Annotated in this window: 50 protein-coding genes and 3 pseudogenes (1 of these 53 running past the window's edge); 31 read left to right on the top strand and 22 right to left on the bottom strand. The window is 63.7% G+C overall.

Features of this window, described 5'->3' with window-relative positions:
• The 4 genes from A3AC_RS0124625 to A3AC_RS0124610 form a co-directional block, all read right to left on the bottom strand.
• Positions 1-90, bottom strand: the 5' portion of a protein-coding gene (locus A3AC_RS0124625; RefSeq protein WP_025602123.1) for a hypothetical protein. The gene continues 630 nt to the left of window position 1, outside the view; only the first 90 of its 720 coding nucleotides appear in the window; it begins with the start codon at positions 88-90; its stop codon lies off the left edge, out of view.
• Between the two features lie 305 nt (positions 91-395).
• Positions 396-1,259 carry a S66 peptidase family protein gene (locus tag A3AC_RS0124620; RefSeq protein ID WP_025602122.1) on the bottom strand — a complete coding sequence of 288 codons (864 nt, stop codon included), beginning with the start codon at positions 1,257-1,259 and terminating at the stop codon, positions 396-398.
• A 206-nt stretch (positions 1,260-1,465) separates the two neighbouring features.
• The gene (locus A3AC_RS0124615) at positions 1,466-2,203 is read right to left on the bottom strand and encodes a transporter substrate-binding domain-containing protein (RefSeq protein ID WP_025602121.1); all 738 of its coding nucleotides are present in this window, start codon (positions 2,201-2,203) and stop codon (positions 1,466-1,468) included.
• Positions 2,204-2,521: 318 nt separating this feature from the next.
• Positions 2,522-3,136 carry an O-methyltransferase gene (locus A3AC_RS0124610; RefSeq protein WP_025602120.1) on the bottom strand — a complete coding sequence of 205 codons (615 nt, stop codon included), beginning with the start codon at positions 3,134-3,136 and terminating at the stop codon, positions 2,522-2,524.
• A 541-nt stretch (positions 3,137-3,677) separates the two neighbouring features.
• Here A3AC_RS0124610 and A3AC_RS31335 point away from each other — a divergent pair.
• Positions 3,678-3,848, top strand: a pseudogene (locus tag A3AC_RS31335) (IclR family transcriptional regulator); the annotation flags it as partial.
• Positions 3,849-3,933: 85 nt separating this feature from the next.
• On the opposite strand, the pseudogene A3AC_RS0124600 reads toward A3AC_RS31335, so the two are convergent.
• A pseudogene (locus tag A3AC_RS0124600) lies at positions 3,934-4,269 on the bottom strand (error-prone DNA polymerase); the annotation flags it as partial.
• Between the two features lie 80 nt (positions 4,270-4,349).
• On the opposite strand from A3AC_RS0124600, the gene A3AC_RS0124595 reads away from it, so the two are divergent.
• The 3 genes from A3AC_RS0124595 to A3AC_RS0124585 are packed head-to-tail and all read left to right on the top strand — an operon-like array spanning position 4,350 to position 5,151.
• Positions 4,350-4,586 carry a type II toxin-antitoxin system Phd/YefM family antitoxin gene (locus A3AC_RS0124595; RefSeq protein WP_025602117.1) on the top strand — a complete coding sequence of 79 codons (237 nt, stop codon included), beginning with the start codon at positions 4,350-4,352 and terminating at the stop codon, positions 4,584-4,586.
• Positions 4,586-4,963, top strand: a complete 378-nt coding sequence (locus tag A3AC_RS0124590) for a type II toxin-antitoxin system VapC family toxin (RefSeq protein ID WP_025602116.1) — start codon at positions 4,586-4,588, stop codon at positions 4,961-4,963. The genes A3AC_RS0124595 and A3AC_RS0124590 overlap by 1 nt, the downstream gene beginning before the upstream one ends.
• Positions 4,964-4,971: 8 nt before the next feature.
• A complete protein-coding gene (locus tag A3AC_RS0124585; protein ID WP_025602115.1) occupies positions 4,972-5,151 on the top strand; it encodes a hypothetical protein in 180 nt (59 codons plus the stop codon).
• 241 nt (positions 5,152-5,392) lie between these two features.
• Here the strand turns inward: A3AC_RS0124585 and A3AC_RS0124575 are convergent, their stop codons facing one another.
• Positions 5,393-6,118, bottom strand: coding sequence for a GntR family transcriptional regulator (locus A3AC_RS0124575; protein ID WP_025602114.1), 726 nt, complete (start codon positions 6,116-6,118; stop codon positions 5,393-5,395).
• A 157-nt stretch (positions 6,119-6,275) separates the two neighbouring features.
• Here A3AC_RS0124575 and A3AC_RS0124570 point away from each other — a divergent pair, with 157 nt between their 5' ends.
• Positions 6,276-7,769, top strand: a complete 1,494-nt coding sequence (locus tag A3AC_RS0124570) for an MmgE/PrpD family protein (RefSeq protein WP_025602113.1) — start codon at positions 6,276-6,278, stop codon at positions 7,767-7,769.
• 124 nt (positions 7,770-7,893) lie between these two features.
• The gene (locus tag A3AC_RS0124565) at positions 7,894-9,384 is read left to right on the top strand and encodes an MmgE/PrpD family protein (protein WP_025602112.1); all 1,491 of its coding nucleotides are present in this window, start codon (positions 7,894-7,896) and stop codon (positions 9,382-9,384) included.
• Between the two features lie 690 nt (positions 9,385-10,074).
• Here the strand turns inward: A3AC_RS0124565 and A3AC_RS0124560 are convergent.
• Positions 10,075-12,327, bottom strand: a complete 2,253-nt coding sequence (locus tag A3AC_RS0124560) for a TonB-dependent siderophore receptor (RefSeq protein ID WP_025602111.1) — start codon at positions 12,325-12,327, stop codon at positions 10,075-10,077.
• Positions 12,328-12,985: 658 nt separating this feature from the next.
• Here A3AC_RS0124560 and A3AC_RS29510 point away from each other — a divergent pair.
• Positions 12,986-14,314, top strand: a pseudogene (locus tag A3AC_RS29510) (aldehyde dehydrogenase); the annotation flags it as partial.
• Positions 14,315-14,319: 5 nt separating this feature from the next.
• Here A3AC_RS29510 and A3AC_RS30555 read toward each other — a convergent pair.
• Complete coding sequence (locus A3AC_RS30555) at positions 14,320-14,460, bottom strand: hypothetical protein (RefSeq protein WP_156924662.1); 141 nt, start codon at positions 14,458-14,460, stop codon at positions 14,320-14,322.
• A gap of 225 nt (positions 14,461-14,685) precedes the next feature.
• On the opposite strand from A3AC_RS30555, the gene A3AC_RS0124545 reads away from it, so the two are divergent.
• From A3AC_RS0124545 to A3AC_RS0124495, 10 genes are all read left to right on the top strand, one after another.
• On the top strand, positions 14,686-15,603 hold the full coding sequence (locus A3AC_RS0124545; RefSeq protein WP_025602110.1) for an alpha/beta hydrolase: 918 nt from the start codon (positions 14,686-14,688) through the stop codon (positions 15,601-15,603).
• Between the two features lie 46 nt (positions 15,604-15,649).
• Positions 15,650-16,585, top strand: a complete 936-nt coding sequence (locus A3AC_RS0124540; protein WP_025602109.1) for an alpha/beta hydrolase — start codon at positions 15,650-15,652, stop codon at positions 16,583-16,585.
• Positions 16,586-16,666: 81 nt separating this feature from the next.
• Positions 16,667-16,876, top strand: coding sequence for an SDR family NAD(P)-dependent oxidoreductase (locus tag A3AC_RS31330; protein ID WP_025602108.1), 210 nt, complete (start codon positions 16,667-16,669; stop codon positions 16,874-16,876).
• 110 nt (positions 16,877-16,986) lie between these two features.
• Positions 16,987-17,622, top strand: a complete 636-nt coding sequence (locus A3AC_RS0124530) for an SDR family oxidoreductase (protein ID WP_025602107.1) — start codon at positions 16,987-16,989, stop codon at positions 17,620-17,622.
• 420 nt (positions 17,623-18,042) lie between these two features.
• Positions 18,043-18,930 (top strand): HpcH/HpaI aldolase/citrate lyase family protein, encoded by an 888-nt coding sequence (locus A3AC_RS0124520; protein ID WP_025602106.1) that lies wholly within the window; start codon positions 18,043-18,045, stop codon positions 18,928-18,930.
• Between the two features lie 30 nt (positions 18,931-18,960).
• Positions 18,961-19,422 (top strand): MaoC family dehydratase, encoded by a 462-nt coding sequence (locus tag A3AC_RS0124515; protein WP_025602105.1) that lies wholly within the window; start codon positions 18,961-18,963, stop codon positions 19,420-19,422.
• 25 nt (positions 19,423-19,447) lie between these two features.
• Positions 19,448-20,614 (top strand): acyl-CoA dehydrogenase family protein, encoded by a 1,167-nt coding sequence (locus tag A3AC_RS0124510; protein WP_025602104.1) that lies wholly within the window; start codon positions 19,448-19,450, stop codon positions 20,612-20,614.
• A gap of 131 nt (positions 20,615-20,745) precedes the next feature.
• Positions 20,746-21,984, top strand: a complete 1,239-nt coding sequence (locus A3AC_RS0124505) for a CaiB/BaiF CoA transferase family protein (protein ID WP_025602103.1) — start codon at positions 20,746-20,748, stop codon at positions 21,982-21,984.
• A 2-nt stretch (positions 21,985-21,986) separates the two neighbouring features.
• Entirely contained in the window at positions 21,987-23,153 is a 1,167-nt protein-coding gene (locus A3AC_RS0124500; RefSeq protein WP_025602102.1) for a CaiB/BaiF CoA transferase family protein, read from the top strand.
• Positions 23,154-23,300: 147 nt separating this feature from the next.
• Positions 23,301-23,987, top strand: coding sequence for a nitroreductase family protein (locus tag A3AC_RS0124495; protein ID WP_025602101.1), 687 nt, complete (start codon positions 23,301-23,303; stop codon positions 23,985-23,987).
• 120 nt (positions 23,988-24,107) lie between these two features.
• Here the strand turns inward: A3AC_RS0124495 and A3AC_RS0124490 are convergent, their stop codons facing one another.
• A complete protein-coding gene (locus A3AC_RS0124490) occupies positions 24,108-25,037 on the bottom strand; it encodes a LysR family transcriptional regulator (protein ID WP_025602100.1) in 930 nt (309 codons plus the stop codon).
• A 112-nt stretch (positions 25,038-25,149) separates the two neighbouring features.
• Between A3AC_RS0124490 and A3AC_RS0124485 the strand changes: the two genes are divergently transcribed.
• The 6 genes from A3AC_RS0124485 (at position 25,150) to A3AC_RS0124460 (ending at position 31,041) form a co-directional block, all read left to right on the top strand.
• The gene (locus A3AC_RS0124485; RefSeq protein ID WP_035475815.1) at positions 25,150-26,322 is read left to right on the top strand and encodes an acyl-CoA dehydrogenase family protein; all 1,173 of its coding nucleotides are present in this window, start codon (positions 25,150-25,152) and stop codon (positions 26,320-26,322) included.
• An 18-nt stretch (positions 26,323-26,340) separates the two neighbouring features.
• The gene (locus A3AC_RS0124480; RefSeq protein WP_025602098.1) at positions 26,341-27,090 is read left to right on the top strand and encodes an electron transfer flavoprotein subunit beta/FixA family protein; all 750 of its coding nucleotides are present in this window, start codon (positions 26,341-26,343) and stop codon (positions 27,088-27,090) included.
• A 16-nt stretch (positions 27,091-27,106) separates the two neighbouring features.
• Complete coding sequence (locus tag A3AC_RS0124475; protein WP_025602097.1) at positions 27,107-28,051, top strand: electron transfer flavoprotein subunit alpha/FixB family protein; 945 nt, start codon at positions 27,107-27,109, stop codon at positions 28,049-28,051.
• A 77-nt stretch (positions 28,052-28,128) separates the two neighbouring features.
• Positions 28,129-28,986, top strand: a complete 858-nt coding sequence (locus A3AC_RS0124470) for an FAS1-like dehydratase domain-containing protein (protein ID WP_025602096.1) — start codon at positions 28,129-28,131, stop codon at positions 28,984-28,986.
• 9 nt (positions 28,987-28,995) lie between these two features.
• A complete protein-coding gene (locus A3AC_RS0124465) occupies positions 28,996-30,186 on the top strand; it encodes a CaiB/BaiF CoA transferase family protein (protein ID WP_025602095.1) in 1,191 nt (396 codons plus the stop codon).
• Positions 30,187-30,189: 3 nt separating this feature from the next.
• On the top strand, positions 30,190-31,041 hold the full coding sequence (locus tag A3AC_RS0124460) for an HpcH/HpaI aldolase/citrate lyase family protein (RefSeq protein ID WP_025602094.1): 852 nt from the start codon (positions 30,190-30,192) through the stop codon (positions 31,039-31,041).
• A 188-nt stretch (positions 31,042-31,229) separates the two neighbouring features.
• Here A3AC_RS0124460 and A3AC_RS0124455 read toward each other — a convergent pair whose 3' ends face one another.
• The 10 genes from A3AC_RS0124455 to A3AC_RS0124405 form a co-directional block, all read right to left on the bottom strand.
• The gene (locus A3AC_RS0124455; protein WP_025602093.1) at positions 31,230-32,654 is read right to left on the bottom strand and encodes an MmgE/PrpD family protein; all 1,425 of its coding nucleotides are present in this window, start codon (positions 32,652-32,654) and stop codon (positions 31,230-31,232) included.
• A 60-nt stretch (positions 32,655-32,714) separates the two neighbouring features.
• Positions 32,715-34,004, bottom strand: a complete 1,290-nt coding sequence (locus A3AC_RS0124450; RefSeq protein WP_025602092.1) for an MFS transporter — start codon at positions 34,002-34,004, stop codon at positions 32,715-32,717.
• Between the two features lie 79 nt (positions 34,005-34,083).
• Positions 34,084-35,493 carry an MmgE/PrpD family protein gene (locus A3AC_RS0124445; RefSeq protein WP_025602091.1) on the bottom strand — a complete coding sequence of 470 codons (1,410 nt, stop codon included), beginning with the start codon at positions 35,491-35,493 and terminating at the stop codon, positions 34,084-34,086.
• A 32-nt stretch (positions 35,494-35,525) separates the two neighbouring features.
• On the bottom strand, positions 35,526-36,596 hold the full coding sequence (locus A3AC_RS0124440; RefSeq protein WP_025602090.1) for a zinc-dependent alcohol dehydrogenase family protein: 1,071 nt from the start codon (positions 36,594-36,596) through the stop codon (positions 35,526-35,528).
• Between the two features lie 46 nt (positions 36,597-36,642).
• A complete protein-coding gene (locus A3AC_RS0124435; RefSeq protein ID WP_232231981.1) occupies positions 36,643-38,148 on the bottom strand; it encodes an aldehyde dehydrogenase family protein in 1,506 nt (501 codons plus the stop codon).
• Positions 38,149-38,154: 6 nt separating this feature from the next.
• The gene (locus tag A3AC_RS0124430) at positions 38,155-39,645 is read right to left on the bottom strand and encodes an aldehyde dehydrogenase family protein (RefSeq protein ID WP_025602088.1); all 1,491 of its coding nucleotides are present in this window, start codon (positions 39,643-39,645) and stop codon (positions 38,155-38,157) included.
• Between the two features lie 221 nt (positions 39,646-39,866).
• Positions 39,867-40,091 (bottom strand): hypothetical protein, encoded by a 225-nt coding sequence (locus A3AC_RS0124420; protein WP_025602087.1) that lies wholly within the window; start codon positions 40,089-40,091, stop codon positions 39,867-39,869.
• Between the two features lie 691 nt (positions 40,092-40,782).
• A complete protein-coding gene (locus A3AC_RS0124415; protein ID WP_025602086.1) occupies positions 40,783-41,196 on the bottom strand; it encodes a YybH family protein in 414 nt (137 codons plus the stop codon).
• A 253-nt stretch (positions 41,197-41,449) separates the two neighbouring features.
• Complete coding sequence (locus tag A3AC_RS0124410) at positions 41,450-42,238, bottom strand: IclR family transcriptional regulator (RefSeq protein ID WP_025602085.1); 789 nt, start codon at positions 42,236-42,238, stop codon at positions 41,450-41,452.
• 394 nt (positions 42,239-42,632) lie between these two features.
• Positions 42,633-43,784, bottom strand: a complete 1,152-nt coding sequence (locus A3AC_RS0124405) for an acyl-CoA dehydrogenase family protein (protein WP_025602084.1) — start codon at positions 43,782-43,784, stop codon at positions 42,633-42,635.
• Between the two features lie 242 nt (positions 43,785-44,026).
• Here A3AC_RS0124405 and A3AC_RS0124395 point away from each other — a divergent pair, with 242 nt between their 5' ends.
• The 6 genes from A3AC_RS0124395 to A3AC_RS0124370 all read left to right on the top strand — a co-directional run bounded on the left by A3AC_RS0124395 (position 44,027) and on the right by A3AC_RS0124370 (position 51,426).
• Entirely contained in the window at positions 44,027-44,902 is an 876-nt protein-coding gene (locus tag A3AC_RS0124395; RefSeq protein WP_025602083.1) for a MaoC/PaaZ C-terminal domain-containing protein, read from the top strand.
• A gap of 24 nt (positions 44,903-44,926) precedes the next feature.
• Positions 44,927-45,676 (top strand): SDR family NAD(P)-dependent oxidoreductase, encoded by a 750-nt coding sequence (locus tag A3AC_RS0124390; RefSeq protein WP_025602082.1) that lies wholly within the window; start codon positions 44,927-44,929, stop codon positions 45,674-45,676.
• A 91-nt stretch (positions 45,677-45,767) separates the two neighbouring features.
• Complete coding sequence (locus A3AC_RS0124385) at positions 45,768-46,973, top strand: acetyl-CoA C-acetyltransferase (protein ID WP_025602081.1); 1,206 nt, start codon at positions 45,768-45,770, stop codon at positions 46,971-46,973.
• A gap of 15 nt (positions 46,974-46,988) precedes the next feature.
• Positions 46,989-48,950: an AMP-binding protein gene (locus tag A3AC_RS0124380; protein WP_035475784.1), complete on the top strand. Its 1,962-nt coding sequence runs from the start codon at positions 46,989-46,991 to the stop codon at positions 48,948-48,950.
• A gap of 18 nt (positions 48,951-48,968) precedes the next feature.
• Positions 48,969-50,150 carry a CaiB/BaiF CoA transferase family protein gene (locus A3AC_RS0124375; RefSeq protein WP_025602079.1) on the top strand — a complete coding sequence of 394 codons (1,182 nt, stop codon included), beginning with the start codon at positions 48,969-48,971 and terminating at the stop codon, positions 50,148-50,150.
• Positions 50,151-50,430: 280 nt separating this feature from the next.
• Positions 50,431-51,426 carry a LysR family transcriptional regulator gene (locus A3AC_RS0124370; RefSeq protein ID WP_025602078.1) on the top strand — a complete coding sequence of 332 codons (996 nt, stop codon included), beginning with the start codon at positions 50,431-50,433 and terminating at the stop codon, positions 51,424-51,426.
• A gap of 32 nt (positions 51,427-51,458) precedes the next feature.
• Here A3AC_RS0124370 and A3AC_RS0124365 read toward each other — a convergent pair whose 3' ends face one another.
• Both A3AC_RS0124365 and A3AC_RS0124360 read right to left on the bottom strand, forming a co-directional pair.
• Positions 51,459-52,238: an enoyl-CoA hydratase/isomerase family protein gene (locus tag A3AC_RS0124365; protein ID WP_025602077.1), complete on the bottom strand. Its 780-nt coding sequence runs from the start codon at positions 52,236-52,238 to the stop codon at positions 51,459-51,461.
• Positions 52,239-52,474: 236 nt separating this feature from the next.
• Positions 52,475-53,647 carry a porin gene (locus A3AC_RS0124360; protein WP_025602076.1) on the bottom strand — a complete coding sequence of 391 codons (1,173 nt, stop codon included), beginning with the start codon at positions 53,645-53,647 and terminating at the stop codon, positions 52,475-52,477.
• A 673-nt stretch (positions 53,648-54,320) separates the two neighbouring features.
• Between A3AC_RS0124360 and A3AC_RS0124355 the strand changes: the two genes are divergently transcribed.
• Together A3AC_RS0124355 and A3AC_RS0124350 are read left to right on the top strand one after the other, a co-directional pair.
• Positions 54,321-55,775 (top strand): MmgE/PrpD family protein, encoded by a 1,455-nt coding sequence (locus A3AC_RS0124355; RefSeq protein ID WP_025602075.1) that lies wholly within the window; start codon positions 54,321-54,323, stop codon positions 55,773-55,775.
• 211 nt (positions 55,776-55,986) lie between these two features.
• Positions 55,987-56,943, top strand: coding sequence for an alpha/beta fold hydrolase (locus A3AC_RS0124350; protein ID WP_332261493.1), 957 nt, complete (start codon positions 55,987-55,989; stop codon positions 56,941-56,943).
• A gap of 100 nt (positions 56,944-57,043) precedes the next feature.
• Here A3AC_RS0124350 and A3AC_RS0124345 read toward each other — a convergent pair.
• On the bottom strand, positions 57,044-57,671 hold a 628-nt coding region (locus A3AC_RS0124345), incomplete at its 5' end, for a 4Fe-4S dicluster domain-containing protein (protein ID WP_025602073.1).

Below are 57,671 nucleotides of genomic sequence, written 5' to 3'. Positions count from 1 at the left end.
CAGCGCCTTCTCGATTGGAATATCAAGCAGAGCGACAACGGTCTGTGCAAATCGGATCTGCAGGTCGAAGAACTCCTTGCTGTATCGCATCTATGCGGCCTCCCGAGGGAAGGATTGGCATTGCCCAGAAGCGACATCGTCGCGGGGCGTTCGTACAGAGCGTTGTGCGGCTTTGTAGTAACGGCCGCTGCATAGCATTCTGCGAACTCGGAATACGCTACACGCCCGATAGGCTGCTTCGATTCAGTCATCTCTGTCGCGCGCAAACTCTGCGTCAAAGGGAAGTTGTGGCGATTGTGAACGATCTGAGCATCGGTGTCGAACGGCCGGTTATGGCCGAACCACGTCCGCTGCCCCAACGACCGCTGATCGTAAGCAATATGCGAAAGCCAAAGCTATCGCAGCAACACGCCTTCGCGGATCTCGACGGGCCGCCCAACTACCCACGACAGATTACGCTCACCATGTCCTATGGGTAAGCCCCCGTAGATTGGGACGCCGACCGGCGCCAGCACGTCGAGCAGCACGTCCTCGAGCGAGTAGTCGGCCCCGGCTGGTAACGGACAGCGGACGAATTCTCCGAGCACAATCGCACGCGCGCCATCGAGGATGCCGGCGTGACGTAGCGTCATGATGCTGCGGTCAAGGCGGTATGCAAGTTCCGTAACGTCCTCCAGCACGACAATCGAGTCGCGAAAGCTAGGCTGCCAACGGCTGCCGGCCGTGCTGGCAAGTACCGTGAGGTTGCCGCCGACAAGAGGCCCTTTGATCGAATCAGCTGGCCCATGCAGACGTTCGAGCGGCAGCGGCGCCGGCGTGACCCCTGTGAGCGCATCGAGAACACTGCGGCGCGACATGTCGTCAACTTTCGTCGCCAGGCCGTTGAGCGTCGGGCCGTGAATCACAGCGATGCCGGGAATTTGCCGCAGCGCGTGAAAAAGCGCGGTCACATCCGAAAAGCCGATCACGGTTTTCTCGCATGGCACGGTAGCGGGAAGCGCTGGCAGCACATGCGCACAGCCATAGCCGGCGCGTGCCGTCCAGACGATATCCACCGCCGGGTCCGACAACGCCGCAAGCAGATCGCCAGTGCGATGCTGATGGAATCCCGCGAGATACCGGAACCTGTCAGCCACGTGCGCGCCCACGGAGACAGAAAATCCCCAGTTCTCGAGCAGCGACACCGCCTGCGCGAGGTTATCCATGTCAGGAATGCCCGCCGGCGCGACGACCGCCACCCGTTTGCCTTTCACTGTCACGTCGATTCCTCCATTGTGTTGACGGTCGACGGATGCCAAGGTCTTTGTGGGGAACGCTGAGCCATGCTCCAAGCAAGAACCCGCTTTCGTCCTGGAAGACAGACATCGCTGCGTCTAGTCGACTCCTTGGTTTGTGCAGTGCGCCTATTTTGCTATTTTCCTGTTTGAAGCATAAGTTGACCGGCCACAACTGGCCGCCCGCCGGCTTATCCTGCTTTCAACACAGCGGGCCCGATTTCCCTATCCGTAAGCCCAAATCGCGCCATGCTCGTGCGATGATCCGGTGATCCGAGATACGAACGAAGTCGCCGATTCACCGCCTTTACGAGATCGACGTTCTGTCGGTTGAATGAAAACGCTCCCAGCGGAGGCGTCCGCCGCCCGCCGTTCGTTTGCCGCTCGTGCGAGACGGCCTCGATCACCGAGTTGCCCATCCGGCTTGCAACAATCCGATTTCCTAAGGCCGTACTCGCATAAGCGTCGATCGCACCGGATAGAACGGCCGCGACTGCGTCGGCTTGCTGCTCGAAAATGACGATTTGCTCCTTCCTCACGCCTGACGCTACCGCCGAATCATACTGAACCTGTCCGGCAACGATGCCGAGGCGCACATCACGACATTCGGCTATTGAGGAGTAGCTGTTGAGCGCTCTGGGGTTTCCAGGTCGAACCAGAAAGCCGTCCTCGATTCCCCACACCGGCAGGCTGAACGCGACTGTATTGGCACGCTGCGGTGTCACAAAGAGAGGAACGTTCATGTCCCAGCGACCTGCTTCAACGCCGGGTAGCAGTTCGCTGAACGTGGTCAGACAATGCTCGATCCTGGTGACGCCGATCTCTCGCAGGATCGTGCGCGCGAGCTCGATGTCAGCGCCGGTAGCGGTGCCGTCCGCTTCGGTCCAGCCAAACGGAGGCTCTTCGATGTACGCAATCGTTACCTTCATCGCTTCATCTCGCAGACCGAAAACGGCCGTCAGGTCCACGGCCGATTGTTAAGAATCTTACTCACTTGTATAAATGGGCGGTTCTTGCACGAACGCGGCGATCCGTGTCGTCATCAACCTGGAACCAAACCGACCGTCATTCAACGAAGCAAATGGAAGCGACACAACGTTATGCAAGGACACTTGTGATCTCCATCCGGACCAAGACCCGACAATGCGCCGAGTGACGTTCACACGCCAACTTGTCGATTCTCCCACCGCTTGTCGGGATTGTCGGCAATCCCGACTCACATGCCGAGCGTCCCCTCACAAGCAACGTCAAAAGGCCTTGTACCGGCTCAACTCCAAACCTTGGCCTACCGGCACCGAAAAACTGGACATTCCCGGGACTGAGCGAACGGCTTGACAGTACTCAGCGGCATGTTCGCGGTTGGGGGAGATATTGTCGGCCACGATGATTGCTCCCGCATTAAGCTTCGGAGCAAAAGCGGACAGGCACGGGACGTAAAGATTTTTCCACAGGTCAAGAAGAACAAAATCGACACGCTCGTCCAGGTCGGCAATCATCGCTACGGCGTCGCCAACGCGATAGTCGACGTAGCGAGCCAGTCCGGCTTTATCAGCCATGCCCTGTGCAAACGTGGATTTGTAGTCGGCGAGTTCCATGGTGATGACCTTACCGCCGCTAGCTCGCGCCGCATCCGCGAGCCATACGCTTGAATAGCCATAAGATGTCCCGATCTCGAGAATCGTTGGCTTATCGAGGCTACGAGCCAGCAGATTGATGAACTGCCCCGTTTGCGGCCCGACCGCGAGGATGCGTTCGTCTCGCTGGCCTTCTTTGGGCATTAAGGTGCCGCTCTCCCGCTTTTTCTGCTCTTCTGCAAGCAATTGATCGTATTCGTAGAGAACGTTTGAAAGTGCGTGGTCCATTCTATCCTCGATGTGAAGTGGATGAGCAAGCATGAGCAGCGAGCGAGCCTGAACTCAACTTGAAGGACCATATACGGTATTCGGTGTTCCCGGTCACCACGACTTCATCTGTTACGTTGGCTTACTTGCGCTGGCGTACTCCCTGAAAAGGCGGGACACAGTCCGCCACTTACGATAGCGCGTACGGACCGCTTACTGCGCACTCCGTGCCGGGCGAGCGCGCAACACTGAGTGAGCATGATTCGCCTTCCGGATCTCACGCAGTGACGAGGGATGTCCCGGGCTACGATCGTCGCTACGGTCCGCGCGTCGCCTGTTCTTTGTTCGAAGGTCAGTAGCCACTTTTCTCAGCGGCGTCGGCGCTCGCTTCTTTTGCGTCTTTGTAGGTAGCAAGAAGTTTGTTCGCTGCTCCTGTCAGCAGACTCACGTCAGTTCCGATAGCCACAAAAGTTGCTCCAGCCGCCAGATAATCGCGTGCGTACGCTTCGTCCGGAGCCAGCACGCCTGCTGTTTTCCGACCTGCCGGACCAGTTCGATTCCGTTGCGAATCGCCTCCCCGTATCTCGCGGCACTTCCGAACGAGATTGGAGACACCACTTTCCTGACCATTCGCGCCGGATGGGACTCTGTGGCGATCGAGCGAAAGACCGGCTCTTATCCGATCAAGGTGCTCGCCATCGATGTCGGTACGCGCCGCCCATTGGGCGTGAGCATCGCGGGCGTCATGCTGCTCGCTTCGATGCCGCGCGAGGAAGCGGATCACATCTGTGACATGAACGCCGCGCGTCTGCCGCCCGACGGGCCGTCGATGGACGCGCGATCACGAAGCCGCCCGTGTGCTGCGACAGGTGACGAGGAAAGCCGAGCCGCTGCGCGGCAAGCGTCGCCCACTGCTGGATCATCGGCGTCTCGGGATGGAGGCCGCTATCCACGAATCGCCGGATCAGGTCCGCGCTTGAATCGAACCGGTGATGTTCCTTTGCAACGCGGTCAACGATGACGGGATCGATGCCGAGCGCCTTGCCCGAATCGCGGATCGCCGAGCGCGGGCGGTAGGTCGTCACCGCCGCCGCGAGTGCGGCGCGCGTGCGCGAGTACTTCCGGTAGATGTACTGGATCACCTCTTCCTGCTGTTAATTGATGTGTCAGACGCGTACCGCTTGACCGGTTATGCGCAGTGGACTAATATGGACTAAGTCCACTAGGAGCAGTTATGCAGACAGTCAACATTCATGAGGCGAAGACTCAATTTTCGCGGCTGGTCGATGCCGCGGCCAGCGGCGAGGAAATCGTCATCGCCAAGGCCGGCAAGCCGGCCGCCCGGCTCGTGCCGATGGAGCGGGCGAAGGTCACGCGGCGGTTCGGTGGCCTCAAGGGCAAGGTCCGCATTGCGGATGACTTCGATGCCCCGCTTCCCGATGATGTGATTGCTGCATTCGAGGGTCGTTGATGCGCCTGCTTCTTGATACACACGTCTACCTTTGGTCGGTCATGGACGACCGCAACCTGACCAAAGCGGCGCGCAAGCTGATTCTGGAAGCTGACGAAGTCTATGTAAGCAGCGCGAGCATCTGGGAGGCTTCGATCAAGGTCGGTCTTGGCAAACTTGAGGCCGACGTCGATATGCTTGTTTCGGAAATCGAAGCCAGCGGATACCTGGAACTGCCGGTACGCGCCGTTCATGCGGCATTGGTTCGTAATCTGCCTGGCATTCACCGCGACCCGTTTGACCGGCTTCTGGTTGCGCAGGCAATGTCCGAGCCGTTGCGGTTAGTCACTTCGGACGGCCATCTCTCGAAGTACACCGATCTGGTTATTGGTGTGTAAGAAAAAGCATGCGATTCATCCCAACGGTCTACTCGAAAAGTGGCGGCACACTGCCGCGCACCGATGCGCGCGCCAAAGCTGACTTCATCAGGCAGCATATGCGGCACGGCTGGACCGAAAGCGATGCGACGGCACGCTACGAATTGTGGGCTGAGCAGGCCATCGACACCAGCCCGGACATGGAATGAACAATACCTTATGCGTCGTCAGTTGCGGAAACACCGTTTCCACGAACTTGTGCCGATCACCAGCAGCAGTTCCGCGCCGATATACCGCATAGGACGCAGCAGGCTGAGGCGATTGGCCTTCACCGAGAAAACTGCAATCAGGCGTGCGTCATCCCCAACAACACCGGCTGTTCGGGGCTTGCGGTCGGGGAGGGCGCAGCCGCAGAGCAAAGCGCGAGCGCGGCTCATTCCACTGATACCCCTAGCGGCTGCGCTTGCGGTTCCTGGCCGGCACGTCCACGTCCGTCGGCACGCGATCCCAGGCGAGTTCGATCGCCTGAAGCGCGCTCAGGACGATCGATCGGTTCAGCGCCGCAGCCAGCACACCATCGCGTTCAGCGTAAGCCTCGCATAGGCGCTGATGATCCGTGCACGAGCGGTGCAAACGCCCGGGCAATGACGTACTCAAGCGACGCAGCCGGTTAATCCGCATCCGCATGGAATCCAGCACCTCCTTGAAGATACCGTTGCCGCACACCCGCAACTCTTCATCGCGAAAGGCCACATTGGCCCAGAAGTATCCGTCCACGTCCCCCTTCGCCGCAACGTCGGCGAGACGCCGATGGGCGGCCCATAGCGATTCAATGTCGGCGTCGCTCGCGCGAGCGGCGATCCCAGCCGACACTTCCGCGTAGAGAATCGCACGCAGATGATAGATCTCGCGCACTTCCTTCAACTGGACCGCCGAGACTCGCGGTCGCCGGCGTGGCGACCAGTCCACCAGCCCTTCGCGGCTCAGCACGAAGAGCGCTTCGCGCACGGGCGTGCGGCTCACATCGAACCGCTTGGCCAGATCGACGGAGTTCAGATCGTCGCCCGGCAACAGGCGACCTTCGATGATGCCGCGCGACACCCAGTCGACGATCTCTTTCACCGACGACGATTCGCCATCATCCTCGAGTACGCTTCTGTCGACATTTTGACTCATCCAAACTCCTTCCGACCCGTAAGCCTGTCACAGGTATCGATATTCTTGCACTCGTTTTGCTTGCCATCGTAACGCCGACTTGTTTAGACTGCGTAAAGTGTCGACACTATGACGGACGCGACACTATCTTACAAGAAGCTATGGAGACGCCACGCATATGGCTCCAGGTCTCAAGCCGGCATACCGCCGGTTCCCACGGCGTCGTCTGCTAGGAGCGGCGGGCGCGCTTGCAGCGCTGTCGTTTGGACCGCTGCGCGCCGCGATCGGCGCGAACGAGGAAGCGTCCGGCAGCCCGAGCGGCGCCGACTTGACGGGCCAGCTTGCGAGCTACATGGTAGCGGCGCGCGACGCGCCCTTGCCTGACACGGCAATGCTCGCGTGCAAGCACCGCATTCTCGACACCTTCGGCGCGATGGTGTCCGGTTCGCGGATGCGCCCGGGCATGATGGCGTCGAAATACGTGCGCGGTCTAGGCGGCGAGCCGCAGGCGTCGGTGATCGGTTCCAGCTTCCGCACGACGACAGTCAACGCCGCGTTTGCCAACGCAATGTGTGCGCACTCGGACGAAACCGACGATTTCGAGCCCGTCACCAAAGCGCATCCCGGCAGTTCGGTCGTGCCGTCCGCGCTGGCCGTCGGCGAGTATGCAGGCCAAAGCGGCGAGGCGATGCTGCGTGCGGTCGCGCTTGGCTATGACCTCGCGTGCCGTCTGTTGATGGCACTCGGTCCCGACCTCGTGCGCGGTTCGCATCGCAGCGCGGAGGGAACGTCGTCGACGTTCGGCGCCCTCGGCGCCGCGGCATCGCTTGCGAGGCTCGACGAAACGCAGATGCGCTACGCGCTCTCGTACTCCGCGCAACAGGTGTCGGGACTGTGGAGCTGGGTCAAAGACAAGGATCACATCGAGAAGGCTTTCGACTTCGCCGGCATGGGCGCACGCAACGGCGTCGAAGCAGTGGAGATGGTGCGTTCCGGCATGACGGGCGTGTTCGACGTGCTCGACGGCAAGCACAACCTTTTCATCGCGCTGTCGATGAAGCCGCAACCGCAGGCGATGCTCGACGGTCTTGGCAGCCGCTTTTACGTGACCGAGACGGCCATCAAGACATTTTCGGTCGGCTATCCGATCCAGTCCCCGCTCGACGCGCTGCTCAGCCTGCGCAAGCAGTACGGGCTGACGCCGGAGAACGTGCGCGCGATTGCCGTGAGGATTCCGCCTGACGCCGAGGGGATCGTCGGCGAAAGCGCGATGCCCGATGTGAATTGTCCGCATCTGGTGGCGCTCGCACTTGTGAAAGGCGCTGTGTCGTTTCGCGACAGTCATGACGTCGCATTGATGCACGATCCGGTGATCGTCGCGCAACGCGCCAAGGTCACTGTACAAGCCGACGAATCGTTGCGAGATCCGGCAGCGCCGCGCGGCGCGAGAGTGCAAGTCACGTTGACGGACGGCCGCACCGTGGAGCACTACACGCGCTTTCCCCCGGGCACGAAAGAAAACCCGCTGTCCACCGATGCCGTCAACGCAAAAGCCCGCGATCTGATGTCGCCGATTCTCGGGACGGCGAGAACATCAAGGCTCATCGAGGCGATCAACCGCCTGGAAACGCTCAAGGACGTTCGCGAACTCAGGACGCTAATTACGGCGTGACGAGCGCGCTCGTGCCACGCTGCTTGCGGCTGCTACTTCGGCTCATGCGCGCGGCTTCGTTGCGACGAGCCACACCGCCGAGCTTCCGACGAATCAAAGACCCAAAACCGAAGGAATCAAAACCATGTCGTTTCTAGACCGGCGTAACTTTCTGAAGACCGGCGCCATGGGCGCTTTGGCCTCCGCTACGGCTTCTACCGCTGCATTCGCGCAATCGTCGGGGACGTCTACGGCGACCTCGGCTTCTGAAACCACGGGCGCCACCCCCGTGCGTCCGCCGAAAGTGACGCGCATTCTCGCGGAGTTCATCGTCAAGACTGGCTACGAAGACTTGCCCGCACCGGCGCGCAAGGAAGGCGTGCGCACGCTGATGAACTGGGTCGGCGTGGCGGTCGGCGGCTCCCACGACGAGACCGTGAACCGCGCCGTTGCCGCGCTCATGCCGTTCTCGGGGCCGCCGCAGGCGAACGTGCTGGGCCGCTCCGAGCGCTTCGACATCATGAACGCGGCCTTCATCAACGGTGTCAGCAGTCATATCTTTGACTACGACGATACGCACCTGAAGACGATCATTCATCCCGCCGGGCCTGTCGTCTCCGCAATTCTCGCGTATGCGCAGTACCGCTCCGTATCAGGCAAAGACTTCCTCAACGCGCTCGTGCTGGGCGTCGAAACCGAATTGCGGATCGGCAACGCGGTATATCCGAATCATTACGATGTGGGTTGGCACATCACGGGCACTTGCGGCGTCTTCGGCTCGGCGGCAGCCACCGGCAAGCTGATGGGCTTGAGCACGCAGCAGATGGTGTGGGCGTTGGGACTCGCCGCGTCGCAGCCGGTCGGCTTGCGGGAATCGTTCGGCTCGATGAACAAGAGTTTCAATCCCGGACGCGCAGCCGCGAATGGTATTTTCGCGGCGCTTCTGGCGGGTCGTGACTATACAAGTTCGGATGGCATGATCGAAGCGAAGCGCGGCTGGGCGAACACCATCAGCACCAAGCAGGACTATCGGGAGATTACCCAAGGCCTCGGCTCGCATTACGAGTCGACGCTCAACACCTACAAGCCGTTCGCTTGCGGCATCGTGATTCATCCTTCGATCGATGCGGCAATCCAGCTCCGCAACCAGTACAACCTGAAGCCCGATCAGATCGACCGCGTCGATCTGCGCGTGCATCCGCTCGTCATCGAACTGACCGGCAAGAAGACGCCGCAGATCGGTCTTGAGGGAAAGTTCAGCATTTATCACGCTGTGGCAATCGCGGTGATCGACGGGGCGGCTGGAGAAAAGCAGTTCAGCGATGCCAAGGTGCGCGATCCGGCCACCGTGGCGTTGCGTGAGAAGGTGAATGCGATGATCGACCCGGCGATCAAGCCGGAGCAGGTCGACATGACGATCACGTTGAAGGACGGGCGCAAGCTGCACAAGTTCATTGAACACGCGATAGGCAGCACGCAGGTGCCGATGACCGATCAGCAACTCGAGAAGAAATTCGCCGATCTCGCGGAGGGAATCCTTTCCCCGCAGCGAACCCGCGCATTGATGGACAAGTGCTGGCAGGTCGAACAACTGGCAAGCGCGGGCGATATCGCCCTGGCCGCGTCGCCGCAGTGAGCGGCAAAGGCGGGCGCGGGCGCCCCTTCCAGAAGAGACCGTAGCCGGGGGCGGCCCGCATCGCGAATTGGTCAGTGGGACCGGCTGTCGGTCGGCTCGTGCGCCCGCTTCGACGTCGGCGCGCGCTACAGGACCCAGGTGTTCTGTCATGACGCGGCGATTTGCTGCACGGTGCAGAGCGTTCTTTGGACAGCGCTTATTTGGCTTGTACCTACGGCGGATCTGACGGGTGGCGAGCGGCGCACGTTCTCGCTGTAGGCGACGGCCGACCTCCGGCTCAGGGCTTGCGCGATACCGCGCGGGAGTGCGGCGGCTTCCACTACTGATTACAATCGAAGGCCGTCAGCCGCGCGCTCATCCGCATCAGCACGCCGTTCGTCCGTGACGAGCTGTAACTCGCACGAAGGCTTCGATGGCGATCGCGCTTTTGCGAGATCGGATTGAAAAAATCTCCGCCGGTAATTTGGGTATGCGTCCTCGCCAGCCGAGGCGATCAACGGGACGTTCGGGCCTCGAGGGTTCTGGTTTCGCTGAGCCGAGCCGATTCTTGCCGCGAATTCAACGCCGCGCTCCAGCACCCCCGAAGTAGCGAAGAAACGTTCTTCACTCGGTGTGTTGGCGGCCCGTTCAATGTCACCATTCGCGCGCGGCGACGGACGTTCGCACGCCGCGTCGCACACGGGTTGTCGATCAGAAGTCCGTCGTCACCGAGAACCACGCCGTACGAGGCTGCGCTTGCGTCAGATAGCCGCCGAGCGCCGACGACCAGTACGAGCGGTTCGCGAGGTTCGTCACCATCACCTTGAAAGTCGTGTCGTGCTTGTAGAGCTGCGTCTTGTAGCGCGCGCCCACGTCGAAGCGCGTCCACGACGGAATTTCCTGCGTGTTCGCCGTGTTCAGGAACTGCGGACTGGTCCAGACCGCGCGGCCCATCAGCGTGAGGCCGTTCAGTTGCGGCACATCGTACTCGATGTTCGCGTTGACGGTCCACGCCGGCACGCCAATCGGACGATTGCCTTCGGTGCTGTCGGACGTGTCGAGCAACTTCGCATTGATGTACGACACGCCGCCGATCAGACGCACGCCCTTCAACGGCTCGCCGTACATCGAGAACTCGATACCGCGGTGTTGCTGGAAGCCCGCCGCCGCGTAGATGTTCGTCGCGGCGTTGGTGTAGGCGACCTGGTTCTTGATCTGATAAGCCGCCAATGCGGCGCCGTAGTGGTTCGCGTCGTATTTGACGCCCACTTCGTACTGCTTCGCGCGGAACGGCGAGGTCGCCTCGCCGACGTTGGCCGTGCCGGCCGGCGCCGTGCTGCCTGCGATCAAACTTTCAGCGCGGTTCGCGTAGATCGACAGATTCGGCTGCAGCTTGTAGACGACGCCGAAGATCGGCGTGGTCGCCGATTCGTTGTAGGCCGAGTTCTGTACTTCCGTGCCGTACCCGTAGCCGTTTTGCAGGATGTCCTGATGACGCGCGCCAACCGTGAACAGCAGGCGGTTCTGGAAGAAACCGAGGGTGTCCGACACGACGAAGCTGCGCAGCAGGATCGAGGTTGTCAGGCCCGGATCGGAGAAGTCGCCAGCGGCATATGTCGTGCCGGGGATCGCAACCGTCGCCGTGTTGTACAGGCTCGTCGACCACGGCAGGCCGTAGCTCCAGTTATAAGCACCATACTCCGCAATGCGTTCGAGCTGCCAGCCCGCATTGACCTGGTTCGAAACCGGGCCGAGATCGAACTTCCCGCGCACGCCCACTTGCGCCGAAATCGCGTTTTCCTTGAACAGGGTGTTCATCCGGTATGCGGTCGTCGCGCCCGCATCGTAGGTGGGCGTCTCGTACTGGCCGAGTTCGGTCGTATGCCGGGAACCGACGCCCGCGTAGGCGGTCCAGTTCGGCGTGATGTCGTATTCGCCGCGCAGCATGCCAACCGTGTCTTCGGTCTTCGAATAGGTCCACGGCTGCCCGTAGTTGTAGCTTGCCGACGGCGTAGAAGGCATGTCGTCGCCCACCACGAACACGCCCGGACGACCGCCCGTGACGTTGTTCTTCTGATAGAGGAAGTCGCCGTACAGACGGAACTTGCTGCCGCGATAGTCGAGTGAGATCGCGGTCTGCTGCGAGTGGTTGTCCTCGTTCTGGATCGCCGTGCTACCGCCCACCACGGTCTGGTTCACGCGAATGCCGAACTGGTCGTTGTCGCCGAAGCGGCGGCCCACGTCCACGTGCGTGCCGAGTTCCCCGGACGCGCTGCCTTCGACGGTCACCTGCGTGAGCGGTCTGTCGTCGGCAACCTTGGTCTGCACGTTGATCGTGCCGCCCACGCCCGACGCGCCGGGCGCCGCGCCGTTCACGAACGCGCTGGCGCCCTTGAAGATGTCGACGCGCTCGATTGCGCCGGTATCGACCATCTGGCGCGGCGTGAGGCCGAAGAAGCCGTTCAAGCCCACGTCATCCGAATACACCTGGAAGCCGCGGATAATGTAGGTCTCGGAGAAGTTGCCGTAGCCGAACGCGGTGCGCACGGCCGGGTCGTTGGCGACCACGTCGGCGAGCGTTTGCGCCTGCTGGTCCTGAATCAGTTTCGCCGTGTAGCTCGTCACCGAGAACGGCACGTCGAGCATCTTCTGCTTGCCGAGCACGCCTATCGACGCGCCCTTCGCCACCTGTCCCCCGGAGTAGGTCGGCGCCAGATCGCCGGGCAGCGCCGCGGGCGCCCCCTGAATCCTGATCGCCGGCAGCGTGCTGTCCGGCTTCGCGGTAGTGCTTGTGCTGGTTCCGAGGTCCGTGCTGTCCGTCGATTGCGCGAACGCCGGCGCCGCCGCGAGGAACAGCGCCGTCACCGCCGAAGCGATAGTCAGCGCGCGAAAGCTTTTGGACGAAAGCACCAAAGTATGTGCCGAAGAGGCTGCAGTGACGCGTGTGTTTTTCTGATGATTCATAGCCGTGGTCTTCGGCCAGCTTCTGGAAGAAGCTGGCCTTTATAGAGCGGCCGCCGGCGTACATGTATGCAAAACGTCGGGCCGCAGGTGTAGGTCGCGGCGGATTATAGCTTAATGCGAACGATTCGCATTAAATATTTAGCGGGTTTCCGGGACTTATTACAGAGAGGTTTCGGTGTCTCGTCGGTTCGCTTACGGGCCGGATGTAGGGCGCGGCGAAGCTCGACCGGTGCAGTCATCAGCGGTAGTCCGGCGCAGTACACCTTTCGCGACCGAGCCTCCTGGTTCGCGGCCCGCATCAAATTGACAGGGTAGGCACGCAGGCAATCTTCGCGTCCGACCTTTCGTAGTATTTACAAAACTTCCAGTCGCGCACTTGAGGCAACGACTTGACCGCAAAATGGTGCCTCGAGGCCGAGCACACTGATGGGTGTCACGCCGTCTGGTTCAGGCTGGAGACCTGCAAAATTCTGCAGAATACGGGAACAATTTTCTGCAAACCGAGGGAACGCAAGAATCGGTGGAGTCTACGCATTTGACTTTACATAATATAGATTATCACCCGAATACCTTGTAGCGGCTAAGTTGTAATGTCCGATTTGAGCCAGTTAGAAATGTCCGGTTCAGGGCTTCCCGAGGCGCATGCTATCGACGGGCGAAAGCCACGTCCGCCGACATGCAGAGCGCCATCACGGCAGCGCGCGACGCATTCGACAACGGCCCCTGGCCCCGAATGACGCCGCAGGAACGCGCGGTCTATCTCGAGAAATTCGCACAACGCCTGGAAGCGCTGAACGATGACTTTGCTCGCATGTGGTCGATCGAGACCGGGATCGCATACAAGGTTGCCCAGCCGCGTATCGGACTGTTCATCAGCGGCGCATTTCGCCAGTACGCGGAAATGGCATCGACCTTCCCGTTCGTCGAGGAACATCGATAGGTTACCGGGAATCTGGGCTATCGCGTCTACGAGCCGGTCGGCGTCGTGGGCGAAATCATTCCCTGGAACGGTCCCGCCGGCCTAATGGCATACAAGACCGCGCCGGCGCTGCTCGCAGGCTGCACGCTCGTGATCAAGTCGTCTCCCGAAGCGCCCTGCTCGGCCTACCTGTTCGCCGAGATTTCCGAAGAGATCGGATTGCCGCCCGGTGTGGTCAATGTCGTGACGGCCGATCGCGACGTACCCGAGGAACTGGTCCGCCATCCCGGCGTCGACAAGATCACATTCACGGGATCGACGGGTGCCGGGCGCCGGATCGCTTCGATCGCCGGTGATCGCGTTGCACGTGTCACGCTCGAACTGGGCGGCAAATCGCCCGCGGTCATTCTCGACGACTACGATATTGAAACCGCAGCGAACCTGCTCGGGTCGTCCTATTTCGGCTACAACAGCGGGCAAATCTGCCACAGCCTGACGCGGATCATCGTTCCCCGTGCGAAGCACGATGCGATGATCGAAGCGTTGTCGAACATCGCGAAAAAAATCGTGGTGGGCGATCCGTTCGCGCCGGAGACGACCTCGGGCCCGCTCGCGAGCGCACGGCAACGGGAGACGGTCGAGCGATTCGTCGCTAAAGGCATCGCAGAGGGTGCAACCTTGGCAGCCGGTGGCGAGCGGCCGACCGAGCTGACACGCGGGTTCTTCTTCGAGCCGACCGTATTCGGCAACGTAGACAATCGTTCGACGATCGCGCAGGAAGAGATATTCGGGCCGGTGTTGAGCGTCATTCCTGCCGACGACGAAGCCAGCGCGATACAAATGGCAAACGATACCCCGTTCGGTCTGAACGCGGCGGTCTTCACGAACGATAGCGCCCGAGCACTGCATGTGGCGCGGCAGATCCGCTCGGGTACGGTCGGCCACAACGGCCCGCGCACCGATTTCTCGATCGGTTTTGGCGGATTCAAGCAATCGGGTATCGGACGTGAAGGTGGTGTCGAAGGCCTGATCGCGTTTATGGAATCGAAAACCATTGTCATGGCTTGACAGGCCTACTCGTTCAGATAGGCCCTTGCGAAGCTGCGACGCCAGCGCGGACCGAGGATGGCCGATGCGGGACGCCACAGGCGCCGCATGTCGAGAATGTCGCGACGGCCTTCGGTGGTCAGGAATCCGATCTTCGGCAGCGGCACATCATCTTCCAGGGGACAAGCCGGCCCTCGCATTGTCAAGCTCAACTTACATGTGTAGTTGTGGCGCGGCGCTTGTCGATGGCCCACGCGGTTCCTACCATTTGAACCTGACAGCACGCGTCGCGAATGCCATTTCGCGAGTCGTCCAACGCCCCGCTTGACGCCGACGAAACAGCTCCGGCAGTCGATGGCGGTCCACTTTCCCTCTCATCAAGGATGGCTCTCATGGAAAAAGTCAGCTTCAAGAACCTGAACGGCCAAGGAATCACGACGGCAGCCGTGATCAACTTCCCCGCCGGCTTCGACGCGAGCAGGAAATACGCGGCGATCGTTGTGTCCCACCCGGGCGGCGGCGTGAAGGAACAGGCGGCCGGCCTGTACGCCCGAAAGCTCGCAGAACACGGCTTTGTGACGCTTGCGTTCGATCGCTCCTATCAGGGCGAGAGCACAGGTGAGCCGCGCCAGCTAGAGAATCCGTACGTCAGCACCGAGGACGTCAGCGGCGTCATTGACTACCTGACTACGCTGCCTTACATCGATCAGGAAAACATCGGCGCGATGGGAATATGCGCGGGCGCGGGCTACAGCGCCAACGCCGCCATCAACGACCGCCGTATCAAGGCACTGGGCACCGTGAGCGCCGTGAACATCGGCCAGATGTTCCGCAACGGCTGGCAAAACACCGTCAAGGACGCCGATGCCGTCGGCTTGCTGCAAGCGGGCTCGCAGGCGCGGACGCATGACGCCGGGCAGGCGGGCTACGCCACGATTCCGCTCGCTCCGCTGAAGAAGGAAGACGCGCCCAACGCCGAGCTGGCAGAAGCGTGGGAGTACTATCACACGCCGCGTTGCGAGCACCCGAACGCGCCGGGCTTTGCGCTGGCTCGCAACCTGACGCAGATCATCACGTACGACGCCTACAACAAGGCCGAATCATTCCTGACCCAGCCGCTCCTGATCGTGGCGGGCAGCGTGGCCGGCAGCAAGTGGATGAGCGACGACCTGCTGGCGCGGGCGGCCAGCCAGGACAAGCAGATGCACGTCGTCGAAGGCGCCAATCACATGTCGCTGTACGACGTGCCGAAATACGTGGACGAAGCCGTATCCGTGCTCGCCGCGTTTTTCCGGCGCACGTTGAAGTAAACCTTACGCGGGCTGCGCCCGCTTTCCGATTTGACTGGAGTCATTCATGAGCACGAACTCGATCAAGAGCGTGACCTACCCGAACCTCGGCTGGGACACGGCCGCCGACCTCTATTTCCCGCCGGGTTTCGACGAGAGCAAGAAGTACGCGGCCATCGTCAGTACGCACCCCATCGGCAGCTGCAAGGAACAGACCGCCGGCAATGTCTACGCCAAGGGCCTGGCCGAGGCAGGTTTCGTCGTGCTCGTGCATGACGCGAGCTTCCAGGGCGCGAGCGGCGGCATGCCGCGCTTCGTCGAAGATCCGTCGATCCGCGTGTCGGACATCCGCTTCGCGGTCGACTACCTGCAGTCGCTGTCCTATGTCGATGCCGGACGCATCGGCGCGCTCGGCGTGTGCGGCGGCGGCGCGTATACCGTTCATGCCGGCATTACCGATCACCGCATCAAAGCGCTGGTGTCGATCACCGGCGTGAACTACGGCCGCCTGATCCGGGAAGGCTTTGCGAACTTCAAGCCGCTCGAATTCGCAGAGAACATGGCCGCGATGCGTACCGCGGAGGCCCAGGGTGGCGAACGCCACGTGGCCAACCTGCTGCCGGATTCCGTGGCAGCCGGCAAGCAGGCCGGCATCACCGACATCGACGTGCTGGAAGCCACGGAGTACTACAAGACCGCACGCGGTCAGCAGCCCAACGGCGCCACCAGCCAGTTGATGTCGTTCAGCAGCGCGGCGATGGGCTGGGACGCGTTCCTGAACGCCGAAGTGCTGTTGACCCAGCCGCTGCTGGTCGTGATCGGCGACAAGCCGGGTGGCTTCGGCGCCTACCGCGACGGCTGGGAGATCTACAGCCGCGCCGCCTCGAAGAACAAGCAGATCGTCGTGGCCGAAGGTTGGTCGCACTATGACTTGTATGACAAACCCGAACCCGTGGGCATCGCGATGAAGAAGGTCGTTCCGTTCTTCAAGGAAACGCTCTAGGCACTACGGCCAGCCGCGCCGCGACTCGCCGGCCGGGCGTGGCACACGCCCGTTTTCTTTTGCCACACGAACGAACATGCCATGAAATCACTGCTTTCCGGAAAGACCGCGGTCGTCACCGGCGCAAGCAAAGGCATGGGCCCTGCGACCGCGGAGCTTTTCGCGCAAGAAGGCGCCAGTGTGATGCTGACCGACCAGGCCAACGCCATCCTCTACTTCGCCAGCGGCCTGAGCCGGGCCGTCACCGGCCGCGTGCTGGTAGTGGACAACGGCGCGTATATCGGCGCCTGACGGGCGCGGCAGACGCGTCGGGAAGGATCGGGCGCGGCCGCCGGCAACATCGTCGACCCGCGCCGCGCGCGGGCCGGCGCATCGCACTCATCGTAAAAGGAGTCGTTATCGTGAAGCATGTCCTCATTCTGGGTGCGAACGGCCAGATTGCCCGATGGGTGATCGACGCACTCGCGGCCGACCGGAACGTCAGTCAGACCCTCCTCTTGCGCAACCCCAAGAAACTCGGCGATACGCCGTCGAACGCCAAGGTCGTCATCGGCAACGTGCTCGACAAGACGCTGCTTCTGAACACCGTGCAAGGGCAGGACATCGTCTATGCGAACCTCACCGGCGAAGACCTGGACGCGCAGGCGAAGAGCGTGATTGACGCGATGCAGGCTGCGGGCGTCAAGCGCCTCGTCTTCATGCTGTCGCTCGGCATCTACGACGAAGTGCCCGGCAAGTTCGGCGACTGGAACAACGCGATCATCGGCGAAGACCTCAAGCCGTTCCGCCGTGCAGCCGATGCCATCGAAGCCTCGGACCTTCAATACACCATCCTGCGTCCAGCGTGGTTGACGGACGACGACGAGATCGACTACGAACTGACGTCGCGGGACGAACCCTTCAAGGGCACCGTGGTGTCGCGCAAAAGCGTAGGCGACCTGATCCTCAGGATTATCGCTACGCCGGAACTGCACGCGGGAGAGAGCCTGGGCGTCAGCAAGCCCAACAGCGACGGCGACAAACCGTACTTCATGTAAGGCGCTCCGCAGATAACATTGCAGCGCCTGAACGGCAAGATTGCCGTCGTCACCGGCGGTTCGAGCCGCACCGGCGAGGCGACCGCACGTCTGCTCGTAGCCGGGGCGTGACGGGTCGTGCTGTCCGCGCTCCGGCATGCGAGCATCGCGCAACTCGCAGCCGAACCCGGCGACGGCAACTGACGCCGGACGAGATGCTTCGCACCATCGACACCCAATGGTTCGCTTCCGGCAGGCCCCGCCGCCGTCATCCCCTGCCCCCTCCCCTTCGTCCACCTACAACGACGATGCGCCGCATCAGCCTTGTCTCGGTATAAACCCCAATGACGGTCTCGCGATTTGAGCATCAAACTAACTACCAGTTGTTAGGTTAAAGCCTAACGATAAAACAGCTGACCCTATCAACTGGCCAAGACAGTCATGACGACGCAGATGAAACCGATCCGTTCCTTCCTTTTCGTTCCGGGCAACAAGCCGACCTGGATCGAGAAATCCATCCAATCGAAGGCCGATGCACTGATCCTCGATCTCGAGGACAGCGTGCCGCCGGCCCAGAAAGCCGAGGCGCGCGAGGTCGTCAAGTCCAAGCTCGCGTGGCTTGCCGAGCAGAAGCAGCGAATCTGGGTGCGCATTAACCGCAGCGCGCACCTGTATGACTTCGACGACATCCTGGCCATCGTGAACCCGGTGGTCGAGGGCATCGTGATCTCCAAGCCTTGCGGCCCAGAAGACATCCACACCGTATCGTCGATGCTGGCCGAAGCCGAGTACCGCGCTGGCGTCGAGGTCGGTCACACGAAAGTGATCCCGCTGCTGGAGACCGCCCGCTCGTTGCAACTCGCATATGAAATCGCACAGCATGAACGCGTGCCGGCGATCGTCGGCGCCACCGCGAAGAACGCGGACGTGGCGCGCGCGCTCAAGACGGTGTGGTCGCTCGAAGGCCGCGAAACCCAATTCCTGAAGTCGCGCATCGTGATGGCCGCGCGCGCCGCCGGCAAGCTGCCGATAGGCGGCGTCTGGCAGCAGGTGCACGACCTCGACGGGCTCAGGGTCTCGTCCGCGAACGACCGTCAGCTCGGCATGAGCGGCGAACTGGTGCTGCACCCGTCGAACGTCGAGATCGTCAACCGGACCTACAGCCCCACCGAAGAGGAAGTGGCGTTCTACCAGGGCATGATCGACGCGCTGGACAAGGCCCAGGCGGAAGGCCGCGCATCGTGCATTTATGACGGCGAGCACATCGACATCGCCCACGCGAAGACGGCGCGCGAAATCATCGCGCTCGCGCAGTCGTTCAACGACTGATCGCCTCCCGAACACTCCAGGAGACAGACAATGGCAGGCCTTTACTTCGAAGAACTCAAGCCCGGCATGGTGATCGAACATGCGATCCGCCGCACGGTGACCGAGACCGACAACATCCTGTTCTCGGCCATGACCTACAACTGCGCGCCGCTGCACATCGACGCCGAATACAGCAAGAACACGATGTACGGCCAGCGCCTCGTGAACAGCATGTTCCTGCTCGCGCTGGTGGCGGGCATCACCGTGTACGAGACCACGCTCGGCACGACGCTCGGCAACCTTGGCTTCGGCGAGATTGCATTCCCGAAGCCCACCTTCCACGGCGACACGATCCGCGTCGAGACCGAGATCCTCGAATCGCGCCAGTCGAAAAGCCGCCCGGATTCGGGCATCGTCACCTTCAGGCACGTGGCGAAGAACCAGCGCGACGAGATCGTCTGCACCGCGGTGCGCACCGGCCTGATGATGCTGCGTCCCGCCGACAAGGCCTGATGTCACCCCTGCAGGAGATCACGAAATGGACTACCAACTCAGTGCCGACCAGCAGGCGATCGTCGACGCGGCGCAAAAGATCTGTGCGGATTTTCCGCTTGAATACTGGCGGAACAAGGACAAGAACCACGAATTCCCGCACGAGTTCTTTAACGCCGTCGCGAGCGGCGGATGGCTCGGCATCTGCATGCCGGAAGATGTGGGCGGCGCGAACCTGGGCGTGACGGAAGCGGCGCTGTTCATGCGTACCGTCGCCGAATGCGGCGGCCAGGCGGCCGCGTCGACCATCCACATGAACATTTTCGGCCTGCAGCCGGTCGTGCATTTCGGCACGGAGGCGCAGAAGCAGGCATGGCTCCCGCCGTTCTCGCGCGGCGAGCATAAGGCGTGTTTCGCGGTCACGGAGCCGGATACCGGCCTCGACACCACGAAGCTCAAGGTCGTGGCGAAGAAGCAGCCCGACGGCAATTACCTGATCTCGGGCAAGAAGGTCTTCATCTCGACCGCCCAGGTCGCCGATCACATGCTGATCCTCGCGCGCACCACGCCGATCGAGCAGGTGAAAAAGCACAGCGAAGGGCTGAGCCTGTTCTACACGAAGCTCGACCGCAAGTATGTGGACATTCGCGAGATCGACAAGCTCGGCCGTGCCGCGGTCGACACCAACGAACTCTTCATCGACGACCTGCCAGTGTCAAAGGACGAGCTGATCGGCGAGGAAGGCAAGGGCCTGAGCTACATTTTCCACGGCATGAACGCCGAGCGCGTGCTGGTGGCCGTCGAGCAGGTCGGCATCGGCCGGGCGGTGCTTAACCTCGCGACGCAATACGCGAAGGAGCGTGTCGTGTTCGGCCGCCCGATCGGCCAGAACCAGGGCGTGCAGCATCCGCTCGCGCGCAACTGGGCGGAGCTGGAAGCCGCGAATCACATGATCTTCGCGGCGGCGGACCTGTACGACCGCGGGCTTGCGTGCGGGTCGGAGGCGAACGCGGCGAAGCTGCTGGCGTCCGAGGCGTGCATGAATGCGTGCCAGACGTCGATCCTCACGCACGGCGGCTTCGGTTACGCGAAGGAGTATCACGTCGAGCGGTTCATGCGCGAGGCATGGATCGGCTACATTGCCCCTGTCACCCCGCAACTCATCCTGTCGAACATTGCAGAGCGCAAGCTCGGGTTGCCGAAGTCCTACTGAACACCGCAATCCGCCGACGTTTCCCGATTTGGAAAACGTCGGCCATCGAATAGGCATAAAGAACTGTGTGCGAGCCGTGCCCGGCGCATGCGGGCCGCGCACCGGCAGCACATCAGTTTCAGGAGACAAGCATGTCAGCTGCAAGACCGTTGGAAGGTATCCGGGTACTCGACCTGACCGTGGCTCTCGCCGGGCCCTACGGCTCGCTGTTGCTGGGTGGCATGGGCGCCGAGGTCATTCGCGTCGAATCGCCCGGCGGAGGCGACATCGCACGCAACAATCCCCCTTATGTCGGCAAGAACGGCGTCCACTTCGGCGTCAAGGGCGATGACGAGGTGTCGCTGACCGTCCTAAACCGCGCGCGCAACAAAAAAAGCATCACGCTCGACCTGAAGTCCGAACCGGGCAAGGCGCTGTTCATGGAACTGGTCAAGGAATCCGACGTCATCATCGAAAACGCGAGTGAGGGCGTCACGGCGCGTCTGGGCGTGGACTACGAGAGCGTGCGCGAGGTCAATCCGAAGATCGTCTATGCATCGATCAAGGCGTTCGGCGAACCGAGCCCGTACAAGAACCTGAAAGGCATGGACATCATCGTCCAGGCACTGTCGGGAATCATGGACGTGACCGGTTTCGCCGACGGCCCACCGACCCGCTCGGGCCTGCCGATCGCCGACCTGATCGCGCCGCTGTACGCCGTCAACGGCATCCTCGCCGCGCTGATTCATCGCGGCCGCACCGGCGTTGGTCAGTGCGTGCAGGTGTCGATGCTCGATTGCCTCGCATCGCTGGTGGCCGAGGAGCATTTCGACGTGTTCTTCAAGCACGGCTACTCGAAGCGCTCTGGCAATTTCCAGGATCGCCTGGTGCCGTTCGGCGTCTATGGCACGCGCGACGGCCACGTGGCGATGGTGGCCTTTCAGCCAGACTGGTTCCAGAACCTGATGCAAGCCGTGGGCAGGCCGGAGATCGCCACGGATCCGCGCTACGCGACGCGCGGCCCGCGCATGAAACATGCGGCAGAGATCAACGCGATCATCGAGGAATGGACGCGCCAGCACAGCACCGAGGAAGTCATCGCCGAACTGCAGGTCAAGCGCGGCGTGCCGGCCGCCGCCGTGCGCTCTCCGCTCGACGTGCTCAAGGATCCGGTGCTGCAGGCACGCGGTGCCGTGGTGAAGCTGGAGCACCCGGGGCTGGCCGACGTCGACGCGATGGGCATGGGCCTGCCGATCAAGCTGTCGCAGACGCCCGTGCAGTTCGACCAGCCAGCGCAAGAGCTCGGCGCCGCCAACGACGAGATCTACCGGGGGCTGCTCAAGCTGCCCGAGGATCGCCTGCAACAACTGCGCGACCAGGGAGTGATCTGACCATGTGCGCAGCACCATCCCGTCGCGGCCCGCTTGCGGGCATCCGGATCGTCGAGATCGCGGGCATCGGCCCCGGGCCGTTGGCCGCCATGTTCCTGGCCGATCTGGGCGCGACCGTCATCCGCGTGGACCGCAAGGAGCCTTCGGGGCTCGGTGCGCCGCGCCCCGTGGAATTCGATCTGGGCCTGCGCAATCGCAAGTCCGTCCGCGTCGACCTGAAAGATCCCGCCGCCGTCGAGATGGTGCTGGAACTGATCGCGCAGGCCGACGGGCTGATCGAGGGCTTTCGCCCCGGCGTGATGGAGCGCCTGGGCCTCGGACCCGAACCGTGCCTGGCGCGCAACCCGCGCCTCGTCTATGGCCGCGTGACCGGATGGGGGCAGAATGGTCCGCTGTCGCAAGTGGCCGGGCACGACCTGAACTACATTTCCGTCACTGGCGCGTTGCATGCGATGGGCCGTGCCGGGCAGGCCCCGACGCCACCGCTCAATGTACTAGGCGACTATGCGGGCGGCTCGCTGTACCTCGCCTTCGGGCTGCTCGCGGGCATCCTCGAGGCGCGCGGCTCCGGCCAAGGCCAGGTGGTGGACGCAGCGATGGTGGACGGCGTAGCCTCCATCATGACGGTGACAATGGGCCTGCATGCGGCCGGCATGCTCGACAAGGCGCGCGGCACGAACCTGCTCGACACCGGCGCGCCGTTCTACGAGGTCTACGCGTGCGCCGACGGCAAGTACATCAGCGTCGGCCCCATCGAGGACAAGTTCTACCGGCTGCTGCTCGAACAACTCGGATTGCAGGACCATCCGCTGCTGCAGGCGCAGATGGACCGCGCGCAGTGGCCGGCGGCCAAGCAGGTACTGGCCGCTAGATTCAGGGAACGCACACGCGACGAATGGGCGCAACGACTAGGCCACCTCGACGTCTGCGTGGCGCCGGTGCTCGACTTCGACGAAGCACCGAGCCATCCGCACGTGAAGGCACGCGGCACGTTCGTCGAGCTGGACGGCGTGACGCACCCGGCGCCCGGCCCGCGCTTTTCGCGCACGCCCGCGGTACGGCCCGAGCCGCCCGCGGCACCCACGACCGACAACGCGATCGCCGCCCTGCAGGACTGGCTGCCCGACGCACGCATCGACGCCTTGCGCGCGCAGGGCACGTTCATCTGACGCGCACGAACATTACCGCCGATATCGTCGCGCGCCGCAGCGCGGCCGCCGGCGCATTCGCCGGCGTGTGCCCCGCCACAGTTCTCCGCTCGCCACCCGCGCGCCCCGAAGCGCACAGGCCGGGCAACAGGCAAGGACTCTACTGACATGACTTCGCACATTCCCGAACTCGCGGCCCTGGACCGCCTGACGAGCGGCCGCTCCACCTGCCGCGCCTACCAGCACGAAGCGCTGGACCTCGAATTGATCCGCGACATCGTCGGCATGGCGGGCCGCTCGGCTTCATGGTGCAACGTGCAGCCGTGGCAACTGGTCATCACCGAAACCCCGGAGAGCACGGAGCGCTTTCGCCAGGCGCTGATGCAGCGGGTCAACGAGCATCCGGAAAACGAATCGGACCTGCCCTTCCCGCCAAGCTACGAGGGCATCTACCGCGAACGCCGGCGCGGCGCGGGCATTGCGCTGTACTCGGCACTGGGTATCGGCCCGACGGATACCGAGCGCAGCGCCGAGCAGGCATTCCGCAACTTCCGCATGTTCGACGCGCCGCACGTGGCGATCGTCACGGTGCCCGCGGAACTGGGCCCGTATGCGCTGGTGGACGCGGGTGGTTTCGTCTCCTCGTTCCTGATCGCGGCCTATGCACACGGCGTGGCCACCACTCCGCAGGGCGCGCTGGCTCGCCATGCCCGTTTCGTTCGCGAGTATTTCGGCATTCCCGATACCCAGCACATGATTTGCGGCATCTCTTTCGGCTACGCGGAAGACGCGCACCCGGTCAACCGGTTCCGCACCACGCGTGCCCGTGTGGACGACCTCGTGCGCTTTGCCTGACCTGCGCGCCACGCCGCCCGCGCGGTTCCAGACGCGCATCTGCATGCCGATGAAGTAAGCGCCGCACGGTCCTGCGAATGCGGTGTTGCTGGCCTGCGGGCGGCGGCAGGCCCCACCCCGTCAGCCGAGCCAGCGCGCATCGGGCCAGTGGCCTTGTTCGAATGTGGTCTTCACGCAGTCGAGCAGCACGCCGACCACGCAACGAACCGGCGCCGTGGCCTGCCGGCTGCTGGGCGCCGCCAGCACGATCGTGCGCCGGAGCCCCGGTGGCGCCAGCGGCGCGGCGCTCAGGGCGCCCTGCTCGACCTCCTGCGTCACGGCGACGGCAGGAAGAATCGTCCAGCCATGACCTTGCGCGACCAGTTCCTTCTGCACGCTCAGCGCATTGGTTTCCGCAAATACGCGCAGCGTCACGTCCGCCTCGGCTGCGGCGTGCTCGATCGCCGCGCGCAGGCCCTGTGGCGCGGATGGCAGGATGAACGGCTCATTCGCGACGCGCGAGAGCGGGAGCGGCCGCTTGCGCGACAGCCCGGCGGACGGCGCAGCCACGGCCCACAAGCTTTCCTCTATCAACGCCTTGACATGCAACGCGGGCGTTTCCTTCTGCCCGTACAACAGCGCGGCGTCCACATCCCCGGCTTCGAGCCAGTCCTGCAGGTGCCCGGCATAGCCGATCGTGAGCCGCAGGCGGATGTGCGGGTAACGCCGGGCAACCTCGCCCGCCAGCCGCGTGGCCAGTAGATCCGACGTGCTGGCCAGCAGGCCAATGCTCACGATGCCGGCGACTGGCCCGTCGGTCGGCTGGATCTCGGCCTTGGCCCGCGCCACCTCGTTGAGGATGCGGCGTGCGTATTCGAGCATGGTCTTACCCGACGACGTGAGCTGCATCCCGTGACGGCTTCGGTCGAACAGCTCCGTCCCCATGTCCTCCTCGAGCAGGCGCAACTGGCGCGACACCGCGGGCTGCACAAGATTCAGCAGGCTCGAGGCGCGCGTGACGTTGCCGGTCTCGGCCACGGTGACAAAGGCGCGCAGTTGCTTCAGATCCATCACAGAGTCCTCGATACCGAAAACTGATCCATCGATCACAAAATTCTATTTTTTAACCATTTCATCAAATCTTATTATGGGCCTATCCGATGCCAATGACGAGACAGGATTCATGAGCGCCTCCATTTTTTCCGCCCCCGACCAGTACCAGGAAATCCGCGACGCCGTGCGCGCCCTGTGCAGCCAGTTCCCGGCCGAATACCACCGCAAGATCGACGAGGAGCGCGGTTATCCCGAGGCCTTCGTCAACGCCCTCACCCAGGCCGGCTGGCTGGCCGCGCTGATTCCGCAGGAATACGACGGCCCCGGTCTGTCGATGGCCGAGGCGTCGGTCATCATGGAAGAGATCAACCGCTCCGGCGGCAATTCGGGCGCGTGTCACGGCCAGATGTACGTGATGAACACCATCGTGTTCAGCGGCACCGAAGCGCAGAAGCAGCGCTATCTGCCGCGCATCGCATCGGGCGAGCTTCGCGTGCAGTCGATGGGCGTGACCGAGCCCACCACGGGCAGCGACACCACCAGGCTCAAGACCACCGCCGTGAAGAAGGACGGTCGCTGGATCATCAACGGCCAGAAAGTGTGGATCTCGCGCGTGCAGCACAGCGATCTACTGATCCTGCTCGCGCGCACCACGCCGCTGGACCAGGTGCAGAAGAAGAGCGACGGCCTGTCGTGCTTCATCGTCGAGCTGGACAAGGCGATCGGCAACGGTCTCACGGTGCGCCCCATCCTCAACATGGTCAACCACGAGACCAACGAGCTGTTCTTCGACAACCTGGAACTGCCCGAAGACGCGCTGCTCGGCACCGAAGGCAAGGGGCTCAAGGTGATCTTCGACGGCCTGAACGCCGAGCGCACGCTGATCGCAGCCGAGTGTATCGGCGACGGCTACTGGTTCCTGGAAAAGGCACGTGACTATGCGGTCGAGCGCAAGGTGTTCGGCCGCCCGATCGGACAGAACCAGGGGATCCAGTTTCCGCTGGCCGAGTCGTTCATCGAGCTGGAAGCGGCGAACCTGATGCGCTGGCGCGCATGCGAGAAGATCGACGCGCGCCAGAACGCGGGCGTCGAGGCCAACATGGCCAAGTACCTGGCCGCCAAGGCAAGCTGGGAAGCGGCGAACGCGTGCCTGCAGACGCACGGCGGGTTCGGTTTTGCCTGCGAATACGATGTGGAGCGCAAGTTCCGCGAAACGCGCCTGTACCAGGTCGCGCCGATCTCCACCAACATGATTCTGGGGCACGTGGCCGAACACGTGCTCCAACTGCCCCGTTCTTACTGATTCCTGAAGGATTTTTTCATGAAGATTCTCGTACCCGTCAAGCGCGTGGTCGACGCGAACGTGAAAGTCAGCGTGAAGACCGATCAGTCGGGAGTCGACATCGCGAACGTAAAGATGTCGATGAACCCGTTCGACGAAATTTCAGTTGAAGAAGCCGTGCGCCTGAAGGAAGCCGGCGTGGCGACCGAAGTGATCGCCGTGTCCGTCGGCGTCACGCAGGCGCAGGAAACGCTGCGCACCGCGCTGGCGATCGGCGCGGATCGCGCGGTCCTCGTCGAGTCGAACGAGAGCGTCGAGCCGCTGGCCGTCGCGAAGATCCTGAAGGCGCTGCTCGACAAGGAACAGCCGCAACTGGTGATCCTCGGCAAGCAGGCGATCGACGACGACTCGAACCAGACGGGCCAGATGCTGGCCGCACTGGCAGGCCTGCCGCAAGCGACGTTCGCATCGAAGGTCACGATCGCCGACGGCAGGGCTACGGTCGCGCGCGAAGTCGACGGCGGCGCGGAAACGCTGTCGCTGACGCTGCCCGCGGTGATCACGACCGACCTGCGTCTGAACGAGCCGCGCTACGTGACCCTGCCGAACATCATGAAGGCGAAGAAGAAGCCGCTCGAAGTTGTGAGGCCGGAAGACCTCGGCGTGAACGTGGCGCCGCGTCTAAAGACGCTGAAAGTGATCGAGCCGCCGAAGCGCGCAGCCGGCGCGAAGGTGTCGGATGTGAAGACGCTGGTCGAGAAGCTCAAGACCGAAGCCAAGGTGCTGTAACAGGGAGCGGAAAGAAATGACGATTCTGGTGATTGCAGAACACGACAACGCGTCGGTCAAGGCCGCGACGCTGAACACGGTGGCAGCGGCAGCCGAAATTGGCAAATTCGTCGGCGGAGACATTCACGTGCTGGTTGCGGGTCACAACGCGCAGGGCGCAGCTGACGCCGCAACGAAGATCGCAGGTGTTTCGAAGGTGCTGCTTGCCGACGCGCCGCAACTCGAAGCGGGCCTCGCGGAAAACGTCGAGGCGACCGCGCTGAACGTCGCGAAGGACTACTCGCACATCTTGGCGCCGGCGACGGCCTACGGCAAGAACATCGCACCGCGTATTGCCGCGAAGCTCGACGTCGCGCAAATCTCGGACATCACGGCGGTCGATTCGGCCGACACGTTCGAGCGCCCGATCTACGCGGGCAACGCGATCGCGACGGTGCAGTCGAGCGACCCGATCAAGGTGATCACGGTGCGTGCGACGGGCTTCGATCCGGTGGCGGCCGAAGGCGGCAGCGCAGCGGTCGAGAAGATCGAAGCGGCGGCCGACGCAGGCAAGTCGCAGTTCGTGAGCCGCGAAGTGACGAAGCTGGACCGTCCGGAGCTGACGAGCGCGAGCATCATCGTGTCGGGTGGCCGCGGTCTGGGCAGCGGCGAGAACTACACGAAAGTGCTGGAGCCGCTGGCCGACAAGCTGAACGCGGCACTCGGTGCCTCGCGCGCCGCAGTTGACGCGGGCTACGTGCCAAACGACTATCAGGTCGGCCAGACCGGCAAGATCGTCGCGCCGCAACTGTATATCGCCGTTGGCATCTCGGGTGCGATCCAGCATCTCGCCGGCATGAAGGATTCGAAGGTGATCGTGGCGATCAACAAGGATCCGGAAGCGCCGATCTTCAGCGTGGCCGATTACGGCCTCGTCGGCGATCTGTTCGCGCTCGTGCCGGAACTGGTCAACGAACTCTGACAGGCACGGCCGCAAGCGTGCTGCCACGCAAGCGCTTGCAGCCTGCCTGACGCTTCAATCATCGAGCGCGAAACGACATGATTGCCGAGAACCCCGAAACCTTCGATGCCTGGGTTGGTCGCAGCGAAGAACACGCGGACCGGATTACCGCCGCGCCCATTCGCCTGCTGCAAGCCACGCTGGACTATGCTGATGCCGCTGCGCTGCCCGCGGCGCTGCCGCCGCTGTGGCACTGGCTGTATTTCCTGCCCGGCGAGCGCCAGTCCAATATCGGCGTCGACGGTCACCCGCAGCGCGGCGGCTTTCTGCCGCCGGTCAGGCTGCCGCGCCGCATGTGGGCCGGCGGACGACTGCAGTTCCTGCGTCCGCTGGCCGTGGATACGCCCGTGCAGCGCCGCTCCATGATCGCGAACGTGCAGAGCAAGTCCGGCCGTAGCGGTCAGCTGGTGTTCGTGACCGTGCTGCATGAAATCAGCGACGCCCAAGGCCTCGCCATCCGCGAAGAGCAGGACATCGTGTATCGCGACGCTCCACCGCCCGCCGTGGCCGGTGCACCGGCGCCGGCTCCGCAGCCGGCACCGGACGACGCGCAATATTCGCGTGTCGTCACGCCCGATCCGGTGCTGCTGATGCGCTTTTCCGCGCTCACCTTCAATGGCCACCGGATCCACTACGATCGCCCCTACGCGATGCAGGAAGAAGGCTATCCGGGCCTGGTCGTGCATGGCCCGCTGATCGCCATGCTGCTGATGGAGGAACTGCGCCGTACGCACCCCGACAGGACCATTCGCACCTTCGAGTTCAAGGCTCTCAGCCCGTTGTTCGACACCGCGCCGTTCACCGTGAACGGCAAGCTCGAAGGTCATGCCGCCAGCCTATGGGCACGCGGCCCGCAAGGCCAACTGGCCATGCAGGCCAGCATCGAACTGGAGTAGCGCCCCACCATGCAAGCTCGCAAAGGCCCCCTGAGCGGGATGACCGTCATCACGCTCGAACACGCTATCGCCGCGCCCTTCTGCACACGCCAGCTCGCCGACCTCGGTGCGCGCGTCATCAAGATCGAACGCCCCGGCGTGGGCGATTTCGCGCGCGCTTACGATCACCGCACACGCGGCCTCGCATCGCACTTCGTGTGGACGAACCGGTCGAAGGAAAGCCTCACGCTGGACCTGAAACAACCCGCCGCGCAGGCCGTGCTCGGTGAACTCGTAGCCCAGGCCGACGTGCTGGTGCAGAACCTCGCACCGGGCGCGGCCGCGCGCATGGGCCTGTCGTTCGAGGCGCTGCATGCGAGGTATCCGCGGTTGATCGTCTGCGACATCTCCGGCTACGGCGGCGACGGCCCCTACCGCGACAAGAAAGCCTACGATCTGCTGATCCAGAGCGAAGCGGCATTCCTGTCGATAACCGGCACGCCCGACGAGCCGAGCAAGGCCGGGAACTCGATCGCCGATATCGCGGCAGGCATGTACGCATACACGGGCATCCTCAGCGCGCTCCTGCAGCGCGGCCTCACGGGAGAAGGTTCGCACGTCGAAATATCGATGCTCGAAGCGCTCGCCGAGTGGATGGGCTTCCCGATGTACTACGCGTATGACGACCAGCAGCCGCCGAGCCGCAACGGCGCAGCCCACGCGACCATCTATCCGTACGGCCCGTTCACGGCGGGCGACGGCCGCGTGGTGATGCTGGGCCTGCAGAACGAACGCGAATGGAAGGTGTTCTGCGACGCCGTGCTGCTCAACCCGGCACTCGCCACCGATCCGCGCTTCGACGCCAACGTGCGCCGCTCCGAACATCGCGCGGAACTCAAGGCCGTGATCGAAGCGGCGTTTGCCGGCCTCACCGCGCAGGAAGTGATTGCGCGCCTCGACGAAGCGCAAATCGCCAACGCCGCCGTCAACCAGGTGGGCGATCTCTGGACGCACCCTCAATTGCGTGCGCGCGAACGATTTCGCACGATCGATTCGCCCGCCGGCGAGCTGCAGGCGTTGCTGCCGCCGGCCACGGTCGACAGCTTCGAGGTCCGCATGGATCCGGTGCCCGCGCTCGGCGAGCACAGCGCGGCCATCCTGCGCGAACTCGGGCGCACCGACGCCGATATCGAACACTTGCGCGCCGCCGGCGTAATCTGAACCATGACCACGCCCCTCTGCCCAGCGCAACACGCGCGCAGTCTGCTGTTCGTACCCGCCACCCGGCCCGAGCGCTTCGCCAAGGCGCTGGATTCGGGTGCCGACTGCATCATCGTCGACCTCGAGGACGCGGTCGGCGCCGACAGCAAGGACATCGCGCGCACGCAACTCGCACAACATCTGCCGCAACTGACGCCCGGCCAATTGTCGCGTACCGTCGTTCGCGTGAACGCCGTCGGCACGCCCTGGCACGATGCGGACATCGCACTGCTGCGCGACTGGACGAAGCAAGGTGTCGTCGTGATGCTGCCCAAGTCCGAAGGCGCGCGTGCGCTGCGCCGCGTCGCGGAACAGCTCGGCGACGCGGCCCGCATCGTGGCGCTGGTCGAATCGCTGGCCGGGCTCGATGCGGCTGACGAGCTGGCGCGCGACCCGCAGGTCGTGCGCGTCGCGTTCGGTCACCTCGACTTCCAGCTCGACCTCGGCATGCGCGCATCGCCCGAGGAACCCGAACTGGCCTTTGCACGCAACGCGCTGGTGGCCGCCTCGCGCCGCGCGGGCCTCCCCGCGCCGATCGATGGCGTGACCACCAGCACCGACGACGCCGAGCGCCTCGCGGCCGATGCCCGTCGCGCGCGCGCGTTCGGCTTCGGCGGCAAGCTGTGCATCCACCCGGCGCAGGTTGCCGGTGTCAATGCGGCCATGGGTTATTCGGACGACGAACAAACGTGGGCGCAGCGCGTGCTCGACGAAGCCTCGAAGCACGGCGGTGCCGCTTTCAGCCTGGACGGCCGCATGGTCGATCTCCCGGTGATCCGCGCGGCCGAGGCGATCATCGCCAGCATGCGAAAGTAAGCGGGATTCGCGACTGGCTCGGGCTTGGCCCGTGACGTCGACGAACGGCGCGGCATGGATGGCCCGTGGTATCCGCAGGCCGATAAAAAAGCAATTGGTGGTGTCCGGTTCCCGGACACCACCAATTGTCTTCAGAAGCAGACGTCCGGGCGCACACGGCATGCGACCCCCGGACAGTTTCCACACGGTCAGCGTTCGACTGCCCACATACGGGTCAGCTCGGCGGCCTTCATCGCGGGGTTCAGCTCGCGCAGCGCGGCCTGCAGCGTCCTGGCCCGTTCCGCGCCCAGCACATCCGTGGTCAGTTCCATGAACTTCGCGTCCTGCTCGTGCTCCGGCATCGGATTCGTGTCCGTGCCGATCGGATCGCCAACGAAGACATGCTCGCTGCGGCCGTCCTTGAACGTGACCGTCACGTCGGCCACGAACTTGCCGGGATACTGCTTTTCCAGCTCGGGTTCCTCGCTGATGCGGATGCTGCGCGCGATGTCGATGACGGGCGCCATGTCCACCTTGCCGGCCAGGTAGTCGCGGTGGACCGGATAGCCGTTGCCCTTGCCCAGCAGCGTGAAGGCCGCCTGGATCGGCAGGCTGAACTGCACGTGCTCGATATTCTTCGGCTCGTACGCATTGGTGTTGGCCGTGCCGACAACCACGTTGAAATGCGGCGTGATCTTCAGGTGGATGTCGGCGATGTCGTCGCGGCGCGCCGCGAACGGCCGCAGCGCATCGATGTACGCGTGCGTGCAGTAGCACGCGCAGTAGGCCTTCAGCCACACCGTGCCGATCTCGAACGGCCGGTCCAGGGCGAAGCGCCGTTCGGCGGCCTCGCCGGCCGTGCGTTGCAGGAAGGTACGAAAGAAGCCCTTGTTGCCGCTCAGGAACGCGCGCGGGCCGGTGATACCGGCGCGGGCCATGTCGGCCGCCGTCATCCCGTTGCGCGTGCCGATGCCGGCGTGGATGCGCTTGATGGAGCCGCCGGTGGACGTGTACTCGGTCGTGCCCGAGACATGGCTCAGCGCGATCGCCAGCGCGTGCAGCGTCGTCTCGGCATCGAACCCGCGCAACTTTGCCGCCACGGCCGCGGCACCGAAATTTGACAGCGTGCCGTGCGGGTGATAACCGCGCTGCAGCAGATCGGGCGCAGCAAGCATGCCGATGCGCGCATAGACCTCATAGCCGGCCACCATCGCGACGATGATCTCCTCGAGCGACGAGCCCAGTTCCTCGCCGATCGCGAGCGCCGCCGGAATCACGCAGCTGCCGGGGTGACTGTAGCTCGGGCCGTGGGCGTCGTCATACTCGAAGCCGTGCCCGTACGAGCCGTTGACGAAGGCGGCATCGGCCGCGCTCATGGTTAGCGCCGACGCGCTCACGCGGCTGTTGCCCGGACGCTGCTGCGCCGTCGCATACGCGAGCAGTTGCTTGGACCACGGCAGTGTCGAGATGCCGACCTGCAAGGCGATCTGATCGCGCATCAGCCGGCTGATGCCGGCATGCGCGTGGGCGTCCAGATCCTCGTATTTCAGCTCCTGAATGAAGCGCACCACCGCTTGCTCCAGCGGCGGGCAGTTGTCCGGCGCAACCGGCCGGGTCTCGCGGGTGACGGTCATGGGAGTCTCCTTGATGATCAAAAGATGAATGGGCCCGGCACGCGCCCGGGCCACGTCGATTCAGGCGTGGCGATAGGTGCGGTGCTGCCGCCGCACCGACAGCGCGAGGCCTGCGGCAAGCAATGCGACCATGGCCATCAGCATCAGCGCCGCCGTGTAGCTGCCGGTCCGTTCCTTGGCGACGCCGAGCAGGTAGGGCCCGGCGAACCCGCCCAGGTTGCCGACCGCGCCGATCCACGCGATGCTGGCCGCAGCGGCCGCACCTGACAGCAAATCGGTGTTGATCGCCCAGAACGCGGGCAGCGCGCCGAACACGCCGAAGGCCAGCAGGCAGAAGCAGGCAAGTTTGAGCACCGGCGCGTCGATCAGGCCGGCTGCCGCCAGCGAAGCGGCGGCGATCAGCGCCGGGATCGCGATGTTCCAGCGCCGCTCTCCCGTCCGGTCGGAGCGACGCGCCCAGAACACCAGGCTCGCCGAGCCGATCACGTAAGGGATCGCCGTGACGAAGCCGGTCTGCACGTTGGTCAGGCCGAAGGATTTGACGATCTGCGGCAGGAAAAAGCCGATGCCGTAGATCGTCAGGAAAAAACCGAACGCCATGGACGCCAGCATCCACACGCGCCGGTCGGCGAACACCCGCGCCACGGGCATGTCGTGCTCGTCGCGGCGCCGGTTGTCTTCGCTGGTCATGCGCGCGGTCAGCCATTCGCATTCGTCTGCCAGCAGCCAGTGCGCGTCGCGTGGCGAACCCTTGAGGTATCGCAGCGTGACGAAGCCGAGCACGACGGCCGGCGCGGCCTCGATAAGAAACATCCATTGCCAGCCCTGCAGCCCGGCCAGGCCATCGAGCCCGTGAAGCCCCAAGAGCATGCCCGAGATCGGCGAGCCGATGACCGAGGACAGCGGCGCGGCCACCAGCAGATAGCCCATCACGCGCGCGCGGTAGGCGGACGGAAACCACAGCGTGAGGCAGTACGCGACGCCGGGGAAAAAGCCGGCCTCGGCCAGGCCCAGCAGCAGACGGACGGTGTAGAAGCTCCACGGGCCGACCACGAAAGCCGTGGCGCCCGAAATCAGCCCCCAGGTGATCAGGATGCGGGCGATCCACATGCGGGCGCCCACGCGTACCAGCAGCAGGTTGGACGGCACCTCGAACAGGAAATAGAGCAGAAAGAACAGCCCCGAGCCCAGGCCGTACTGCGCGGGCGTGAGGCCGATGGCATCGTTCATCTGCAGGCTGGCGAAGCCGACGTTGACCCGGTCCAGGAACGAGATGAAGTAGCACAACATGAAAAACGGGACGAGCCGCCGAAATACCTTGCCCATCGTGACCTGCTCGAGCGAATGCATGGGGTCTCCTGAAACGTTTTTATGGTGCCGGGCGATCACCGGCACAAGCTTCCAGATTCCGGCTTGATCCGGGTATCGATCAGGTCCCGGATGGAACGAGCGGATCGAGCAGCACCTTGGTGACGTCGTCCACTTCGTCGAGGTGCAGGATGTTGTGGATCATCGTGTCGACGATCTGCCCGGGCAGATCGATTGCGGCATACGGCACGCATAGCCTGAACTTGGCGATGAAGTCCTCTTCCGTGAACGGGTTGCGGGGATGGCCCTTCACGTAGGTGCATTCCTTCTTCAGTTCGCGCCCGTCGCGCAGCTTCACGACAAGGCGCGCGCCCCAATCGGACACGTCGGGGTCCTCCTCGGCGGCGATGCGCGTCATCAGCTCGCGCACCTCAGGCCGGTTGCGCGCTTCTTCGCTGTACGACTCGAGGAATACCTTGTCGTCGAATGCGGCGATGGCCACCACGTATGGCAGGCTGAACTGGCACTCCGGCACCGTGACGGGATGCCACTTCTTGTTCTGCGGCTCGCATACCGCGCGCCAACCTGGCGTGGACGTCGCGATGTGGATGCTCGCAATATCGGCCGCGCCGAACTTGTATTCCTTCATCAGCGCGCGGATGGCGTCGATCGACGAATGCGAGAAATAGCAGGCGCTGTAGCCCTTGGTGATGATGTTCTCGATCTCCCAGTGCTCGCCGAGTTCGTGCAGAATGAAGTCGGGATCGGTCTCCCAGCGCGCCGTGCTCAGGTAGCCCCTGGGTCCGAGCAACACCTCGTCGCGCGGGCCGGTAATGCCGCGCTGCGCCAGCTGGCAGCACGTGATCGCGGCCTGGCTCACCAGCCCGTGATGCATGCGCACCATCAACGTGGCCGGCGAATAAATCCCCATCGTGTTGGGTTGCGTCATGGTCCGCGCGATGCCCTGCGCGTTCTCCAGTTGCACCTGGGTCAGCCCGAGCAGCTTGCCCACCGCGGCCACCGCCCCGAAGATGTAGTGGCCGCCGCATTCGTGGTGCTTGATCGCGCGATTGATGACCTTGTACGCCGTGCCGATCCGCACGAGGATTTCCTGCCCTATGGCCAGCGCCGCCAGGAATTCCTTGCCCGACACCTTGCCGCACAAACCGGTGGCCGCCAGCAGCGTCGGCACCACGTATTCGGTCACGTGGCCCGCTTCTTCGTGCAGATCGCCGCAATCCATCGCGCGCGGCATCGGGCCCATCACGAGCGCTGCCTCGTTGGCCGGCACCCGGCCGCCGTAGAACGGCAGCGGCGTCTGCGGATTGCCGCCGCGCTCCTTCACGAGCGACACGACCGCGGGGATGCCTTCCATCGCGGAACCGCCGATGGTGACGCCCATCGCGTCGAGCAAGGTCTGTCGGGCATGGTGCACCACGTCGGCCGGCAGGTCGGCGTACTGCGTCTGCAGCGTCATGCGGCACAGGGTGGCCATCGGATCTTCGTTTCCCTGCCGGGCAAATCTCATCATGCTGCCTTCTCCTTTTTGCGGGCTGGCCGCGGTCAGAACAGAAAGACGCCCTTGCCGCCCGCCTGCGTGTCGAACAGCCGGTAAGCTTTGTTGGCCTGCTCGAGTTGCCAGTGGTCGGTAAACAGCTTGTCGACGTCGACGCCGTGTTTCGCGACGAAGTGGATGCAGTCCTTCATCCCGACTTCTGAGAACGTGTAGGACCCGATGATGGTGCGCTGCTTGCCGATTACGTCCTTCATGCCGTCGACGTTCAGGTTGCCGCTCACGGCTACCAGCGCGATGCGGCCCCACGGGCGCGTGCAGCGCACGGCCTGCTGCCTGGGCACGTCGCCGCCCGCGCAATCCATCGCACAGGTCACACCAAGGCCGCCGGTGAGCTTGAAGATCTCCTCGATCGGATCCTGCTGGCTGCCGTCGATGACCTGGGTCGCGCCGAAATCCCTGGCGCGCTCCACCCGGTCGGCCGCAATGTCGACGCCGATGACTTCCACGCCCATCGACGCGGCCAGCTGCACGGCCGACAGGCCGACGGGGCCCAGGCCGAACACGGCGAGCGTGTCGCGCGCGCTGATGTGAAGACGCAGGAGCGCGCCCCAGGCCGTCCCCGTGCCGCAGGAAATGGCGGCGCCGGCAGCGAACGACACTTCGTCGGGCAGATGAACCAGCGAGGTCAGGGGCACTTTCATGTAGTGCGCGTGGCCGCCATGCTTGATCACCCCGTGGATATCCGCGCCGTGGCTGCACATCTGCGTCCAGCCGGTACGGCAATGGTCGCAGTGCATGCAGCCTTCGTAGTGGAGCACCGCCACGCGGTCACCGACCTTGAACGCGCGCGGATCGACACCCGCGCCGACCGCGACGATCTGTCCGCACGGCTCATGACCGCCGATGATCGGCGTGTCCTCCGACATGCCGCGCGACGCCAGGTCCTTGAAGCCCAGCGACCGGATCACGTCGGCCGGCTTGTTGCGATAGAAGTGCAGGTCGCTGCCGCACATGCCCGATGCCTTCATCTCGATGACGGCATCGCCCGGGCCGGGTGTGGGATCCGGGAAGTCCAGGATCTCCAGCGTTCGTTCGCCTCTGAAAACTACGCCTTTCACGTCTTGTGTCTCCTGCCCTCAGGGCAATGCGGTCGGGCGATAGCGCTCAGCCCAGATTGATATAGGTGGCTTTCGGATACAGGAAGCTCTCAACGTGCTCTTTCCCGCCCTTCCAGCCATAGCCGCTCATCTTCGTGCCGCCGAAGCCCACGGCCGGGTCGATCACTCCGTAGCAGTTGACCCAGACGGTGCCCGAGCGAATGCCCTGCGAGACCTTGTGCGCGGTCGAAAGGCTGCTCGTCCACACGCCGCCGGCCAAGCCGTAGGGCGTGTCGTTCGCGAGCTGCAGCGCCTCTTCCATGGTGTCGAACGGGATCACCGACGCGACCGGGCCGAATATTTCCTCCCGCGCGATGGTCATGTCGTTGCCAACGTCGGCGAATACCGTGGGCTCGACGAAGAATCCGCCGGCCGGGGCGCCGCCCGGGCGCTGGCCGCCGTGCACGAGCCGGGCCTCGTTGCCGCCGATGTCGACGTAATGCATCACGCGATCGAGCTGGCGCCGCGAGATCAGCGGGCCGATCTGGGTATCGGGATCGCGGCCGTCGCCGATCCGGAGGGTGCCGGCGAACGCGGCCATGCGCTGCACGAATTCGTCGTGAATCGCGCGCTGTACGAAGATGCGCGTGCCGGCGACGCAGACCTGACCCGTGTTGGTGAACACACCCATCGCCGCACCTGGCGCGGCCTTGTCGAGATCGGCATCGGCAAACACGATGTCGGGCGACTTGCCACCTAGTTCGAGCTGCAGCCGCTTCAGGTTGCCGGCCGATGCGCGCACGATGGCCTGCGCGGTGCCCACAGAGCCGGTGAAGGCGACGCGGTCGACGTCGGGATGCTCGGCCAGCGCCTGGCCGACGTCCTTGCCGTAGCCGGTCACGACGTTGATCACGCCCTCGGGCACGCCGGCTTCCATCATCAGCTCCGACACGCGCAGCGACGACAGCGACGCATCCTCAGCCGGTTTCAGCACGGCCGTGCAGCCCGTGGCGAGCGCCGGGCCGTAGATCCACCACAGCCCCATTAGCGGGCCGTTCCACGGGATGATGCCGCCGACCACGCCCACCGGCATTAACTGCTTGAGCGCGGTGAAGCCGGGCGCAATCGACATGGGCGGCGTTTCCGCCGCGCCGGCGCCGGTTTGCGATGCATAGAACTGCAGCAGTTGCGACAGCCATTCCTTGTAGCCGCGCGTGCGTGCGAGCGGCGCGCCCATGTCGAGCGTCTCGATCAGCGCGAGCTCGTCGAAGTGATCGAGGATGACGTCATGCACCCGCAACAGCAGCTTGCGCCGCTCATGCGGCGTGAAGCGGCTCCACGGACCTTCGAACGCGCGGCGCGCGGCCGCCACGGCGCGGCCCACGTCCTGCGCGTTGGCCTGCGCGATATGACACAGCACCTCGCCGGTGGCGGGATTGATTGCGTCGATGCGTTCGCCGCCGGCCGGCTCGACCCATTGCCCACCAATCAGCAGTTTCTTGGTGCCGCGTACGAAATCCGGAATGCTCGGGTTGATGCACACAGGTGTCCCCTTCGAAATTATTGTGGACAACGAAAGTTACATACGAAGCATGATCGACTTGGTCTGCGTGTAGGCCTCGATCGATTCCTGGCCGAATTCCCGCCCCCAGCCCGATTGCTTGTATCCGCCGAACGCCATGGCCGGATCGGATTCGCCGAATGTGTTGATCCACAGCCGCCCGGCCTTGAGCGCGCGCACCACCTTGTGCGCGCGAGCGACGTCGCGCGTCCATACCGCGGCGGAAAGGCCGTACGTGGTGTCGTTAGCCTGCAGCACTGCATCGTCCTCGTCCCTGAACGGGATGATCGACAGCACCGGCCCGAAGATCTCCTCCTGCGCGATCCGCATGCCGTTGCGCACGTTGTCGAACACCGTCGGCTCGACGAAGTAGCCCGCACCGCTCCATGCCTGGCCGCCGAGCCGCAATGTTGCACCGCTCTCCTGGCCCACGCCGATGTACGACCGGACGCGCTCGCGCTGCGTCGCCGAAATCAGCGGGCCGATCTTCGTATCGGCCGCGAACGGGTCGCCCGCCTTCCACGCGGCCGCCACCTGCGCCACGCGCTCCGCCACCTGCTCGTGGATGCTTTCCTGCACGAACAGCCGCGTGCCGGCCGAGCACACCTGGCCAGAGTTGCCGCAAAAGGTCTTCACGGCAGCCTGTACGGCCTTCTCGATGTCGGCGTCGGCGAACACCACGTTGGGCGCTTTCCCGCCGAGTTCCAGCGTGACCTTCTTCAGGTTCACCGTGGCGTCGCGCGTGATCTGCTTGCCGACCGCTGTCGAGCCTGTGAACGCGATCTTGTCCACGCCCTGGTGCTGCGCCAGCGCCGCGCCCGCCGTCGCGCCGAAACCCGGCAGCACGTTGATGACACCCGGCGGCAGGTCCGTTTCCTGGATCAGCTCCGCGAGACGAATTGAGCTGAGGCAGGCCAGCTCGGCGGGTTTGAGGATCAGCGTATTGCCGCAGCACAGCGCGTTCGCGAACTTGATCGCGGCCATCAGGATCGGCACGTTCCACGGGATGATCTGACCGCAGACGCCGAGCGGTTCGCGCAACGTGTAAATCAGCGTGCTGCCGTCCGACGGAATTGTGGTGCCGAGTACCTTGGAACACCATCCCGCGTAGTAGCGCACAATGTCCACCGTGGCGGTGACGGCGGCTTGCGCGAACCACAGCGGCATGCCGTTGTCGAGCGACTCGATTGCGGCCAGCTCGTCGATATGGGCCTCGATCTTGTCTGCGATCTTCAGCAGCGCGCGCGTGCGGGCATGGGGCGACAAGGCGGACCACGACGGCGCATCGAACGCCTTGCGCGCGGCGATTACCGCCGCGTCCACATCGGCGCTGTCGGCCTCGGCGACCCGGCAAAGCAGCTGTTCGGTCGCGGGGTTGATCGTCTCGAAGGTCTTGCCCGATACGGCATCGACCCAATGGCCGCCGATCAGCAGGCGCTTCGCGCCCTGCCCGATCCACGCGAGCGCTTTTGCACGGGCGGCTTGAGCCGTGTCAGTCACAGTCGTCATAACATCTCCGGTTGGTGTGGCTTGGTGCATCAGGCCAGCGGAACGTCGACGCTGGTCGACAGCACCGCACTCAACGGATTGGCGCGGCGCACCTCAGGATTGAAATCGGCAGGCGTCACGCACATGAACGGCGTGCGGCCATCCTCGCCGCCCAGCGCACATGCGTAGCAGTTGCGCTCGCCGGTCGAGAAGCAGGGTGAGCTCTCTCATTGTACCTATCGTTAGTTAGATTGATGGATGCAGCGTGAGCGAGGTAGGTGCGTTTTACCTGTCACGACGACCACCTTGACGCTCGGGTCGTCGACGAGGCCCCCCCAGACCAGAGTCGGCCCCCATTGCATCCGGTTGTTTTTGGCGTTCATGACTTCCGGACGATTGAGCGTGACAAGCGGGACGCCGTCCGGCTGGCCATCGAACAGGAGGAACTCGAAATCTTCGTATCTCATGTGTGGCCCAGTGACAATTCGAAACGGCGAGCAGGTGTGTCGAAGCCCGTCAGTGCAGTGGCCTGCGTCGGTTCGCGGAGCCGGGAAAGAAGGTATCGTCAAGTTACACTGCAATCTAACTAACAATCGTTATTCTATTTTGCTTGCCGTGATTTCCCATCAGGGAATCCCCGCATGCTGTCGTCAACCTCGCGTTTTCGGTGCGGGATTTCGAAGCACCGAACGCTTCGAACAAGATCATTGTGTAGCCGGCCGTGCGCGAGTGATTACCCCGTTGCGTTATCGGATCGCCGATGCCGGTGTGGCGTGTCCGTCTCCTTGAATGCTGCCGGGGTTCGCTCGAATGCCACCGGGCGACACAAAAACTAATGTTCGAGAGGAACGTACCTTAAGAGGGCGCGAGCCAGCGAGCCAAAACCCCAGTGTGGAACCCGCCGCGCGTGGTTGCCCGGCCGCACGATTGCCTGGATTTCTTGCTGACGGATCGCGAAACCGCCCGCAGAATGCCGCCGAACCGGACTTCGCCCGCATGATCACTGTACGGAAAATGTCGGCGCGGCGGGACAAATGGTCTCCCGCGACCGCAACGACGTGTTCGGCCACCCTACCGCTCGGTTTCTCGCGCCGCGTCGCCGCCGCATAACCGCGACTCGCGTGCTCCTCGAACGGCCGCGCACGCGGATGGGCCGACTCAGAGCGGCGGTGCCTCAGGTGAAGTCGAAAAATGATGCTGGCGTATCTTCCATTCGCCCAGTTGCAGTGCGATCACAAGCGTCGTGCGCAGACGCGAGCGGGACGTCTTGCCGTCACCGAGGACGAAGGCGAAATCTCCGTAGCCCTGCGCGAGAAAGCAATCGTCGCCCAACTGGATGAAGTGCTGCTCCACCAGCGCCAGCGTGGCCGACCGGATCACGCCATCGTACGACGCAAAGTACGTGCGAATCGCATCGCTCCCAGCCGAATGACCGGGCCTGCCGCCAAAAAACAGCGCATCGGCCGTGTAGATGCCGGTCAGTGCGTCGGGATTCCAGTCGCGCGCGGCCGCGTTCCACGCTGCCTGCACGATTGCAAGTGCGGCGCCAGGCTTATCGCTCGCTCCAACCATCGCATGCTCTCCTTTCCTTGCGCGCCAACAGGCGCCATTCCGGGATGCTTTCGTCGCGCTTCCCGTTCGCTACCGGCGCACGTCCTGCGCCCGATTTTGACAAAAACGATACGCGCCAGAGGTGGCGACATTGCGCTCGACGGTGTGCGTCGGTGCCGCGCCTCCGGTCACCGGCACCCGAACACGCCGTTTAGATCATAACTACGATTCGTTAGTCATCACGCCGGCCTGCGCGCGCTTTTCCGCATGATTCTCACGGCTCGCAATCGACGTCCCTCAGAATGAAAGACAGCGTGTCGGCCGCCACTTTCAGATCGGGCGCCACACGCTGGCGGATCGCAGCCATGTCCGGTTCGAGTTCCACCGCGCCGCAATTCAGCGCCATCAGTGTGCGAGTCCGACCGGCCACGATCGGCAATGCGACACCGTACGCGTTGCGCTGATATTCGCCGACCGACATGCACACGCCCGATTGCTTCAGATCCTCGAACGCCGCCTCCAGGTTCTCGCGAAAGGTGCCCGCATCGTCGCCCGCCGCGTCGAGCAGTTCGGCCACCAAGGGCTCGCGCATCGCAGCCGGCAGCCCGTACAGATACGCACGGCCAACCGCGGTCGTCGCCATCGGCAGCAGCGAGCCGACGCCAAGGCGCAGCGTCGCGATTCGGGCGCTCGCGCGCCACGCGATATACACCATGTCGAGCCGATGCGGGATCGCGAGCGCAACCGACAAATTTAGCTTGTCGGCCAGCTTCTGCATCATGGGAGCGACGAGGCGTGTGACGGGACTCGCTTCCAGATAGGCGTGACCAATGCCCAACGCGCCCGCACTAAGTTCGAACTGACGTCCGCCGCCGACCCTGCGCAGGTAGCCGATCGAGATCAGCGTCGTGGTCAGGCGCGATACCGTGGCCTTCGGCAGTCCGGTGCGGCGCACCAGTTCCGCGTTGGACAGGGGCGCGCGAGCCGCACGGAATGCGTGTAGCACCTCGAGGCCGCGTTCGACGGTCAGCGTGACGCCCTGCTGCTTGTCGGTCCTGTTCATGTCTCCGTCAGTCGATGATGACTGTCCGCTCCAGCAGTGCGAAGCCGTCCTCACCAGTTGGGCCCCGAGTTCGCGTTCGACGCGCGCACCACGCCCAATAGACGCGAGCACAAGCGGACTGTGATTCTCGACCGCCAGCGTTAGCCTGAGGATCGTCAGACCTGCGGCCACTCGTGGGCGGTGTGCTGATGACCGGAAACAGCGTCAGTCGTGTTGCCTGAAAAGCGGCGCGTGATCCATCCAGTCGTAGTCGGCGCTGCCGCCCGCCCACGCCCAGTTCGCAGAGCGCCGTCCGGGCCCGGGCACACGGACGATCGTTCGGGGTCCGTCGCATTTTCGCCGCGTGCTTTGGCGGGCGCGCTGGAATCAGTCATCGGGCTCTCCACGTTGCGCTTCATTGGGCATCGCGAACCATGTTGCGGGCAATCACGATCTGCTGGATCTGAGTCGTGCCCTCATAGATGCGGAACAGGCGCACATCGCGATAGAAGCGCTCGATCGCGTATTCCGCCATGTACCCGGCACCGCCGAAAATCTGCACCGCGCGATCGGCCACGCGGCCGCACATCTCGGATGCGAAGAGCTTCGCGCACGACGCCTCGGTGCTGACCGGCAGCTTGTCGTCGCGACGGCGCGCCGCATCGACCACCATGCAGCGGGCGGCGTAAATCTCGGCCTTGCTGTCGGCGAGCATCGCCTGCACCAGCTGGAAATCGGCGATCGGCTTGCCGAACTGCTTGCGCTCCATCGCATACGTCAGCGCCATCGACAGCATGCGCTCGGCGACGGCTACGCACACCGCCGCGATGTGAATGCGGCCCTTGTCGAGCACCTTCATCGCCGTCTTGAAACCCTGCCCTTCCTTCCCGCCGATCAGGTTCGCAGCCGGCACGCGCACATTGTCGAAGATTACGTCGCAGGTATGCGCGCCTTTCTGGCCCATCTTCTTGTCGCGCTTGCCGAAGCTGATGCCGGGTGTCTTCGCGTCGACGATGAACGCCGAGATGCCGCTCGAGCCCTGGTCGTCCGGATTGGTGCGGGCCATCAGGGTGAAGATGCCCGCATGCGGCGCATTTGTGATGAAGCGCTTGGTGCCGTTGATCACGTAGTCGTCGCCGTCGCGGGTCGCCGCGGTGCGAAGCGCCGCCGCGTCCGAGCCGGCTTCCGGCTCAGTCAACGCGAACGACGCGATCAGCTCACCGGTCGCGAGACGCGGCAGGTACTTCTGCTGCTGCTCGGGCGTGCCGTCGAACAGAATGCCCTGCGAGCCGATACCGACGGTGGTGCCCAGCAGCGACCGGAATACCGGCGCCGCGCGGCACAGCTCGAACACCGCGAGGACCTCTTCCTCCATCGTCAGCTCCAGCCCGCCAAAGCGCTCGGGAATAGTAAGGCCGAAGAGGCCCAGCGCCTTCATGTCGGCGACGATGTCGTCGGGAATCTCATCGGTTTCGGCAACGAGCTCCTCGTTGGGCACCAGCCGCTCGCGCACGAACCGGGCGATGGAGTCGAGCAGGCCGTTGAGCGTTTCTTGATCGCGAATCATGTCAGTGCGCCTGAAAAAGGTGGAGAACGTGACCAGATGCTGCCCCGGCAGCCCGCACGAAACAATTGCCCGGTCCAAAATGTTCCGAAGGATGAAATTGCGCCCGCACGGCCGGCATTGGCCGCCGCGACCGCTGCGGCCCGGGCACCTGCCAAGGTACGGAACAATCTCTGTCCATCCATTGACCGGCAGCACGAGCGGTTCCATCGTGGCAACTCGATTCCACTGCCGTCACGTTCGCCATGCCGCTCCAGCCTGATCATCTGCTGTCCCGTCCGTTTCCGCCCGTCGTGCATGACTATTCGCTGCGCGATACGCAACTCTATGCGCTCGGCGTGGGCCTCGGTGCCGATCCGCTCGACGTGGAGCAATTGCGTTACGTGTACGAAGGCCGGGACGGCGTGTCGCTGCGCACGCTGCCCACCATGGCGAACGTGCTCGCATATCCGGGTTTCTGGGCACGCGAGCCGGACACCGGCATCACCTGGCAAAAGATCCTGCACGCGGAGCAGGAGGTCAGGATTCACGCGCCCTTGCCGGCCAGCGGCCGGGTCACGGGTACCACGCGCATCACCGGCCTGTGGGACAAAGGCGCAGACAAGGGCGCGTTCCTGCAGCAGACGCGTGAGATCGCCGATGCCGACACAGGCCGTCTTCTTGCGACCGTCGTGCAGTTGAGCCTGCTGCGCGGCGACGGCGGCTTCGGCGAAGGCGGCAGCACAAGCGCGCTGCCGGCGCCGCATGCGATGCCCGACGGCGCGCCCGATCACGTCTGCAAGCTGACCACGCCCGCGCAGTTGGCGCTGATCTACCGCCTGAGCGGCGATCTGAACCCGCTGCACGCCGACCCGACGGTAGCTTCGGCGGCTGGATTCGGCCGCCCGATCCTGCACGGCATGGCGGTGATGGGAGTGGCCGCGCACGCGGTGCTGCGCACGGTGCTGGCCTACGACGACACGCGCTTCGCGGGTATGCGCGTGCGCTTTACCGCGCCGGCGTGGCCGGGCGACACGCTGTGCACGGAGATGTGGCTGCGCGGCAGTACGGTTTCACTGCGCGTCACGGCCGTGGAGCGCAACGTGGTGGTTCTGACCAACGCGCGGGTCGACCTGCGCTGAAACGCAATTCTTCAGGAGACACATATGGATCTGGGTTTGACCGGCAAGGTCGCGATCGTCACCGGCTCGGCGCGCGGTCTTGGCGCCGCCACGGCGCGCCGGCTCGCGCAGGAAGGCGCGAGCGTGGTCGTCACCGACATCAATGCAGAACTCGCGCAAGCCACCGCGAAAGCGCTGCGAGACGATGGACTGGCGGCGCACTGCATCGTCGGCGACATCACCCGCGCGGCCGACGTGCAGCGCCTCGTCGATGAAACGGTCGCGCATTTCGGCGGCGTGCACATTCTCGTGAATAACGCGGGCGCGCCGCGCGATAAGTACCTCGTAAAGATGAGCGAGGACGACTGGGACTTCGTCATGACCGTGATGCTCAAGGGTGCGTTCCTCGCCGCGCGCGCGGTGATGCCGCACTTCATCGAGCAAGGCTGGGGCCGGCTGATCAACATCAGCTCGCGCGCGCATCTGGGCAACCCGACGCAAGCCAACTACTCTGCCGCCAAGGCCGGCCTGATCGGCATGGCCAAGGCGCTGTCGATGGAAGAAGGCCGCTACGGCATCACCGCGAACTGCGTCGCGCCGGGTTTCATGGAAACAGAAATGGTGCAGGCGCTCCCGACCTACGAAACGATCAAGGAGCGCGCGGTGGCCGCGCAGCCGATCAAACGCGTCGGGCGTCCGGACGACATCGCCGACGCGGTGGCGTTCCTTGCCAGCGAGCGCGCCGGCTTCATCAGCGGCGAGGTGCTGCACGTCACGGGCGGCCGCTACGGCTGATCGGGCGGCGGCACCACAACGACCATGGCCGCCCGGCGCGGGACACGCGAGAAGGAGCGGCCGGATATTGAACACTCACAAGGCATTCGAAATGAAACGAGCAGCCATCGTCTCTCCGCTGCGCACCCCAGTGGGCGGGTTTGGCGGAACGTTGAAGGGCGTTCCCGTCGAGGAACTTGGCGCGACTGTTGCGCGCGCCGTCGTCGAGCGTACCGGGCTCGACCCGGCGCGCATCGACGACGTCGTGTTCGCGCAAAGCTATGCGAGCGGCGAAACCCCCTGCACCGGGCGCTGGGTAGCCTTGCAGGCAGGCTTCCCAATCGAAGTGGCCGGCATGCAGTTGGACCGGCGCTGCGGCGGTGGCGTGCAGGCGCTGGCCACCGCGGCGATGATGGTGCAGACTGGGGCGGCCGATCTGGTGATGGCCGGCGGCGTCGAGAGCATGAGCAACGTCGAGTTCTATACGACCGACATGCGCTGGGGCAAGCGTGCGGGTTCGGTCACGATGCACGACCGGCTCGACCGCGGCCGTGAACGCTCGCAGCCGGAGAGCCGCTTCGGTCGCATCAGCGGCATGATCGCGACGGCCGAGACACTGGCCCGCGAGTACGACATCACGCGCGACGCATCCGACCAGTTCGCCGCGCGCAGCCACCGGCGCGCGGCCGTCGCTCAGCAGGCTGGCTATTTCGATGCCGAGATCGTTCCCGTGTCGGTGCCGCAGCGCAAGGGCGACGCGCTAATCGTCGCGCACGACGAAGGCGTGCGTGGAGACACGACACCCGACAGCCTGGCGAAGCTGCGCACCATCATGAAGGACGGCGTCGTCACGGCCGGCAATGCATGCCAGCAGAACGACGCGGCCGCCGCCTGCCTGATCGTCGCCGAGGACAAACTGGATGAGCTCGGCCTCACGCCGATCGGCTGGCTGGTCGGCTGGGCCGCCGCCGGCTGCGACCCGGCGCGCATGGGCATTGGCCCCGTGCCCGCCGTGCAGAAGGTGCTGGCGCGCACGGGCCTGACGTTCGACCAGATGGACCTGATCGAGCTCAACGAAGCGTTCGCGTGCCAGGCACTGGCCTGTGTCAAGGGCTGGGGGAGCTCGATGGACGCGCTCGAGGACAAGCTCAACGTGAACGGCTCGGGCATCTCGCTGGGCCACCCGGTGGGCGCGACGGGCGTTCGCATCATGACCACGCTGCTGCACGAGATGCAGCGCCGCAAGGTCCGCTACGGCCTTGAAACGATGTGCATCGGTGGCGGGCAGGGCATCGCGATGGTTGTCGAGCGCGCATAAGTAAGGAGACCGATTATGAACAACCATGAAATCGGCCGCGCGTGGCAACCCGGCCAGCGCGAGCTGGAGAACGCCGGCGTCGTGACGCTGATGCGTGCCCTGGGCATACCGTCCTATGACGAACTGATGCGCGTTTCGATCAACGAGCCCGAGCGCTACTGGCATACCGTGATGCGTGAATGCGCGATCGCGTGGGACGTGCCGCCCACGGGCTACGTAAATCTGTCGCGCGGCCCGCAGTTTCCGAGCTGGTTCCCCGGCGGCAAACTCAACTGGGTCAATACCATCTACGGCTGGGCGCGCCACCCCGCCACTGCGCAGCAGAGGGCCGTGGTCGCCGAGCGCGAGGACGGCAGCGTGAGCGAGCTGACCTACGCGGAGCTGGAACAGCGCGTGCGCGATTTTGCGGCGGGTCTCGCGCAGCGCGGCGTAAAACAGGGCGACCGCATCGGCCTCCTGATGGAAAACGGCATCGAGGCGACCGTCTCTCTGCTCGCGATCGTGCATCTGGGCGCGCTAGTCGTGCCGCTGTTCAGTGGCTTCGGCGTCGATGCGATCGTGGCCCGCCTGTCGGCTGCCGAGGCGCGCATCGTGATCGCGTCCACCGGCTTCTCGCGCCGCACCAAGCGTGTGGACGTAGAGGGCGCATTGCGCGACGCGTGGCGTCAGTTGCCGCTGCTCGAACACGTGATCTGGAAGCGCGGCGAAGGCGACACCGCGCGGGACGCGGGGGACGCACGCGACGTCGACTGGCAGGAAACGGCGAACGCCGCACCCGGGCAGGCAATCGCACCAGTGTCCGTCACGCCCGATACGCCGTTCATGGTGATCTACACCTCGGGCACCACCGGCAAGCCCAAGGGCGTGGTCCATACGCATGGCAGCTTCCCGATCAAGATCGCGCACGATTCGCTAGTTCACTTCGACGTGCATCCCGGCGACGTTTACTGCTGGCCCGCCGACATGGGCTGGATTGCCGGCACGCTGGTGTTGGGCTGCGCGTTGCTGCGCGGCGCGACGATGGTGTGCTACGACGGCGCGCCGGACTATCCCGACTGGTCGCGCATGTCGCGCGTGGTAGAACGCCACCGCGTCACGCACTTCGGCTCTGCGCCCACGCTGATCCGTGGGATGGCCAGTCACGAGGCGCTGGCGCTCGCGGGCGATCGCTCCACCGTACGGTTGCTGATCACGGCGGGCGAAGGCATCGCGCCCGAGCATTTCAACTGGTTCCTGCAGCGCTTCGGCGATGGCACGGCGCCCGTCATCAACTACACGGGCGGCACTGAGGCGTCGGGCGCGCTGCTCGCGAGCGTCCCGATCCGGCCGATTCCGCCGAGCGGGTTTAACACAGTCTCGCCCGGCGTGGCCGCAGACGTGGTGAATGCCGACGGCCGGAGTGTGACCGGCGAAGTCGGTGAGTTGGCGATCCGCGCGCCGTTCGTCGGCATGACACAGTCGTTCTGGCGCGACGACGATCGCTATCTGGAAACCTACTGGCAGACGATCCCGGGAATCTGGGTGCACGGCGATCTCGCGCTGCGCACGGCCGACGGCAACTATTTCATGATGGGCCGCTCCGACGACACGCTGAAGGTCGCCGGCAAGCGCCTGGGGCCGGCCGAGGTGGAGGAAGTCGTGCTGGAACTGTCCGAGGTGGCCGAAGTGGCCGCGATCGGCGTGGCAGATGCCGACAAGGGCCAGAAGCTCGTCGTCTTCATCGTGCCGAACCCCAACACCTGCGTCGCAGGGGCCAATCTGGAAGCCATCGTGTCGGGCCACATCGACAAGCGTCTCGGCCGCCCGTTCCGGCCTGGCCGCGTGCACGTGGTCGCGCAGCTACCCAAGACCCGTAGTTCGAAGATCATGCGGCGGGTGATCCGCAGTGTGTACTGCGGGCAGCCGCCTGGCGACCTGTCGTCACTCGACAATCCCAGCGCGCTCGACGAAGTGCGCGCGGCCTCGGCCTCCGCCTGACTGAACCGTAAACGAAACATGAAAGTACTCGAAGGCATCAAGGTCCTCGATTTCGGACGCTTCATCGCCGGGCCGTTCTGCTCGGCGCTGCTGGCCGACTATGGTGCGGACGTCATCCGCATCGACCGCGTCGGCGGCGGCGAAGATCGCTTCATCCTGCCCGTGACCGAACAGGGCGAAGGCGCGCTGTTCCTGCAGGTCAACCGCAACAAGCGCTCGATGACGCTCGATCTCGACAGCGCCGAGGGGCGCGACATCGTGCGCAAACTGGTCGCGGACGCCGACGTGGTGATCGCCAACATGCCACCGCGCACTCTCAAGAGTCTCGGGCTCGATTACGACAGCCTGTGCGCGATCAAGCCCGACATCATCCTCGTCGCGTCGAACGCGTTCGGCAACAGCGAGGCTGTGCGGGACCGTGTGGGGTTCGACGGCGTCGGCCAGGCACTAAGTGGCGCCGTCTACATTTCAGGCACGGCCGACCGGCCTCAAAAGGCGATGGTGCCGGTGGTGGACTTCGCCACGGCATTTTCGTGTGCGCTCGGCGTGATGCTGGCGCTGTACGAACGCCGGCGCAGCGGCCTCGGTCAGGAAGTCAGCGCGTCATTGCTATGCACAGGCCTGAACATGGCCAGCGGCGCGCTGATCGAGGAGGCGTTGCTGGGACTGGATCGCCGCGCCACGCTGAACCGCGCATCCGGCTATGCGCCATCCGACATCTTCAAGGCAACCGATGGCTGGTTTATCACGCAGGTCATCGGCCGTCCCATGTTCACGCGTTGGACCCAGCTGGTGGGCCGGCCGGAACTCCTCGACGATCCACGCTTCGCCGACGATACGCTGCGCGGCGAAAACGGCGAGTTCCTGAGCGACGTCATGAGCGCATGGTGCGCAGACAAGACGATCGCCGAGGTTCTCGCCGCGCTAGAACAGGCGCGTATCCCGGCCAGCCCTGTCAATTCGCCGCGTCAGGCACTGGAGGACGAAACCATCAAGGCCGCTGATGTGATTCGCTGGATGGATTACCCGGGCGCGCCGAAGCCGGTGCCCATCTTCGCGACACCGGTCTCCCTGTCGCGCACGCCGCCGGAGATCCATACGAGGCCGCCACTGACCGGTGAGCATACAGATGAGATCCTCGCGAGCATTGGGCTGGATACGCGCGCGATAGCAGATCTTCGGGAGCGCAAGATCGTGTGACCGAACCGGCAGCCTCGTAACGCGCACTCCTGTCGCAACGGCGGAGTGCACAATCCCTCCGCTGCCATTTCACATGCAAACAGCCCGCGCGAGTCAGCGATGCATTGCTCGCCCGCTAGCGCGGCGCGAAGCCGCCCCGCTCCCGGCCCCGCCATGGCCCGCGCACCATTAATGCGCCGGGCGTCATCGAATGTCGCCACAAAAGGGACACCGGCATTTCGCCGATTACTCTCGAGTCGAATTTCAACTAAATTCGTGAGCCACACTTGACAATCGAATCATGGACCCGTCCCAGCTCCCTTCCCTCGCATGGTTCATGCACATCGCGCACCATCTCAGCTTCACTAAGGCTGCCGCAGAGATGGGCGTGTCGCGCGCCGCACTGTCGCAAAACCTGAAAGCGCTCGAGCGGCAATTGAACGTGAAACTGCTGTACCGCACTACGCGCGACATGTCGCTGACCGAGGACGGTCAACGGCTATACGACACGCTGCGGCCGGCATTCGGGTCGATTGAAACAGCGATCCGCAACCTGCACGAAGTCCGGCACGAACCGTCCGGGCTGCTGCGCATCAACACGTCGAGGGTGGCCGCACGAAAACTTGTCGAACCGCACCTGGGGGAATTCATGGCGCGCTATCCGTTGCTGCGCGTCGAACTCGTGATGAACGACGGACTATCGAACATCATCGCCGATGGCTGCGACGCGGGCATCCGGCTCGGTGAGAGTCTCGCCGAACACATGGTGGCCGTGCCGATAACGCCGATGCTCCAAATGGCCGTGGCCGGTTCGCCAGACTATTTCGCGCGCCACGGCGCGCCGGGCACGCCGGCGGAACTGATCGGGCACAACTGCTTGTGCTATCGACACACTACGAGCGGCGCGATCTTTCGCTGGGAGTTTACGTCGTCCGAGATCGAGGGCCATGCGTTCGCAGTTGAACCGCAAGGCAGCGTCGTCACGAATGACGACGACGGCATGATTCGCGCCGCGCTGCAGGGGATCGGCCTGATCCAGCACCAGGACATCGCGTTGCGTGAATACCTCGATGCCGGCACGCTGGTGCGCGTGCTCGAACCGTGGTGCAAGCCGTTTCCCGGCTACTACCTGTACACGCCGTCGCGCGAGCAGATGCCGGCGAAGGTGCGCGCCCTGATGGATTTTCTCGTCGAGAAGCGCGAACATCTCACCCTCGCCATGGTGCAGCATACGGAAAAACCGGCGACGCCGGTCGCCGCGTTCAAGCCCCGCAAGCGACGGGCAAGACGGGCATGAGCTGTCGCATATAAGGACGGCGGGTTCGCCGGTCAGGCTTTGCCGTGCTGCGCGAAATCGTGCACGGATGCGGCCAGCGACGGCGATTCCGTGCGATAACGGTACTGCATCCACCGCTCCATCCACAGCCCGTCGTTCAGCGGCATCTCCAGCGCGCGGCGGGTCATGTGCTTCATCGCCGCGAGCGCATCGGCGTCGGTCCGCGCGATGTCGCCGGCGAGCCGCATCGTCGCGGCGTCGAGCTCACCGGCGCTGACCGCCAGCGACGCGAGCCCCATTCGCTCCGCGTCGCGGCCTGACATGCGTCGCCCCGTGACGAGGTAGTACATCGCGCGCGCGAGCCCGATCTTGCGTGGCAGCCGCTGCGAGCCGCCGCCACTCGGCAGCAGGTTGCGCTGCAAATGCCCGTCGCCGAGTTCCGCGTTTTCGTCGACGACCACGATGTCCGAGGCTAGCGCCAGTTCGAACCCGCCCGCCACCGCATAACCGTTGACCGACGCAATCACAATCTGCCGCGACGCCTCCATCAGCGCGAACGTGTCCTGCATCAGATCCTGGTGCCGCATGTGCGCGGCGGCGTCCGCGAGCACGCCGCTCGCGAGCCATTTCAGGTCGTTGCCCGCGCAGAACGCCCGGCCGCTGCCGCGAATCACGATCACACGGATATCGCGACCCGGATCGCCGGCTGTTCGCACAGCGTCATTCAGTGCCGCGAGCGTCGCGCCGTCGAGTGCATTCATCCTTTCGGCGCGATTCAGCGTGACGACCCGGATGCCGGGCGTCGAATCGTCTGTCAACAGCGTGTTCGTCATGTTGTCTCCTCGTGCCCGCGAAGCGATTTGCGACGGCCGTCGCGTAGCCGCCTGTTCTGAATGTTCTCGGTCAAGATGCGTCCCGATCGAGAGGAGGCACGTCATGGGTGCTTTTCCTGGCCGAAAAATAACTGGCAGGACGCCGTTGCAGGACGATCTTTACGCCGATACGGGATGAGGGAAGAAACGCATACGCGTCTCCTCATATTGCGACGATCCGTTGTTTTTGGAACGTTTTAGAACTTATGTCGGATTCCGATGCGCGCGGCCAATTGACGGTCGTTCGCCGACGCGGTGACATTGCTGATTGCTGCGACCGCAGGCCTATTTCTCGAATCCGTTCCCGAGGCCTTCTGATAGACACCGATAAAGTAAACGTCCGTGCGTTTCGACAGGTAATAGTCCGCGCCAATTGAACCTTGGTAGTACTTTGCGCCTCCGCTGCGCGTGCCATTCGCCTCAGTCATGTCGCTCCGGTCCGTGTAATCGAACGCGGCACCCATCAAAAAAGTCGGCGTGAATTGATACTTGAAGTTAATTTCGGCGTTATTGAAGGTCGCCGTGTCGCCCTTGCGGAAAGCTGATGGCGCGTCCGCCCCCAGGTTGGCAAACTTCGTGTTCGAATAGGTCGCGCCGATGGTAGCTGCTCCGAACGTGTACGCTCCACCAGCCCCGATCACCTGATATGTGTTCGCCGAGGTATATCCGCTGAACACAGGCGTCGTCACAACGGATGCCACACCCGTCGACTGGTTGTTCCCAAACAAGCCGTTTGCCTGGCCGGGTTGTCGTGCATTCAGATATCCGACGCCAAGGACAAGGGGACCGTTGTTGTAACTAGCACCCAACGACCAGATCTGGTTACCAGTAAAGTTACCCGCTTGACCACCGAAGCTGTACGTCCCACCGAACCTGAGACCGCCATAGTCCGCGCTCGTGTACTTGACCGTGTTGTTGGTGCGGAAATCGTTATTAAAGTTGTCCACGTCCCCCGGGTGAGCGGCGAGATACCCGCCCCACTGGTCGCCCGCCTCCAACAGACCCACATAGTCGACGACCGAGTCGTACTGACGACCCAGCGTGACCGTACCGAACCGGCTTGAGATCCCGACGTAAGCCTGACGGCCGAACATAAGACCACCCTGCCCCAGCTTGCCGCTATTCAGATCGAACCCGTTTTCCAGTACGAAGATAGCCTTCATACCGCCGCCGAGATCTTCCGCGCCGCGCAAGCCGAATCGCGAGCCTTGCAGCACGCCGCTCGTCAAGTTGTACAGGTGCTTGCCGCCCGCGTTGGTGTTGATGTTGAAGCCTTCATCGACGATACCGTACAGAGTCACGCTGCTCTGCGCGTGAGCACCGCCTGCAAATACACCAACTGCTGCCAAAGCAAAAATTGACTTCTTCATCGAATGTCTCCAAGAGTGTTTTGGTTTTTTTCAGCCTACGCCCTGATTTCCAGAATCAACTTCCCGAGAAGCACAGGCTCAGCTAATTCATGGTGTGCGCCGCCTCAACTTGCCGTCAACGGCCACGGCGAATCATTCCGTGCATTGAAAAATGTCCGGTCCGAACAGACTCGAACAGTAGTACTCAATAGCGACCGTTTGCTCCATCAACGCTAAGCACCATCTTGTTCGCATTCCGAATTTCCAATACTTAAATCGCGCCAAAGGCGAGCCACCCTCCACAACGCTATGCCCGGGATGAGACTTCTTGCTATCCGCTTGTCGCACTTATCTTCTCGATGACCCTGTCCGGCAAAAGGAACGTGCCACGGTTCGGCCACGCCAGCCGCATAACTGGCGATGAACATCTTGTGCAGCGCCTCAGACGACAGGAGGTATTACCAAACTCGAACGATCACGGATGTGCCGAACGCTCGGGCCATTGGCATCACGAATAGGGATTAATACCCATGGCGACCTCCACATCCCAAGTACGAAACTAACACTAGTTAGTCGATCTGCAAGATCACAGCAGCTTTCGTTCGCGATGTCGGCCGCCACGTGCCGCACACATCGCGTGGCCAAGGTGAGAGTGATCCATCGCCTACCGAACCTTTCCCCATAGGATTGCATTGTGTCCGACACGATCATTGAACAGCTCGCGGATTTCACCGCTCAAACCGACTACGAACGGCTGCCGCATGCCGTCGTCGAAGAATGCAAACGCATCCTGCTCGACTCGATCGGTTGCGCCGTGGCGGCGATCGGTGAACCGAAAGGGCGCATCGGTATCGACTACGCCCGAGTAATGGGCGGCAATGACGATGCGGCCATCATCGGAACCGGCGAACGTGCGTCGATCTTCGGCGCCGCGTTCGCCAACGGCGAGCTGATCAACGCGCTCGACATGGACGCAGTTGTGCCGCCTGGGCACGTCACGCCTTACGTGTTGCCGGGCGCACTCGCTGTCGGCGAGGCGCGGCACGCGACCGGTAAAGCGCTGATCGAAGCCATCGCGCTCTCGCACGAAATGTCGTACCGTCTCGGCAAGGCGATGGATTATCTACGCGATACGAAAGATGGCAAGGTGTCCCCACCGCCCGTCTATGGGTACAGCAGCACCGTATTTGGCGCGACGGCTGCCATCGTGAAATTAAAGCAGTTGCGGGCAGAGGTACTCCCGAACGCGCTCGGCATCGCCGGCAGCATCTCGCCGGTGAATTCGCAGGTAGCCTGGTTCCAGCATGCACCGAGTTCAACCATTAAGTACCTGCTGGCCGGCGCGCTCACGCAGACAGCGATGACCGCGGCTCACATGGCCGAACTCGGGCATCGAGGCGACGTGCGGATCCTCGACGATCGAGAATATGGCTTCCCCCGCTTCATTGGTACGCGGCGCTGGGAAGCCGACCGCATAACTACAGCGCTCGGCACGGAGTGGCTGTTCCCGACGGAGCAAGCGTACAAACCGTACCCACATTGCCGAATTCTTCATGCGCTGCTGGACAGCCTGACGGACATCGTCGAAACGCACGACATCGCGCCGCAAGAGATCGACGGCATCAAGGCGTGGGTGGAGGGTTTTGTGGAGCAGCCGGTTTGGCTGAACCGCGAGATCGAACACGTCCACGACGCGCAGTTCAGTATCGCGCACGGACTGGCACTCGGCGCGCATCGCGTACCACCGGGGAAGGCGTGGCAGGATCCTGAGCTGGTGTTCGGCCGCTCCGTGATGGAGCTAATGGATAAGGTCTCGCACGAGGTGCATCCGAATTACGTTGAATTGCTGTCCGGGCACGCCGCCAGCCGCCCGGCGAAGATCGAAGTCTCGGCACGCGGCCAGACGTTTGTCGGCGAGCGGCGCTATCCGAAGGGCAGCCCGTCACCGGATGCGGCGAGCCTGATGACCAACGAAGAACTCATCGCCAAGTTCCGACGCAATACCGAAGATCTAATGTCCGGCAATCGCATCGATGATGTAATCGGCGCCGTCTTCAATCTCGAGGACGCCGGCGATGTCGCGCCGATGATGCGTCTGCTCAGTCCGGACAAGAGGCCGTCGCAGTCGCGCAAACGGAGCATCGGCTAATCATGACTGCCCCCAACTTGCTTCGACGCCAGACACGGCACGATGAGATATCGGCCGCATGCCTGCCGACCTGTATTTGCCGCCCATGGATGCTAGTCGGACTGTTGTCTATTCCCTACTCGTTCGCGCATCTAAACAGTCAGGCACTTGATTGCATGACCAGTCCTGCAGACCTATTGCCGCTGCTCAACGACTGAAAGACTGCACTTCGATGATGACGACTTCGACGAAAACAGGCGCGTGTCCGTCGTACGCGCCCGACCCGATGCATATCTGGAGAAGCGCGGACGGCGTACGGCTGGCCGGCGACTCGTGGGGCGACCCGGACGGCACGCCAGTCATCCTCCTGCACGGCGGCGGGCAGACCCGCCACGCATGGAGCGAAACGGGCCGCGCGCTGGGCGCGGCCGGTTTTTACGCCGTCGCCTTCGACGCGCGGGGCCACGGCGACTCGGACTGGTCGCCGACTTGTAACTACAGTCAAGGCGCGATGGTCCGCGATCTCGAAGGCATCGCCGCCAGACTGGCAAAGCGCCGGCCGATGCTCGTCGGCGCAGGATTGGGCGGCGGCATAAGCCTTCTTGCGGTCGGAGAAGGCTACCTTGACGCCAATGCGCTCGTGCTCATCAATATCGCGCCGTCTATCGAACCCATTGGCGTTTCGCGCCTGCAGTCGTTCATGCGGCAGCAGCCCAATGGTTTTGACTCGCCCGAGGAAGCTGCCGACGCGATCCGGCACTACCGCTCGCATCCGCGCCGCGCGTTTGCGCCCGACGTCCTGACGCGCAGCCTGCGGTGCGGCGAGGACGGCAAATATCACTGGCATTGGGATCCGCACTTCCTGTCGTGGCCGCGCGATCTCGCTCGCCGCCACAAGCGTTTTTCCGCCAGCGCACGAAAATTGAAGCTGCCGACGCTGCTTATCCGCGGGGAAGGTTCGGAGATCGTCACCAAAGCAAGTGTGGATGAGTTCCTGCGCCTCTGTCCGCACGCGGAATATGCGGACATTCAGGACACCGGCCACATGGTTGCGGGAGAACGCAACGATGCATTCGGTAACACCGTGCTTCGGTTTCTCACGCGCCAAGCTCAGCCGATGAGGGGCCGCTGCGCCGCGCGGTTACCTGACCGAAACGGCATCGCATCGAAGTTTCAGGCAGGTCAGTAAAGCTGAAAAAGCGGCGCGTTCGACGCCGCTCGATTGATGTGTGTCTATGATCACCACATGATCCACGGCTCACGAGCGCCACGCTGATCTATCGACGGCTTCACATGTTCGGATAATTCGGCCCGCCGCCGCCTTCAGGCGTGACCCACACGATGTTCTGGGTCGGGTCCTTGATGTCGCAGGTCTTGCAGTGCACGCAGTTCTGCGCGTTGATCACGAGCCGCTCGCTGCCGTCGTCGTTCTTGACGAATTCATAAACTGCGGCCGGGCAGTAACGCGACTCCGGACCGGCATAGGTCTGCCAGTTCACGTTCACCGGCACCGTCGGATCTTTCAGCGTCAGATGCGCGGGCTGGTTCTCTTCGTGATTCGTGTTTGAGATGAACACCGAAGACAACCGGTCGAACGTGAGCTTGCCATCCGGCTTNGGATANACGATCGGCTTGCACTGNGAGGCAGGCTTCAGCATCTCGTGATCCCAATGCTGGTGATGCAGCGTCCACGGCACGTTGCCGCCCAGCAGCTTCTGTTCGATGCCGACCATCAGCGTGCCCAGGTACAGGCCCTTGCTCATCCACTGCTTGAAATTGCGGGCCTTGTATAGCTCGGTATGCAGCCAGGAAGTCTTGAAGCTCTCCGGATAGGCCGTGAGTTCATCGCTCGTGCGGCCCGCCTGCACGGCTTCGAAAGCGGCTTCGGCGGCGAGCATGCCGGTCTTGATCGCCGCA

The organism is Burkholderia sp. WSM2230, from assembly GCF_000472445.1.
GTDB lineage: Bacteria > Pseudomonadota > Gammaproteobacteria > Burkholderiales > Burkholderiaceae > Paraburkholderia.
This window is presented reverse-complemented; position numbering and strand designations above follow the sequence as displayed.

Coding starts and splice junctions, on each gene's coding strand:
- A3AC_RS0124575 (WP_025602114.1), bottom strand. CDS start 6,118: ATGAGTCAAAATGTCGACAGAAGCGTACTCGAGGATGATGGCGAATCG.
- A3AC_RS0124480 (WP_025602098.1), top strand. CDS start 26,341: ATGAAGATTCTCGTACCCGTCAAGCGCGTGGTCGACGCGAACGTGAAA.
- A3AC_RS0124470 (WP_025602096.1), top strand. CDS start 28,129: ATGATTGCCGAGAACCCCGAAACCTTCGATGCCTGGGTTGGTCGCAGC.
- A3AC_RS0124475 (WP_025602097.1), top strand. CDS start 27,107: ATGACGATTCTGGTGATTGCAGAACACGACAACGCGTCGGTCAAGGCC.
- A3AC_RS0124540 (WP_025602109.1), top strand. CDS start 15,650: ATGAGCACGAACTCGATCAAGAGCGTGACCTACCCGAACCTCGGCTGG.
- A3AC_RS0124595 (WP_025602117.1), top strand. CDS start 4,350: ATGCAGACAGTCAACATTCATGAGGCGAAGACTCAATTTTCGCGGCTG.
- A3AC_RS0124395 (WP_025602083.1), top strand. CDS start 44,027: ATGCCGCTCCAGCCTGATCATCTGCTGTCCCGTCCGTTTCCGCCCGTC.
- A3AC_RS0124590 (WP_025602116.1), top strand. CDS start 4,586: ATGCGCCTGCTTCTTGATACACACGTCTACCTTTGGTCGGTCATGGAC.
- A3AC_RS0124365 (WP_025602077.1), bottom strand. CDS start 52,238: ATGACGAACACGCTGTTGACAGACGATTCGACGCCCGGCATCCGGGTC.
- A3AC_RS0124520 (WP_025602106.1), top strand. CDS start 18,043: ATGACGACGCAGATGAAACCGATCCGTTCCTTCCTTTTCGTTCCGGGC.
- A3AC_RS0124485 (WP_035475815.1), top strand. CDS start 25,150: ATGAGCGCCTCCATTTTTTCCGCCCCCGACCAGTACCAGGAAATCCGC.
- A3AC_RS0124410 (WP_025602085.1), bottom strand. CDS start 42,238: ATGAACAGGACCGACAAGCAGCAGGGCGTCACGCTGACCGTCGAACGC.
- A3AC_RS0124360 (WP_025602076.1), bottom strand. CDS start 53,647: ATGAAGAAGTCAATTTTTGCTTTGGCAGCAGTTGGTGTATTTGCAGGC.
- A3AC_RS0124375 (WP_025602079.1), top strand. CDS start 48,969: ATGAAAGTACTCGAAGGCATCAAGGTCCTCGATTTCGGACGCTTCATC.
- A3AC_RS31330 (WP_025602108.1), top strand. CDS start 16,667: ATGAAATCACTGCTTTCCGGAAAGACCGCGGTCGTCACCGGCGCAAGC.
- A3AC_RS0124515 (WP_025602105.1), top strand. CDS start 18,961: ATGGCAGGCCTTTACTTCGAAGAACTCAAGCCCGGCATGGTGATCGAA.
- A3AC_RS0124415 (WP_025602086.1), bottom strand. CDS start 41,196: ATGGTTGGAGCGAGCGATAAGCCTGGCGCCGCACTTGCAATCGTGCAG.
- A3AC_RS0124505 (WP_025602103.1), top strand. CDS start 20,746: ATGTCAGCTGCAAGACCGTTGGAAGGTATCCGGGTACTCGACCTGACC.
- A3AC_RS0124565 (WP_025602112.1), top strand. CDS start 7,894: ATGTCGTTTCTAGACCGGCGTAACTTTCTGAAGACCGGCGCCATGGGC.
- A3AC_RS0124445 (WP_025602091.1), bottom strand. CDS start 35,493: ATGATGAGATTTGCCCGGCAGGGAAACGAAGATCCGATGGCCACCCTG.
- A3AC_RS0124545 (WP_025602110.1), top strand. CDS start 14,686: ATGGAAAAAGTCAGCTTCAAGAACCTGAACGGCCAAGGAATCACGACG.
- A3AC_RS0124510 (WP_025602104.1), top strand. CDS start 19,448: ATGGACTACCAACTCAGTGCCGACCAGCAGGCGATCGTCGACGCGGCG.
- A3AC_RS0124450 (WP_025602092.1), bottom strand. CDS start 34,004: ATGCATTCGCTCGAGCAGGTCACGATGGGCAAGGTATTTCGGCGGCTC.
- A3AC_RS0124490 (WP_025602100.1), bottom strand. CDS start 25,037: ATGGATCTGAAGCAACTGCGCGCCTTTGTCACCGTGGCCGAGACCGGC.
- A3AC_RS0124585 (WP_025602115.1), top strand. CDS start 4,972: ATGCGATTCATCCCAACGGTCTACTCGAAAAGTGGCGGCACACTGCCG.
- A3AC_RS0124495 (WP_025602101.1), top strand. CDS start 23,301: ATGACTTCGCACATTCCCGAACTCGCGGCCCTGGACCGCCTGACGAGC.
- A3AC_RS0124500 (WP_025602102.1), top strand. CDS start 21,987: ATGTGCGCAGCACCATCCCGTCGCGGCCCGCTTGCGGGCATCCGGATC.
- A3AC_RS0124570 (WP_025602113.1), top strand. CDS start 6,276: ATGGCTCCAGGTCTCAAGCCGGCATACCGCCGGTTCCCACGGCGTCGT.
- A3AC_RS0124460 (WP_025602094.1), top strand. CDS start 30,190: ATGACCACGCCCCTCTGCCCAGCGCAACACGCGCGCAGTCTGCTGTTC.
- A3AC_RS0124610 (WP_025602120.1), bottom strand. CDS start 3,136: ATGGACCACGCACTTTCAAACGTTCTCTACGAATACGATCAATTGCTT.
- A3AC_RS0124385 (WP_025602081.1), top strand. CDS start 45,768: ATGAAACGAGCAGCCATCGTCTCTCCGCTGCGCACCCCAGTGGGCGGG.
- A3AC_RS0124350 (WP_332261493.1), top strand. CDS start 55,987: ATGATGACGACTTCGACGAAAACAGGCGCGTGTCCGTCGTACGCGCCC.
- A3AC_RS0124420 (WP_025602087.1), bottom strand. CDS start 40,091: ATGAGATACGAAGATTTCGAGTTCCTCCTGTTCGATGGCCAGCCGGAC.
- A3AC_RS0124430 (WP_025602088.1), bottom strand. CDS start 39,645: ATGACGACTGTGACTGACACGGCTCAAGCCGCCCGTGCAAAAGCGCTC.
- A3AC_RS0124390 (WP_025602082.1), top strand. CDS start 44,927: ATGGATCTGGGTTTGACCGGCAAGGTCGCGATCGTCACCGGCTCGGCG.
- A3AC_RS0124615 (WP_025602121.1), bottom strand. CDS start 2,203: ATGAAGGTAACGATTGCGTACATCGAAGAGCCTCCGTTTGGCTGGACC.
- A3AC_RS0124465 (WP_025602095.1), top strand. CDS start 28,996: ATGCAAGCTCGCAAAGGCCCCCTGAGCGGGATGACCGTCATCACGCTC.
- A3AC_RS0124370 (WP_025602078.1), top strand. CDS start 50,431: ATGGACCCGTCCCAGCTCCCTTCCCTCGCATGGTTCATGCACATCGCG.
- A3AC_RS0124560 (WP_025602111.1), bottom strand. CDS start 12,327: ATGAATCATCAGAAAAACACACGCGTCACTGCAGCCTCTTCGGCACAT.
- A3AC_RS0124405 (WP_025602084.1), bottom strand. CDS start 43,784: ATGATTCGCGATCAAGAAACGCTCAACGGCCTGCTCGACTCCATCGCC.
- A3AC_RS0124455 (WP_025602093.1), bottom strand. CDS start 32,654: ATGACCGTCACCCGCGAGACCCGGCCGGTTGCGCCGGACAACTGCCCG.
- A3AC_RS0124380 (WP_035475784.1), top strand. CDS start 46,989: ATGAACAACCATGAAATCGGCCGCGCGTGGCAACCCGGCCAGCGCGAG.